Here is a 43,162-nt window from a genome sequence, read left to right as displayed (position 1 = left end):
CCCTGCCCGTCCCGTCCCTGGGGGGCTCCGCCCCCCAGACCCCCCTAAAAGATTGCGCAGTTCCCCGCGCCCCTTCAGGGGCGCGGGGAACTGCGCGACCAGCCCCCACCCACCCGCAGCCGAAAGGCTGGTACGGGACGGGCAGGGGCGGAGGGGGCGAAAGAAGCTCCTCGCGGCCGACGGTCCGTACGAACGCACATGCGCGTACAGCCACCCCGATCGTGCAGCTCATGCGATGCGACAAGAGACTTCCGGCTTGCATCTGCGGCAGTATGATCGGCGCATGCCTGCCTGAGGAAGTACAGGATCAGAGGAGTAGCCCCGTGATGACCCGTGACGCTCGTCGGCCCCGCCGGACCCTGCAGATGGCGGGTGCGGCCGCCGCCGCGCTGCTGGCCCTGAGCGCGTGCTCCTCCTCCGACGACCCGTCGTCCACATCCGACTCCTCGGCCTCCTCGTCGGCGAAGCTCTCCGGCACGGTGACCGTCTTCGCCGCCGCCTCACTCAAGGAGAGCTTCCACACCCTGGGCAAGGAGTTCGAGAAGGAGCACCCCGGCACGAAGGTGGTCTTCAGCTTCGCCGGCAGCGACACACTCGCCGCGAGCATCACGGGCGGAGCCCCGGCGGACGTCTTCGCCGCGGCCAGCCCGAAGACGATGGCCATCGTCACGGACAAGAAGGACGCGGCGACCACGCCCGCCACCTTCGTCCGCAACCAGCTGGAGATCGCGACCCTCCCCGGCAACCCCGACAAGGTCGCCTCCCTGAAGGACCTCACCAAGTCCGGCCTCAAGGTCGTCCTCTGCGACAAGACGGTCCCGTGCGGCGCCGCCGCGCAGAAGGCGCTGGACGCCAGCAGCCTCAAGCTCACCCCGGTCTCCTACGAGGAGGACGTCAAGTCCGCCCTGAACAAGGTCGTACTGAAGGAGGCCGACGCCGCCGTCGTCTACAAGACCGATGTGAAGGCGGCGGGTGACAAGGTGGAGGGCGTGGAGTTCCCCGAGTCGGCGAAGGCCATCAACGACTACCCGATCGCCCTGCTCAAGGACGCGCCCAACGCGACCGCGGCGAAGGCGTTCATCGAGCTGGTGAAGTCCGCCGAGGGCCAGAAGGTCCTCACGGCGGCCGGGTTCCTGCAGCCATGACCGCCCTGGACAAGGCCGACACCGCGGTCGACACCCTGACCGGTGGGCCGCGGCGCCGGCGTGTCCGGACCCGTCGCCGGCTGGGCGCACCGCTGCCCCTTCTCCTGCCCGCCCTCGTCGGCCTGGCCTTCCTGCTCCTCCCCCTGATCGCCCTCCTCGTACGGGCCCCCTGGCGCAGCCTGCCCGACCAGCTGACCAGCACGGAGGTCTGGCAGGCGCTCCAGCTGTCCCTGGTCACCGCCACCGCGGCCACCGCGGTGAGCCTGGTCCTCGGCGTACCGCTCGCCTGGCTTCTCGCGCGTACGGACTTCCCGGGGCGCGGTTTCGTACGGGCCCTGGTAACGCTGCCCCTCGTGCTGCCACCGGTGGTGGGCGGCGTGGCCCTGCTGCTGGCCCTCGGCCGCAATGGCGTCGTCGGGCAGTGGCTGGACTCGGCCTTCGGGATCACGCTGCCGTTCACCACGGCCGGGGTGATCGTGGCCGAGGCGTTCGTGGCGATGCCGTTCCTCGTGATCAGCGTGGAGGGCACACTGCGGGCGGCCGATCCGCGCTACGAGGAGGCCGCCACGACGCTGGGCGCCTCCCGCTTCACCGCGTTCCGCCGGGTCACACTGCCGCTGATCGCGCCCGGGATCGCGGCGGGCTCCGTACTGGCCTGGGCCCGCGCGCTCGGCGAGTTCGGCGCGACGATCACCTTCGCGGGCAACTTCCCCGGCCGTACGCAGACCATGCCGCTGGCCGTGTACCTGGCCCTGCAGAACGACCCGGCCGCCGCCATCGCCCTCAGCCTCGTCCTGCTCGCCGTGTCGATCGCGGTCCTCGCGGGCTTGCGGGACCGCTGGATGACGGCGGCGTCATGACGGACGTATCCGCGTGGATGATGGTGACGTCATGACGGACACACCCCTCGACGACGTGCCCCACGCCCCCGACCACGGCTTCGCCGCCGACCAGGGCCTCGCGTCCGGCAAGGGCTTCGCCCACGACAAGGGCCTCGACGCCCGCCTCGTCGTCCACCGCGGCGCCTTCCACCTCGATGTCGCGCTGACCGCCTCCCCCGGCGACGTCGTCGCGCTGCTCGGCCCGAACGGCGCCGGCAAGACCACCGCGCTGCGGGCCTTGGCCGGACTCACTCCGCTGTCCGACGGGGGCCATCTGCGCCTGGACGGCGCCGCGTTGGACCGTACGCCGCCCGAGTCACGACCCGTCGGCGTGGTCTTCCAGGACTACCTGCTCTTCCCGCACCTGTCCGCGCTCGACAACGTGGCCTTCGGACCGCGCTGCCAGGGCGCGGGGAAGGCGGAGGCGCGGGCGCAGGCCGCCGCGTGGCTGGAGCGCATGGGACTGGCCGACCACGCCGGGGCCAAGCCGCGCCGCCTCTCCGGCGGGCAGGCCCAGCGCGTCGCCCTCGCCCGCGCGCTGGCCACCCACCCCCGGCTGCTCCTGCTGGACGAACCGCTGGCCGCGCTCGACGCCCGTACACGGCTCGACGTACGGGCCCAACTCCGGCGCCATCTGGCCGACTTCGAAGCCGTCGCCGTACTCGTGACGCACGACCCGCTGGACGCGATGGTGCTGGCCGACCGGCTCGTCGTCATCGAGCACGGCCGGGTCGTCCAGGACGGGACGCCGTCGGACATCGCCCGGCATCCGCGCACCGACTACATCGCCCAGCTGGTCGGCCTCAACCTCTACCGGGGGCAGGCCGAGGGCCACACCGTACGTCTCGACGCGGGCCCGGCGATCACCACGACCGAGGACCTCGACGGACCGGTCTTCGTGGCCTTCCCGCCCGGCGCCGTCACCCTGTTCCGCGACCGCCCGACCGGCTCCAGCGCCCGCAATCTGTGGCAGTGCCGGGTCGGCGGGCTGGAGAGCCACGGCGACCAGATCCGCGCGGACCTCACCGGCGAACTCCCGCTCGCCGCCGACCTGACGACGGTCGCCGCGGCGGAACTCGACCTGCACCCGGGCGCCACGGTCTGGGCGACGGTGAAGGCGGCGCAGACGCACGCGTATCCGGCGTGACTATCCCGTATCCGGCGTGACTATCCCGCGTCCTCGACCGGTACCGCGGAAGCGCGCACCATCACGCAGTCGAACTCGACCACCCGTCCCGTTGCCGCTTCCCGCGACACCGGGTACATGCCCGTGATCTCGAACCCGCTCTCCTCGTACACGGCGATCGCCTCGCCCATCCGGGGGCTGCCCTCGTACAGCCGCAGCGTCGCGACCTCGGACTGCATCCCGACGAACTCGGGGAGGCGGTCCCCGGCGCCCGCGAATACCTCCAGGTCGTACCCCTGGGTGTCCATCTTCAGATAGGGCCGGGGATCGGTGATCCCGGCGAGCGCCTTGTCCATCACGCCGTCGAGCCGGCGGATCTCGATGTCCTCGGTACGGGTCTTCGCGAACCGCTTGTAGCGGTCCTTGCCGTAATCGCTGGGCGGGAGAAGGGAGTTCATGGTGTTCCAACCCACATGGATGGACTGGGTGGCGTCCGCACGCCCCAGCCCCAGCTGGTACACCCACCAGTCGGGGTCGTCCTCGGCAGCCTTCTGGAGCTTGGCGAAGGCCTCCGCCGTGGGTTCGAAGGAGACGATCCGGCCGGTGTAGCCGAAGCGGCGCAACTGCCGTCCGTACTGGCCGGCGTTGGCGCCCACGTCGAAGACGCAGTTCACCTCGTACCGGTCGAGGAGGGCGGCGACGTGCTGGCCGCACAGATAGGAGGCCGCCGCCAGCTGGAACCGGCGTTCGTCCGTTGCCTTCTCGTCGAGGAGGAGACGGGCGCCGGTGTCGCCGAGGGGCACGCTCTTCCACGCCATGGCGCTGCCGCGCAGGACCAGGTCGGCGCCCGGCCCCACCGGCAGGCGGGTGCGCTTGCCGCGCCGGTAGACCACCGCTGCACCCGAACCGAGATCCAGAACCCGCACCCCTATCCGGGGAAGCAGCCCTAGCAGTTTTCTGTGAAGGGTCGGCATGACCACAGCCTTTCAGACATGCCGGGGCGTGCACCGGGAGTTGGTTGAACTGCTTTCCTCTGCGTGGTACAGGCATGTGGTGACCTCTCCAGAGACGCCGTCCGCCGTCCCTCCGCTCGCCGCCGAACTGGGCATGCAACCGCACCCCGAGGGCGGCTGGTTCGTCGAGACATGGGCGGCGCCGCAGGCCTTCCACCCCGACGGCTACCCCGGCCCCCGCGCCGCCGCGACCGCGATCTACTTCCTGCTCACCCCGCACGACACGTCCGCCTGGCACAGGGTGCGCTCCGACGAACTGTGGCTGTGGCACCGCGGCGGCCCCCTGGACCTGCTCCTCGGCGGCGACGGCAACACCCCCGAGTCCACCCCCACGGTCGTCCGCCTCGGCCCCGCCATCGAGGCCGGCGAACGCCCCCAGGCGCTCATCCCCGGCGGCGTCTGGCAGTCCGCCCGCCCGGCGACGGACCAGGAGGTCCTGGTCAGTTGCGTAGTGGCCCCCGGCTTCGACTACGAGGACTTCCGGATGCTCGACTCGGGGCTCTGAGACCCAGCGACCGAGACCTGCCCCGGACGGCCGTGTGGCGGCTTTGTGACGTACGGCGCTGGTTGCGGATCGCCAGGGGCGGGCATCACCCGGAGGCAGGACCGGCCGCGCACCGTATCGCGCGGGTCCCGGTCGGCGGGGATGGAGCCGCCGGGTGCCGGTTGTCCTGGGAGGGGGAAAGAGGTGTCAGTCATGCGTGCGCACCAGCGCGCCGTCCGGCCGACCGCCCGCGTGGAGTACACACTGCCGCGTGCGGCTGTCTCGGCGGGCAGGGCCCGCAGGTTGACGTCGGCGTTCCTCACCCGGCCGCGGCCGCTGATGGCGCCACCGACGGCCGACCAGGTGGACGACGCCACGCTGATCGCCTCCGAACTCGTCGCGAATGCCGTACGGCACGGCCGCACCGGCTGTCGGCTGCGCCTGCAGCTGGGGCACGGGCAGCTGACCGTCGAGGTCCACGACGACAGCCCCGGGCGGCCCCGCGTGGGCCCGCTGGACACTGACTCGGAGAGCGGCCGCGGACTCGCGATGGTCCAGCTCCTGGCCCACCGTCTGGAGGTCGTCAGCACCGGTTTCGGCGGCAAGACGGTGCGCGCGGTGCTGGCCGTGTAGTGCGGCGGAGTGCCGTGTAGTACCGCGGCCGAAATATTGTTTTGCTGCGCCGAAAGTGGGTAGAGCCGCCGGGAAATTCGCCAGAAATTCACGGGCATGCCGGGGGAAACAAAAAGCAGGTGGCCGGGGCCGCACCTCACGGTGCTGGCCCCGGCCACCTGTAAGCGTCGGCCGACTCGGAAGTCAGGCGTCAGCGGGTCCCGGACTAGGCGGGGACGATGTTCTCCGCCTGCGGGCCCTTCTGGCCCTGGGTGACGTCGAAGGTCACCTTCTGGCCTTCCTGGAGCTCACGGAAGCCCTGGGTGGCGATGTTCGAGTAGTGGGCGAAGACGTCGGCGCCGCCGCCGTCCTGCTCGATGAAGCCGAAGCCCTTTTCCGCGTTGAACCACTTCACGGTGCCAGTAGCCATGTCATATCTCCTTCGGGGCAAAGCTCGAAGGCCCACACTGTGTGGACCCGCGTCGCCGCGATGATTGCCCCGTCCGGAAAACGCACCGGAAAAACTTTGGGAACCACAACTGCAACTGATATCGACACTAGCACGGTACGGCTCCCGGAGGGTGGCGCACTATCTCACTCCGTCCGGGGGAATAAAAAATTCTGGCGGCGCCGCGATCCAATTTCTACATCGGCCGAAACAGATATGCGCGCAGTTCCGCGTTGAGCCGCAGCGCTTCCTCCAGGCGGTCCTCCAGGGTCACGATGCGGCAGGCCGCCTCGACCGGAGTGCCCTGGTCGACCAGGTCGCGGGCGCGGGCCGCGACGCGCAGCTGGCTGCGGGAGTAGCGGCGGTGGCCGCCCCCGGAGCGCAGCGGGGTGATCAGTCCCGCCTCGCCGACGGCGCGCAGGAACGCGGGGGTGGCACCGATCATCTCGGCGGCGCGGCCCATCGTGTACGCGGGGTAGTCGTCGTCTTCGAAACGGTCGGTGGGGCTCGCTTCGGTGGGGGTCGCTGTAGGTCCCTGGGGCAGGTGCATCACCTCCACTCTGACAGATCGACGGAAGCCAGCCCAAGGGTGTCCGCCAACGGGCGGAGCCGGGTTGGGCCCGGGGCCGACCCTGGCTCACCCGGACGGCCCGGTGCGCTGGTGGGAGCCCGTGGCCGGTGGTGGCGTGGGAGGACACACCGTGTTCTCGGGAGGCCGCCGCCATGAACCGTCCGTCCTGTCTCCTCGCGTCCGCCCTGACCGCGGGCATGCTGCTGTCGACGGCCGCGTGTTCGAGCCTCGGCGGCTTCGGTGGTTCCGGCCGTACGGGGGTCTCCGCGTCGCCCGCGGCCAAGGACTCCCCTGCGGCGTCCGCCGTCCGCACGCTGAGCGAGGAGCAGGCCCAGGCCGCGCTGATCACCAACTCCGACCTGGGGTCGCAGTGGACCGAGACAGAGGGCTCGGCGACCTGGCGGGACGCGCTGCTCAAGAGCAAGGTCGACACGGAGGCCTTCGTCACGGACAAGGGGAACGCCGCCGACTGTCAGCAGCTGCTGGACGGTCTCTACGCGGAGGACCTGCTCGGGGAGCCCAAGGGGGCCCGGGGCGTCACCGGCTTCGACGACAGCAACGACAGCGACGACAGCGACGACGACGGGCAGATGCACTACCAGGTCGCTGCGTACGGGCAGGCCGAGGTGGAGGCGAAGTTGGCGTGGCTGAAGACGCTGCCGGACACATGCGACCAGTTCACGGCCGTGGACAACAAGGGTGGACAGCAGACTGTCCAGGTCATCTCGACATCGCTGCCGGACGTGGGCGACGCCCGACAGGGTCTGCGCGTCACCATGACCGGCGAGTTGGAGGGCGATCCCTCGACGCTGACGCTGGACTTCGCCGCCGTGCGGGTCGGCGACAGCGCCCTGTCCCTCACCAACGGCGGCCTCGACGGCGCCGACGAGGACTCCACCCAACAGGCCGCCCAGGCCGGCGCCCAACGCCTCAAGGACGTCCTGGCCGGCAAGACACCCCCACCCACCGAGGGCTGACCCCGCCGAACCCGTGGGCGAAGAAAACGCTGGTGGTCGGCCGGGGGCGGCGTCAGCTCATTCGGTCGACCGCTTCCTTGGCCTCTTTGAGGTCGGCGCCCGTGGCCTCGCGGTAGGCCTTGATGGCCTGGATCTTCTTGCCGTCGCGGAGGAGGGCGGCGACCTGAGGGAGCTGCGGGTCGTCCTGGTGGAGGCCGAGGTGGTCGAGGATCAGGTCGAGTTTGTGCTCGACGCGGGCGATCCTGCGGTCGGCACGGCCGAGCTTGCTTTCCAGTCCCGCGAAGCTCGCGATCATGAGCGCGGCGAGGACGAAGAGACCCGTTATTTCCATGGTCACCGATCCTAGGACGCGTCGGCCGGCGAGCCGATGCGGCGCAACAGGCCCAGCAGCGTGGCCCGTTCGTCGGCTGTGAGCGGCGCGAAGGAAGCCGTGAGGACGTCCAGGGTCACCGCACGGCCCGCCACGAGCACGCGTTCGCCCGCCTCCGTGAGGTGGTGTTCGAAGCCGGTCACCTGCCCCACATCGAACAGCCCGCCGCGACCTTCGCCGCCCTCGACGCCCACCTGGACATCACGAGCGGCACGGCCGTCTAACCGCCCGAGGTTCCCGTGCCGCCCACACCCGAAGTCGCCGCGGGGGGCGTGGTCGTCGGCCTCACGGTCGGCGAGGGCGAGGGTGCCCTCCCCTCGATCTCGATCACCGAGCCCGGACTCAGCTGCTCGTACAGCCACTTCGCGTCGGTCTGGCGCAGGCCGATCCAGCCGGTCGTGCGGTCATAGTTGCCGGGGGCCTTCTCGTCGTAGGTGAGGGCGGCGATGTAGTTCGTCCGGCCGGTCCCGTCGGAGGCGCTGAGTTCGATCACCCAGGGGACCTTGAGGCTGTAGTCGTCCTTGATACCGGCCTCTTCGCCGGGCATCAGCTTGACGGGCTCCTTCGCGGTGACCGTCATCCGGACCGCCGCCGTGGGCCGCCACGCGGAGCCGGACGACAGCGGCAGCTCCCGGCCCGCGACCGAGATCACCCGCCGTGAGAGGTCGACCGTGGCGTCGGGCGCGGCCGGAAGGCTGGGCGTGCCGGTGGGGCTCGCGGCCGGGGACGGGCGCTGGTCCGTGCCGCCGCCGAGATTCATGACCACGGCGAGGGCCAGTCCCGCCACGGCACAGGCGCCGGTCACGGCGAAGGCCGTACGGCGGCGACGTCGACGGCGTACCGCCCGGACGCGGATCTCCGCGCCCGACAACGACGGGAGCGTCTCGCCCTGGGCCGCCACCTCCCGCAGGTCCGAGGTGAGTTCATCGGACACGGTCGTCCTCCCTCTCCCCCTCGTCGGCCGGGTCCGCCGCATCCGCCGCCGCATCCGCCGAGTCCGCCGACAGCACCCGCGCCAGCGCCGCCCGGCCGCGGGACAGGCGGGCCTTGACCGTGCCCACGGGGGCACCGGTTTCGGAGGCTACCTGCTCGACACTGAGGTCGCACAGATGGTGCAGGACCAGCGCCCTGCGCTGCGCCTCCGGCAGCGTGCGCAGCGCGGCGACCAGCGCGGTGCGCTCGGGGTCGGGTCCCGGCGTGTGCTCGGGCGGCGGTGTGCGCCGTACGAGCTCCAGCCAGTGGCGCGCACGGCGCCAGCGGCTCACCGCGAGCCGCATCGCCACGGTCCGTATCCACGCCTCGGGTGCCCCGTCGGCGAGGAACTCCCGCCGCCGGTCCCAGGCGCGTACGAACGCCTCCTGGACGACGTCCTGCGCCTCGCCGTGGTCCCCGGTGAAGGCGTAGAGCTGGCCGGTCAGCCGGGGGAACGCGGTCGCGTAGAACGCGTCGAACTCTTCCTCGGTCATGCCCCCCGCCGGAGTTTCCGGAAATTCCGCGGCCCGATGCAACCCGGCCGTCCCTGCCGTGCGTACAGGTCCCGTACGTCGCACATCGAAACACACCTCAGGGGGATCACGATGACCACGGGACTCAGGGGCGGCCGCGGCCGGTTCGCCCGCGCCTGGAGCGCGGCGGCCGTGTGCGCGCTGGCGCTCACGGGCTGCTCGGCGCGGGCGTTGGCCGACGGAAACGGAGGTACGGACGCCGAGCCGAAGGGCACCGCGACCGTCAACCCCGCAGGCAGACCGACGTCCACGTCCAAGCCCGCGCCCCAACCTCTCAAGTCCCTGAAGGGCGTACGGGTCAACGTCGCCGACGGGCAGACCGTGGGCGTCGGCATGCCCATCTCCGTGACCTTCGACCATGTGATACCTGCCGCCGAACGGGCGGACGTGGAGCGGCAGTTGAAGGTCACCGCGGATGCCGAGGGTTCCTGGAGCTGGGTCAAGGACCGCAATCTGCTGGACGGGCAGCGCGTCGACTTCCGGCCGCGCGCGTACTGGAAGCCCGGCACCGAGGTCACCGTCCGGGCCGGTGCCGGGATCACTCGCCATGTCACGGTGGGCCGCTCCCTCGTCGCGACGGTCGATGTCCGTACACACACCATGACGGTGGAGAAGGCCGGTTCGACGCGCCGCGTTCCGATCACCGCGGGCGCCCCGGGCATGGACACCTGGAACGGCACGATGGTCGTCTCCGACAAGGCGACCAAGGTCTTCATGGACGCGCACACGGTCGGCTACGGCGACGCGTACGCGGGCTATTACTCCTACGCCGTGCACCTCACCACCTCGGGCACCTACCTGCACCAGAACCCGAAGGCCAACACGTACGCCGGCCACCAGAACGTCACCCACGGGTGCGTCGGGCTCGCCACCGACGGCACGGCGAAGCGCTTCTACGACGAGGTCATCCCCGGCGACGTCGTCACGGTCGTCGGCTCCAAGGACACGGTGGCCGTCGGCAATGGATACGGCGACTGGAACTTGAGCTGGGAGCAGTGGCGGGCGGGGAGCGCGCTCTCGTGAAGCCCGCGCGAGAAATGTCGGCTCCGGTGTCATCCGGGGTGCGGGTGACCGGAGTTTGGAGGAGTGGAGAGGCGTCCTCCAGTCCGATTCGTACATCGCACATCGCTACATCGCGAGGAGTTGTCCGTTCATGACACGGATACAGAAGTACATGGCCGCCACCGCGGTCGCCGTCGCACTGGTCGGGGCGCCTGCGGTGTCGTACGCCGCCTCACAGGGGAAGGCGGCGCACGGCACCGACCGGCAGGCCGTCCCGGTCACCAAGTCCGTTGCCACGAAAACAAAGTCGCAGGCAAAGTCGCATGCGAAGGCGAAGGCGCCGGCGGCCCGTGTCGTCGCGTCGGGCGAGCACGTGAAGGTCCCCGGCGGTGCGGAGATCTGGCTCACCGAGGAGGGCAAGTACTGGACGACGCCCGAGAATCCCGAGCCGCAGTTCCGCAGCGTCGTCGACGGGAACATCGACCTGACGCGGCCCGGCGTGTCGATGCAGACGGAGGGCGTGGACGGCCGCTACTTCCTCTCCGGCCTGTACTACGGCGGCAAGGGCACCGCGTCCCGCGTCGACGTGGAGACCGCTGCCGGGACCGTGCACGGCAAGCTGCTGGAGCTGGCGGGCAAGCCCGGCTGGGGCGTCTGGTACGCCACCGCCGACGTGCCGACGACCGATGACCACGGCGGCCTCGACTTCTTCGGCAGCGTCACCGTCTACACCACCAAGGGCAAGGTCTACGCCCAGCTGAAGCTGAACTGAGCGTGCGGGCGGGGGAGCCGGGTTGTTCAGGTCTCGGCTCCCCCGCACCGCCCCCACCCCCCACGTACCCGACCCGAGGGACCGCCGGCCGTGCCGCACAACCCCACCGACGACGCCTCCCAGGCCCTCACCGTCTCTTCCCAAGTCGCCGCCGAGAGCGGTGACTTCGCCGCGTACGCCACCGCGGCCTGGCCCCGCCTGGTCCGCACCGCGCACATGCTCACCGGCGACTTCCACGAGGCCGAGGATCTCGTCCAGACCACGCTGGCCAAGGTCTACGCACGCTGGCGGCGCATTCCGCGCGATGACGTCGACTTCTACGTACGCCGCTCGCTGGTCAACAACAACCTCAGCCGGGTGCGCAAGAGACGGGTCGCGCATCTGCTGATGCCGTTCCTGCCCGAGCGGGTGCACCAGCGCGAGCCCGGGCACGCGGAGGCCGTCGAGCAGCGGGCGGCCCTGGACGAGGCGCTGGCCGCGCTGTCGGCCCGGCAGCGTGCCGTGATGGTGCTGCGCTACTGGGAGGACCTGAGCGAGGCCGAGACAGCGCAGCTGCTCGGCTGCTCGGTCGGCACCGTCAAGACCCATGCCCGGCGCGGCCTGGAAGCCCTGCGCGCCCACCCCTTGTTCGCCGGCCGACACCCCGTTTCCGGAGCCCGCCCATGAACCACCCGTTCCGTTCCGCGCGCCCCCCGGCCGAGGCCGAGCGGCTGCGCGAGGCGTTCACCGAGGCCGCCTACGACGTCACGCCCTCCGCGGTGCCGCTGGCCGCCATCGAGCGCGAGGGCCGCCGGCGCAGGCGGCGCCGCAGGACCGCCGTGCTGGGGGCCGCCTGCGGGGCGCTGCTCGTGCCGCTGGCGGTGGTGGTGCTCCGCGACGGAGTGCCTTCCGGGCCCAGCGAGCGGGTGAAGCCGCCCGCCGCGGGCGCCGGCACCCCGAGCCCCTCCCCCTCGGCGCCCGCGGGGCAGGTGCGGGTCGTGACGCCCGGCGAGCGGGTGCAGGTCGCGCCCGGCACCAAGATCTGGCTGACCGAGGAGGGCAAGCACTGGCTGGAACCGGGGGCGCCCGGCGCCCAGTTCCGCAGCGTCAGCGACGGCAACCTCGACATGAGCAAACCCGGCGTCAGCCTCCAGGAGTCGGGGGAGGAGGGCGGCTACTTCCTCTCCGGCATCTTCCACGGCAAGGGCGAACCGGCGCGCGTCGAGGTCACGACCGTCGCGGGCGCCCGCAACGGCACCGCGCTCACGCTCGCGGGCAAGCCCGGCTGGGGCGTCTGGTACCTGGAGATGAAGATTCCGAAGTCCCTGACGTCCAGGGACACCATGTTCGGCGTCACCAAGAGAGTCACGGTGTACGACTCGGCCGGCGGGGTGATCGCGAGCGAGGAGTTCACGCCGTGAGGGCCGGAAGGACCGGAAGGACCGGAAGGACCGGGAGGACCGGGAGGACCGGGAGGACCGGAAGGACCGGAAGGACCGGAAGGACCGGGAGGACCGAAGGGGCCGAAGGAGCCGACAAGGTCGACAAATCTGGCGCGAATGCCACGGCCACGGCGGCTGTGCAGCGCACCCGAGCCCGTATGGCCCGCTTCCTCCGCACCCGCCGCATCCGGGCCCGCCGCACCCGCGGCCGACGCCTGCGCCGCGCGCTGATCGCGCTGCTCGTCGTCCTGCTCACCCTCGTCGGCGCCGCCGTGGTGGCGTACAAGCTGACGGTGATCCCCGAGCCGCACCCGGAGACGGCGATGCAGAGCACGGTCTTCGTGGACGTCCACGGGGGCTACCTGGGGCGGCGCGGCCCGGTCGACCGCCAGGAGGTGCCGCTCGCGCAGGTGCCGCGGCATGTGCAGGAGGCGGTGATCGCGGCGGAGAACCGCTCCTTCCGTACGGACACGGGGATCTCGCCGAGCGCCATCGCCCGGGCGGCGTGGTCGACGGTGAGCGGGGGCAGCCGGCAGGGCGGTTCCACGATCACCCAGCAGTACGTGAAGAACGCGCTGCTCACCCCGGAGCAGTCCTTGTCCCGCAAGGCGCGCGAGGCTCTGATCGCGATCAAGCTGGACCGGACCCGGTCGAAGGACGAGATCCTGGAGGGCTACCTCAACACGGTGTACTTCGGCCGCGGCGCGGCGGGCATCCAGGCCGCCGCGCGCAACTACTTCGGCGTGGACGCGGACGACTTGACGGTCAGTCAGGGTGCGGCGCTGGCGGCCATCGTCAACATCCCCTCGTACTACGAGAAGGCGGGCTCGGACGCGAAGGTGACAGCGAAGCTGACGCACCGGTGGGAGTGGGTGCTGGACGCGATGGCCGACAGCGGGGCCATCACGCCCGCTCAGCGCGGCGCGGCCCGCTTCCCGGCGTTCCGCTTCTATCCGCCCGGTGACACGGACGGCCAGCGCCAGTACCTGATCGACGCGGCCGCGGCCGAGGCCGCCGACCGGCTGGGCATCACCCAGGACGAGCTGGCCCGCGGCGGCTACACCGTCCGCACCACCTTCGACCTCACGGCGCAGGACGCGGCGGCGGAGCTGGTGGCCGACCAGCGGCCCGTGAAGAACACCCGGCTCCACACGGCGGTCGTCGCGCTGGTGCCGGACGACGGCGCCGTCCGCGTGCTGTACGGCGGCGCTGACTACGCTCGGCAGCCGTTCAACGACGCGCTGCACGGAGCGGTGGAGGCCGGCACAGCGCTCGAGCCCTTCACGGCGGCGAAGCTGGGCGCTCCGCTGACCGCGCTGCCCAGGACCGCGGCACCCACCCCGCTCCGCCTGGCCGCCGCGTACGCCACGGCGGCGGCCCGGGGCACCTACGCCGAGCCGTACACGGTCCAGAAGATCACCCGAGCGGGCCGCACCGTCTACACGGCCCACCGGCACACCCGTACCGCGATGGACCAGGACGCGGCGGTGCTGATCACCAAACGCCTGTACTCCGCCGCGCCGGCCGGCCCCCTGCCCACCTTCACCGGCAGTGCCGGAACGCGCACCCTCTGGCAGACCACGTACGACGATCGACTCGCCGTCACGACCGCCCTCTTCGCCCAGCACCCCGCCCGCGGCAAGCACCCGGCCCGACCGGCCCAGCTGCCCGCCACCGCCTCGGATCTCGCCGCCCGCGTCACCGCCGACGTACGCGACCGACTGGCCCCAACGGCCTCGGGAACCCCCAGTCGCAGTGGGATCGAGACCATCAAGCCCTACCGTCCGCAAATTTAGGGCCCATACTGGCTACACGATGACGAAACCCTCCGCGCCCCGGCGCCACCTGCCCACCAGCCCCTTCGCCGCCCCGGTCGTCCCGGTGGCCAAGGAGTTCAGCCTCGGAGACCGCGTCTCCCACGACCAGTACGGCCTGGGCACGATCGTCGGCGTCGAAGAGGGCATCGCGATGCTCGTCGACTTCGGCGCCCGCCAGGTCCGCGTCCTCAGCCCCTACACCCGGATGGACCGGCTCTGACCCGCACGCTGTGACGCAACCGCACCCCCCGGCCACCTCACCCCGCGGCAGCGGCCTCCGCAGGTTGCCGGGGCCGCGGTGTGCGGCGGTCCACGCGCCCGTCGGGCGCGACGGGGAAGCCCCCGGCGGCCTGTTTCGTAGCGATGAGTGACGCGCCCCGCACTCAGCGCATCAAGCGAACCTCAGCGCCCCGAACGGCCCACACGGCTAGCCCCCCGCCTGCCCGCGGCACAGGCTGGGCGTATGACTGTCCCGGCGCGTGACGAGCTTCCCTTCGACGATCTCGCGGACTTCGAGAACGCCGATCGGGGGTTCATCGCGGCGTTGGTGCCCGGTGTGGTCCGGGACGGGGAGGGGCGGGTGGTGTACGACGGGGACGCGTACGCGTTCCTCGACGGTGACTGCCCGGAGACGGCGCATCCGAGTCTGTGGCGGCAGGCACGGCTGTGTGCGCGGCAGGGGTTGTACGAGGTCACCGAGGGTGTGTATCAGGTCCGGGGGCTCGACCTTTCGAACATGACCGTCGTCGAGGGCAAGCGGGGCGTGATCGTCGTCGACCCGTTGATTTCCACCGAGTGTGCCGCGGCCGCCCTCGGGCTCTATCGCGAGCACCGGGGGCAGCGGCCCGTGACCGGGCTGATCTACACGCACTCGCACGTCGATCACTTCGGCGGCGCGCGCGGGGTGCTGCCGCACGGGGGTGAGGGCGAGGTGCCGGTGCTCGCGCCCGAGGGGTTCCTGGAGCACGCGGTCAGCGAGAACGTGTACGCCGGGAACGCGGTGTCGCGGCGGGCCGAGTTCATGCACGGGACGCGGCTGCCGAAGGGGCCGGGCGGGCACATCGGCACCGGGCTCGGCACCATCATCTCCACCGGCGGCATCGGGCTCGTCGCGCCCACCGTGGACATCACGCGCACCGGGCAGGACGAGACCGTCGACGGCGTACGGTTCGTCTTCCAGCTGACGCCCGGCACCGAAGCGCCCGCCGAGATGAACTTCCTGCTGTCCGAGCAGCGCGCCCTGTGCGTGGCCGAGAACGCCAGCCACACCCTGCACAACCTGCTCACCCTGCGCGGCGCGCTCGTCCGCGACGCCCGAGTCTGGGCGCGGTACCTCGACGAGGCGATGGACATCTTCGGCGACGCGTACGACGTCGCCTTCGGGTCGCATCACTGGCCGACCTGGGGGAGGGAGAACGTCGTCCGATTCCTGGGCGAGCAGCGGGACTTGTACGCCTACCTGCACGACCAGACCCTCCGCCTCCTCAACAACGGCCTCACCGGCGCCGAGATCGCCGAGGAGCTGCGCCTGCCCCCCGCCCTGGAGAACTCCTGGCACGCACGGGGGTACTACGGATCGGTGAGCCACAACGTCAAGGCCGTCTACCAGCGGTACATGGGCTGGTACGACGGCAATCCCGCCCACCTCTGGGAGCATCCGCCCGTCGAACTCGCCCGACGCTACGTTGAGTTGGGGGGCGGGGCGCAGCAGGTACTCGACAAGGCCCGGGCGTACGCCGATGACGGCGACCTTCGCTTCGCCGCCACCCTCCTCAATCACGTCGTCTTCGCCGACCCGGACCATACGGGGGCCAAGGAAGCCCTCGCCGCCGTCTACGACCGCCTCGGACACGGCGCCGAGAACGGCACCTGGCGCAACTTCTATCTCACCGCAGCCCTGGAGCTGCGCGAGGGCGCGGCCGCCATCGAGGTCGACATGACCGGCTCCGAGATGGCCTCCGAGTTGACCGTGAGCATGCTGCTCGACTCGCTCGCCGTCCGCATCGACGGCCCGCGCGCCTGGAACGAGCACCTGACCCTCGACTTCATCGTCATCGACGAGCAGCGCCGGCACCGGGTCAATCTCCACCACGGCGCCCTCACGCATCGCAGCATGCCGATCCACCACACACCCAAGCCGCACGCGGGCCTGACGCTGATCCTCACCCGGCCCGAACTGCTCGGCCTGCTCTCCGGCAAGGGCCTCGCCGGCATCGAGACGGACGGCGACACGGAACTCCTCGCCCGGCTCCTCTCCTACGTCTCCGAGCCGGACAAGGCCTTCCCGATCGTCACCCCGTAGGTGGTTCTTCGCCCCCTCCGCCCCTACCCGTCCCGTACCAGCCTTTCGGCTGCGGGTGGGTGGGGGCTTGTCGCGCAGTTCCCCGCGCCCCTTCAGGGGCGCGGGGAACTGCGCAATCTTTTAGGGGGGTCTGGGGGCGCAGCCCCCAGATACGGGACGGGTAGGGGCGGAGGGGGCGAAGAAAACCCGGCCTCAGCCGCCCGCCGTCGAGGTCTTGCTGTACCGGTCCGGCGGCATGCCCACCGTCGCCGTGAAGTCGCGGACCAGGTGGGACTGGTCGCTGTAGCCGAGCTCGGCGGCCAGCGCCGCCCAGTCGATGGCCCCCTCGCGGGCGGCGAGATCCGCGGCCTGGTGGATCCGGGAGCGGTTGATGACCCACTTGGGGCTGAGCCCGACATGCTCGGCGAACAACCGCTGAAGCGTCCGCGCGTTCATCCCCAGCCGCTCGGCGAGATCACCGACCCGGGTGAGGGACGTGTCGGCGACGATGAGGTCGACCACGCCGTTCAGGGCGGCGGTCCTGGGCAGCGGGTCCGTACCGAGCGAGCGGAGGAAGGTCTCGACGACGGCCGTGCATGCGTTCACGTCGTCGGCCGCGCCCAGGACCCGGGCGATGTCGTCGACCTCCCCCCCGAACACCTCCGCCGCCACCAACCGCTGTCCCGCGATCTTTGACACCGCACCCCGCAGGAACGGCCGGAAGCCGGCGGGCCGGAACTTGACGCCGAGGACCTGCCCACGGCCCTCCAGCCGACGTACGAATTCATGCGGAGAAATGGCCTCGACGGTCGCGGCGCCCGCCTCGAAGACCAGGTGCGAGGCGGGGTGCGGGATCACGCGCTGCTCGTACGTCTCCCCGTCGGGCAGGTCCCAGCGGACGACCCAGTAGCGGTCGACGGCCCAGGCCAGGTCGGCCGAGGGCTCGTGCCGGGTCAGCGTGAAGCGCTCGAACCCGGCCCGGGGGTCGACGATGCCACGGGTGTCCTGTTCCGCTTCCGCCGGCCGAGTCACGCGACCACCGTAACGAGGTCACCGGGGCAGCGGAGGCGAAGTGTCGTGTTTCTTCAAGACGCGCGGGCCCCGCCCGTTCCTACACTCTCCCCATGGAGAGAGTCGATCTCCTCGCGGGCGTTCTGGCCAAGACCGGTGACCTCGTCGAGGGCGTCGGGGCGGACCAGCTGAGCCTCTCGACGCCGTGCCACGACTACGACGTCGAGACCCTGGTCAATCACCTCGTCGGCTGGCTCCTGCTGTTCGAGTCCGGCTGTCACGGCCGGTCGTACGACGGTGATCCCGGTCAGTACAGATGCGGCGCCGATCCCGCCGCCGAGTTCCGTGCCGCGGCGGCCGGGCTTGTCGGCGGCTGGGAGCGGTACGGCTTCGACCGCGAGGTCGCCGTCACCGGGAGCCGCAAGCTGCCCGCCGAAACGGTGTTCAACATGACGCTCATGGAGTACATGACCCACGGCTGGGACCTGGCCGTCGCGACCAGCCGGCCGATCCCCTTCACCGAAGAGGAGGCGGCCGAGACCCTGGCCCGGGCGAAGGCCACGCTTCCACCGCAGTACCGGGGCGAGAACATGCCGTTCGGCGAGATCGTCCCCGTCGACGAGGACGCCCCGGCCGTGGACCGCCTCGTGGCGTTCCTCGGCCGCGAGCCGAAGTTCAACCCATCACCTCGTTGAAAGCCTCAGCCCTTCCCGCCGTTGAAGGCTTCAGCCCTTCCCGTCCTCGAAGTAATGGCCTTCTTCGAGGTCCGCGAGGAGCCAGCTCCTTCTGGGTCAGGGTGCTCGACGCCGGGGCGTCGAGCGACACGACGGGGGCGAGCCAGCCGAAGTGGGCGTCCGCGTCCTCACGGGAAACGCTGACCACCGGCAGGTTCAGATGGCGGCCGATGTCGCCGGCGATGTCACGGAAGGGCACCCCCTCCTCGGCGGCACCGTGCAGCCGTGAGCCCGCCGGGGCGGATTCGACGGCGAGCCGGAACAGCCGCGCCGCGTCGAGCCGGTGCACGGCGGGCCAGCGGTTGGCGCCGTCACCGACGTACGCCGAGACACCCTTCTCGCGGGCGATCTCGATCAGCCTCGGGACGAAGCCGTGATCGCCCTCGCCGTGTACGGACGGTGCGAGACGGACGATCGATGACCGCACCCCGCGCTCGGCCAGTGCGATCGTCGCGTTCTCCGCCGCGGTCCGGTGGGTGTCCGGGGCGGCCGGGTCCTCTTCCGTCGCCGGGTGCCCCTGGCCGGCGATCAAGGTTCCGGAGGTGACCACGAAGGGCTTGCCGGAGCCTTCGAGGGCGGCGCCGATCGCCTCGATGGCGCGCAGGTCGATGACGCCCGAGGCCATCACCCAGCCGTCCCTGAGCCGTCAAGTCCGCCGTCTTGAACAGCAGTTGGGTGCCCGTCTCCTGGACCGCACGCCGCAGGGCACGCGGCTGACCGAGGCCGGGGAGGTCTTCCTGCCGCGTGCCAAGGCAGTGCTGCGGTCGGCCGGCCAGGCCGTGGCCCATGCCCGTGCCGCCGCCGAGCCCAGCCGGCTCACCGTCGGGTACATCACGAACCTCTTCGTCACTCCGGCGGTGCGCGAGCTGCGGCGCCGGCACCCGGACGCCGACGTACACGTCGTGCGTCTGGCCTGGAACGACGCGCGCGCGGCGCTGCTCGATCACCGGGTGGACGCGGTGGTGGCCCGACTGCCGTTCCCCACGGACCAGTTGCACGTGGAGATCCTGTACGACGAGCCCCGGGTGCTGGTCGTTCCTCTCGACCACCGCCTGGCCGGGAAGGAGTCCGTCACGCTCGACGACATCGCGGACGAGCCCCTGCCGCGGGTGCCCGGCGCGGATCCGGCCTGGAGCGCCTTCTGGCGCATCGAGCCCCGGCCCGACGGACGCCCGGCACCCGACGGTCCCGTCATCGAGTCCATGGAGGACAAGTTCGAACTCGTCGCCGACGGACGGGCGGTGGCCCTTTCGACCGGCATCCACGGCAACACCATCCGGCCCGACCTCACGACGGTCCCCCTGCACGGCGTCGAGCCGTGCCATGTGGTGCTGGCGAGCCGCGCCGACGACCGCAACCGCCTGCTCGTGGCCTTCCGGAAGTACGCCCACACCCACCTGACAGGTCCCGGCGGGGCGCCCGGTCAGAGCGGCGGCTGAGCCGGGGCCGGGCCGAGGGTCGTCGTGCCGGGCGCGGTGCGGTGCCCGAGACCGGTGCGGTACGCGTCGAGCGCCGCCTCGATCCGGCCCGTACGGCGGAGCAGGTCGCCCAGCAGGCGGCACAGGTCGGCGAGGTCGCCCGCCGCCCCGGCCCGCTCCAGCAGGCTCATGGCCCGCACGTAGTGCTCCTCGGCGGCCTCCGTGTCCCGGGCGTCCTCCGCGATGATCCCGAGGAGGCGGTGCGCCCCGGCCGAGTGGACGGCGCCGCGCTCGGGGCTGAGATCGCCGAGCACCTCGTGCAGCAGCGCGGCGGCCTCCTCCGACTTGCCGCGCCGGTGCAGTACGTCGGCCAGCTCGACGGCGACCTGGCTGGTGTAGAGGGCGGCCCGCTTGGCGGAGAGCATGGCCTGCGCCTCGCGCAACTCTCCCTCCGCACGCTCCATTTCGCCGTTCTGGGCGTACAAATAGCCGCGCATCCAGTGGCAGTTGGCGAGTTCGGTACGGATCTGGAGCTGGCGGTAGAGCTCGGCGGCCTTGGCGAGGGACACGTCGGCCTCGGCGATACGCCCCTCGGCGATCATCGTCCGGGCCACCGAGCGGTGCATCCGGGCCACCAGCGCCGGGTCGGCGACCTGCGGGGCGAGGGCCAGCGCGAACTCGGCCGCCTGAGCGGCCCGGGCATGTGCGCCCATGTCCATGTAGGGCGCTATGACACCTGTGTAGAGCAGGAGCAGTGCGTCGGGATCGTGCAGTCCGGTCCGGTTCAGCTCGTCGAGCGTGGACTCGAACAGATAGCAGGCGTAACGGAGTTCACCCGCGAGGTAGTGGGCGACGGCCCGTCCGCGCACGGCGGGCACCCGCTGCGGCAGCGGCGCGTCCCCCATCCTGCGCTCGGACTCCTCGAACCGCTCACGCGCTGTGGCCAAGTCCCCCGTCTCCAGGGCGCATTCGCCGAGCCCCAGCAGCGCGGCGGCCTGTTCGGCGACCAGCCCGTGCGCGTCGGCCTCCGCGAGGAGCCCGGCGTACTGCTCCGCCGCGACTTCGGCCTCCCCGGTGGCGAGCGTGCGCTGCGCGTCGGTCAGCCGCAGCCGCAGGTCGGTGGCGAGGTGGGCGGGGCGTCCGGTGGCGAGCTCGTCGTAGGCGACGCCGAGCCGGTCGGCGATGTGCCGCAGCGCGGGCTCGGAGGCCCGCACCCGCCCCGCCTCCAGGGTCGAGATGTACGCGGGCGTGTACACGGGCTCCGCCAACTGCTTCTGCGTCAACCCGCGTTCGGTACGCAGCTGTTGCACCCTGCGCCCGATGATCTCCGGTCCGTCACGCTCCGCCATGGATTAAGCATGCCATTAAGTCGACTTACGTTCAGTCAACTCCTGACTTATATCCAACTCCCTTGGGCCCTCTTGCCCTTTGATGCCGGGAGCCCCTACGTTAATCGGCAGGTTAAACCTGCTTAATACGCCGCTGTTGCCGCTGCCGCTGCGAGGTCACCGTGCTCCGACGTATTGCCGCGCGCTACTCCAGAGGGTTCGGTGCCGCCGTCATCGCCGTCGCCGCGCTGGTCACGGCGGCGAACGCGGGACCGGCGAGGGCCGCGGAACCGCACCCCGCCGCACAGACCCAGCACATCGGCGGGTCCGCGGCCACTCCGTGAGCGTCCACCGTCCCCTCGTACCGGCCTACTTCATACCGCCTGCTAGGGGATGGTGACCAGGACGCGTCCGTGGCCGCCGGCGTCGACGCGGTCGTGGGCGCGGGCGATCTGATCCAGCGGGAAGCGGGTGCCGATGTCCACGGACAGGGCGCCGGCGGCGGCCGCGGCGGTGAGGTCGCGGGCCGCCTGCCGTTTCGCCACGTCGGGGAAGTCGTCGCTGCCCAGCAGCCGCAGCGTCACGTTCTGGAACAGCAGCGGCCAGAAGGGGAGTTGGGGCCGGTCGTCCCGGGTGGCGTACGCGGCGATCACCGCGTCCTGCGCGACGACCTCCGCGTCCAGGTCGGCGTTGTCGGACAGGGCCACCTCGACGACGCGGTGCACACCGTCGGGTGCGTACGCGCGGATCGCCTTGGCCGGGTCGCCCTGGTCGAGCGCGACGGCGTGCGCGACCACGGACGGATCGACGCGGTCCAGATCCTCACCGCGCCGCACGGTGGCGATCACCGTCGCGCCGGCCCACCGGGCGAGCTGCGCGGCCAGCGAACCGACCCCGCCGAGCACGCCGTGCACCAGCACCGTCCTGCCGTCGACCGGGCCGTCGCCGAACACCGTGCGGTGGGCGGTGATTCCGGGGATGCCGAGCGCGGCGCCGGTCTCGTCGGTGAGCTGGCGGGGCAGGGGCACGGCCTGGTGCTCGGGTACGACGGTGTACTGGGCCGCGGTGCCGAAGGGCCGGTAGGACTGGGCGCCGTACGCCCACACCCGCTGGCCGATACGGCTTCGCTCGACGCCCTCGCCTACGGCGTCGACGACACCGGCCGCGTCGCTGTGCGGGACCACCCGGGGGAAGGGCATCGCCGAGCCGAGCCAGCCGCGCCGTTTCTTGGTGTCGCCGGGGTTGACGCCCGACACGGTGACGCGGACGCGGACCTCGCCGGGGCCGGGCTCGGGGTCGGGCAGCTCGCCGACCTGGAGCACGTCGCCCGCCGGGCCCTGTGCGTCGTACCAGGACGCGATCATGTTCGGACCTCCGTGGCCTTTCCGCTCACCTGCTTCGAGCCTATGCGGATCATGCCTGGTGTGCGCGGCGTCCGAGCCGGGCCTGTCCCGGCTGTGCCTGTCCCGGCCGGGCCGCCCTAGCTGGACCTGCCTTCTCCGGACCTGCCCTCGCCTCCGTGCCCGTCCTCGCCGAGGATCTCGCATAGCCGGGCGCGTTCGGCGCGGCTGATGGCGCGGGCGGTCATGCCGCGCCGGTAGGGGTCGGCCCCAGGGTGCGCCCGCCAGGTCCCAGGGCGACCGCGCCCGGATTCCCCCTCCGTCGGCGGCCGCTTCCGTCTCTCCCCCGCATACCCTGACCCCGTGACCTCTCCCGCCGCCCGCACCGCGCTGGACCTCACCGCCGACCTCCCGGTCCCCGCCCTGGAGGACTTCTACCGAGATCTGCACCGGCATCCCGAGCTGTCCTTCCAGGAGCATCGGACAGCGGCCCGCCTCACCGAGCGCCTCACCAAGGCGGGGTACAAGACCGCGGAGGGCATCGCCGGCACCGGAGTCGTCGGGCTGCTGCGCAACGGCGACGGCCCGACCGTGCTCTTGCGCGCCGACATGGACGCCCTGCCGGTCGAGGAACAGACGGGACTGCCGTACGCCTCCGAGACGCCCGGCTTGATGCACGCCTGCGGGCACGATCTGCACGTGACCTGGCTGGCGGGCGCCGCCGAGACGCTGGCCGCCGGGCGGGACGCCTGGTCCGGGACGCTGCTCCTGGTCGGCCAGCCCGCCGAGGAGACCGGCGCGGGCGCGGCAGCGATGGTCGCCGATGGGCTGTACGAGCGGTTCCCGCGCCCGGACGTGCTGCTCGGCCAGCATGTGACGCCGGGACCGGTGGGCCGGTACGCCCACCGGCCGGGGCTGATCATGTCGGCCACGACGGACGTCGACATCGTCGTCCACGGGCGGGGCGGGCACGGGTCACGGCCGGAGACGACCGTCGACCCGGTGGTGACGGCCGCGTACATCGTGACCCGGCTGCAGACCGTCGTCAGCCGGGAGATCGCGCCGCGCGAGCAGGCCGTCCTGACCGTCGGGCGGATCGAAGCGGGCACGGCCGCCAACATCATCCCGGCCACCGCCCGGATCTCCCTCAACCTCCGTACGCAGTCCGACGCGGTACGCGACCGGATGATCGCCGCGATCCGGCGTATCGCGGAGGGCGAGTGCCGGGCGGCCGGGTGCCCGCGCGAACCCGAGGTGACGCTGGGCGGTGAGTTCCCGGTGACGGTGAACGACGCGCAGACCGACCGCCGTATCGCCGCCGTGCACCGCGAGGTCTTCGGCGCGGACACGGTCTTCGACCCGGGCCCGGCGATGGGCAGCGAGGACTTCTCCCAGCTCGCCGACGGTGACCTGCCGTACACCTACTGGTTCGTGACGAGCACCCCGGCCGCGACATGGGATGCGGCACCGGGCGAGGACCTGCTGACGAGGATCGACTCCGTCCCCAGCAACCACAGTCCGCACTTCGCGCCGGACCTGTCGACCGTCGCCCCCGGCGTGCGCACCCTCGTCTCGGGCGCGCTCGCCTGCCTCACCGGCTGACGCCCCGCGGTCAGCCGTTGGGCAGGACCCCCTTGAGCGCTTGGTCCAACTCCTCGGCCAGCGCGGCGTCGCTGGGGGCCCTGTCGGTGAACAGCTTGCCCAGCTCGGTGGTGAAGGTCTGGGTGAAGGCGCCGTAGAGCGGGGTACGCGGGCGCTGCACGGCGTTCTGGAGCGCCGGGAGCAGCGTCTTGGTGGCGTACTTGGGACGGCCCTGGGCGTCGCGCGGCATGCGGTCGGCGCTCTCACCCGAGCCGGAGCCGGAGGACGAGGACGAGGGTGCTCGGGAGGCGCTCGATGTCCGTGCGGACGTGCACGTCACGTCGTCGCCCTGGTACGCCGACACCCGCGTGGCCGCGAACCCCGCGTCGAGCAGACAGCGTTCGCTCTCCCGGTCGGTGAGGAACCGGATCAACTCCCTTGCGGCCGCTGCCTGTCCGGATGCCTTCGTCACCGCGAGGTTCTGTCCGCCGAGGACCGACTTGCCGGGCAGCGGGGCCACGTCGAGCTGCGTCTCGTCGAAGGACTGGTAGAGGGTGCGGTACGCGTACGGCCAGTGGCGCAGGAACGCCGTGCGGCCGTCCGCGAAGTCGGTGAGCGACTCCGCCTCGTCGGAGTGCAGGGCGTCGGGCAGGAGGTACGAGGCCTGGGTGCGGCGGCGCAGTTCGGTGAGGCCGTCCTTCAGCTGCTCCACGGAGGCGGTGTAGCGGCCGTCGGCGTCGGTGAGCCCCTTGCCGCCCATCGCGGAGGCGAACGCCTCGACACCGCCCACGGTACGGCCCTCGTACGCGCCGAACTGGGTGGTCCAGCCGTTCTCGTAGGCCTTCGGCAGGTCCTTGTCCCGCTGCGCGAGCGTGGTGATGAGGCCCTGCAGCCCCTGCCAGTCGATGCCCTTCAGGTCGGTCTTCCGGACGCTCGCCTTCTTCAGGTAGTCGCGGCGGTAGTAGAGCAGCCCGACGTCGCTGTTGAACGGCACGGCGTACACCTTGCCGCCCCAACTGGCCGTGCTTGCCACGGACTTGATGACATCCGAGTCGATCAGCTCCTTGCGCAACGGGCTGATCAGACCCGCGTCGGCGAACTCCGGTACCCAGGTCACGTCGAGATTGACCACGTCGTACTGGGCGCTGTTCGACTGGAGGGCGCCCAGGAGCTGGCTGCGCTGTTCGTCGGCGGAGCCAGGGAGTTCGACCAGGCGGGCGTGGAGGTGGGTCTTCTTCGCGTCCTGCTGCGCGTTCCAGGCGTCGATGAGCTGCTCGCGGACGCCGCCCTTGCCGGTCACGTCCCGCCCGCTGGCCACGACGATGTCCCTGGCCGAGCCGGGGGCGACCGAGTCACCGGGCTGCCCCTGGTCGCCCGTGCCTCCGCCCGTGCAGGCGGCCAGCGCGAGCGCGAGGGCCGCGAGGAGTCCATACGTACAGCGATACGTACGGCCATGCGTGCGGCGATACGTACGGCGTCGCATCACTCGTCTCCCGTTCCCGTGCGCGCGACCTCGTCCCGCAGGCCCGCCACGACATCGCCCTTGGTGTCCAGGCACCGCCCGCCGCTGGCGTCGGAGACCTGCCGGTCCGGCTTGCCCGTGTCGCAGCCTCCGCTGTCCAGGGCCGCCATGACCACCGGAACGCCCTTGCTGCCCCCCAGCGACTTGAGCAGCCCGGCCAGCTTTCCGCCCGCGGTCAGATGGGTGTTGTCCTCGTCGTCCGTGATGAAGACGATCAGCTCGGGATGGTTGTCGTCCGTGCCCCGTCCGGCCATGTCGTCCTGCGCCGCCTTCAGCGCCGCGTACGGATCGGCCTCGGCGTCCTGGACGGCGGCCTCGGCGTCGATGGTGCGCTCGGCGTCCTCGCGCTTGTGGTGTCCGAACGGCAGCAGGACGCCGTACGGATTGCCGCCCCGGGAGGCCACGGCCCAGACGCCGTACTCGTCCTGGTCACCGAGCCCGCCGAGCGACTGCTTCAGGATGCCGGGGGCGCCGCCCGCGCCCTCCCACAGATCGCCCATCGAGCCCGAGCTGTCCAGCAGGATCAGCACCCGGCCGGGACCGTTGGCGTTCCGGTACCGCGTCAGCGTCGTGTCCATCGCGACGGCGCTCGCGGAGCCCGTGAGGGGGCCGGGATCGGCGATCAGTCCGGCGGCGTTCGTGTCGCGGACGGTGAGGAGGGTCTGGGGGGCGGAGGCGGTACGGAAGCCGTCGGCGCCGAAGACATCGAGACCGCGCTCGTCGGCCTTGTTGTCCGTGTCGCCTTTGTTGTCCGTGTCGCCTTTGTTGTCCGTGTCGCCTTCGCGCCCCTGCCCACCCTTGTCGCCCTTGTCGCCCTTGTTGTTCTTGCCGCTCTTGCTCGTGAGCCACGTGTGGAACCGGTCCACGGCGTCGTCCCGGTCCGCCTTGTCACGGTCGCCGTCGTCCCAGGTGACATGCACGAAGGTGGGGGCGAGGCCCGGGACGTCCTTCGGGTACTCGGCCATCCGCTGGGTTCGCGTGGTGGCCGCGCAGCCGACGCCGCTCACCATCAGGAATTCGGGCACGAGGGCCGCGGTGCGGTTGTCGACGTCCGGGTCACCGGGCAGCGCGCACAGCAGGTCGGCGCCCGTGGGCGAGGGCGGCCCCTGCTGCGCCACGACGCCCTCGGCCTTGCTGAGATCGGTCGTGTCGGAGCCGTACAGCCCGATCGTCGCCAGCAGCGCGGACTCCGTGTACTCCGGGTCCGTACGCCGTATGTCGGCGTCCTTGTCCCGCGCGGTCAGCTTCGTCCTGAGCGCCGCGAGCGAGCCGCCGGTCCGGTCCGTCAGCTCGGCCTCGGCGATGTTCTGCGGCACGGAGAGCACCATCGGGGAGTACGCGAACGGGCCGCCGAGCTGCTTCAGCTTCACGTACTCGCGCTGCTCGTCGCCGGGGAGCGCCCGGGTCACGCTCGCGGGCGAGGCCGGGATCCAGATGTCCGGCTGGGGCCCGACGTCGCGCTGCGGGTCGACGTCGTCGCTCACGGGCCGCTGCCACGGGTCGGACTGGTCGTGGAACGCCGTGACGACGTCCGCCGCGCCCGCGCTGTACACCGTGATCCCGCTGCGTCGGCACCCGCCTGACGTCGTGTTCTGCCGCGACGTCAGATACGCCGCCGCCACCTTGCGGACGGTGGACTCCAGGTCGGGGTCGGTGAGCAGGCGCAGTTCGAGGGGCGGCTTGCACGAGGACTGGTCGGAGGCGCCGATGCCGAAGGCGTAGTAGATGCCGAGGCCGAGGACGGCGAGGGCGAGGACAGCGGCGGTGAGGGTCGTACGGCGGGGGTGAGGTCGCTGCCCGGGGCTCGGCCGGCGGTGGCGGATGCGGGGGAGCGGTCCGCGTCGCAGTCGTACCCTCCAGAGGTGCGTGGAGGTCTGCCGCTTCCGCGTCTCCTCCTGCCCCTCGTCCGCGGACGCCGCCTGCCCCTCGTTCCGGGACGCCGCCGGCCCCTCGTCCGGGGACGGCTCGTACGCGCGCCGAGTCGCCAACAGGACGTCCACCGGCGGGTTCTCCGTACGGCTCTGTGGATCCCACGGGTCTCCGCGATCGGTCCTGTAGTGGGCGGACATGTACTCCCTGAGCGCCTCGGAGAGGGCCAGGAAGGAGACGTCGTCGTTCTCGCCGTCGATGCCGTGGTCGAGCAGTTCCACGAGGTGCTCGGTGAACGGCGTGGGCGTGTTGTCGCTGCCCGCATCGATCGGATGGTTGGCCTGGACGCTCATCAGGACGGATATGCGCCGTCGGTCGTTGAGGTTCTCCAGGTGCTGCCACACGTGCGCGGCGTTGCCCGCGTTGCAGCAGTCGAGGATGACCACCATCCGTTCCGCGCGGCTGGTGGCCAGCATGGCCAGGACGCTGCTGAAGGCGTCGGCTCCCCGGAACACCCTCGGATCGCCCGGTACGACGCGCGCGTTGCGCATCTGCAGCCAGAGTTCGTCACCGGCGACGGGCACCGCGCCGTGTCCGGCGAAGTAGAGCAGGAGCAGGCCCTCGGCGCCCTTGGCGGCCGCGTCCAGCAGATCGCCGAACTCGTCGAGGCTCGGCGAGCGGGCCACGGTGATCTCGCTCGGGGTGATGACTCCGTGCCGTTCCAGGACCCCTTGGAGCCGGGAGACGTTGTGCTCGACGGCGGGCAGCTGATTGGGAACGCCGTGGCGGTGCTCCGGCTGCGTGAACTCGTACTCGGACACGCCGACGAGCAGCGCGCGGTTCGCCTTCCCCCGCGGGTCGAAGCGGTCCACCGGACTACCTCTCGCCGGGGTCCGCCGTATCGACGTGGTACTCGGGCGGATCGCCGCTCTCCACGGAGCGGCGGTTGTCCCGCCAGGCCCGCACGGCGCTCCTGGTCTGCCCGAGGAGCTCCTTGACCACCTCTTCCGCGCCCACGGTGGCCAGCACCAGCAGGATGTCCGTGCCCACACCCATGGGGGTGCCGTGCTCGGGCGTTCCCGGTCGCTCCTCGATCCGGAGTTCGCCCCTCGCGATCCGCTCCTCAAGTGGCCTTTCCCGCTCCAGCCACTTCCGCAGCGCGCCGACATCGCTCGCGGTCCCGTCCAGCCTGACCCGGACCGCCTGAGTAGTCACGCCCTCCCCCTCAGTCATAACTCACCATCATGTCACCTGAGTTGATGCTGGGGGAGGCTTCGGATATGGGGGTCAGGTGTACGTCACGTCTGCGTCTGGAGCTGACGGAGGGCCTGCTGCACATGGTCCAGCGCGCCCCGTCTGCGCCCGGGGACACGCAGCCGCAACGCGGCCAGCACGGCCCCCAGTTCACGGGCGGACGCCGCGTCGTCGATGCGACCCCACTGGTGGTGAGCCCGGTCCACGGCCGACTCCACGGCCGGGGAGTCGGGGGCCTGCCCCGCGTTCAGACGCGCGCCCGCGATCGCCAGCCAGGTACGGCAACTGCGCTCCGCGCCGCCCGCGAACATCGCCAGGTCCGCCCGGACCTCCATCCAGTGCAGCACCTGCTCGGAGCCGGGACCGTACGTCCGCAGCGCCTCCTGCTCCCGCTGCCCGGCCAGCGCGGCGGCCTCATCGTGCCGGCCGGCCTGGACGGCGGCGGTGATGGTCTCGTGCGGGTCCACGGGGTCCACGGGGTCCGCGACGGGGGGCGCGGGCGGCTGTGCGGGGAACGGCGGCGGTGGCGCCGCCATCGCGGGCGCCAGCACCAGATCCGTACGGGCGCCCTCGCCCACCACCCGTGTCAGCGCCTGCTGGTGGAGCTGGGGAAGGGGCGGGCGGTGGCCGCTGCGCAGGATGGTGGCGACGGCTCTCATGTACGTCGGTGCGGCCACCGTACGGCGGGGCGGGGGCGGGGCGATCCGGCCGTAGAGGGCGGCGAAGGGGCCCGCGGTGAGGGGGTGGGCGATCAGGTGGTCCCAGGTCTCCGCGTCGGCGTGCAGGTCGACGAAGAGGGTGGTCGTGCCCGGCGGGCGCAGGCGGAGTTCCTCGGTGATCCAGTGCCAGGGGAAGGCGGTGTAGCGGACCGTCGCCGGGGTGGTGCGGGCGAGCGCGAGGTGGGGCAGGTGCTGGCGGCGGTCCAGTTGGAGCTGGCCGGTCACGAACACCGTCAGCGGGCCGGGGGCCGTCGCCGCCGCGCGCAGCCGGGTGAGGACCGCCTGCGGCTCCAGCGGGTCGGCCAGTTCCACCACGTTCGCGGTGTCGGTGCCCGACAGCACCGCCGGGGCCACCGCGGCCAGCACGGGGAGCACGGACGCCGCGTCCACCAGACACCCCTTGCCCACCGGCGAGGCCGCGAGGAGCAGCACGGTTCCGGGCATAGGTTCCCTCCCCCATCGATCACGTACGCCAGCACCGTAACCGCTGCGCCTGCAAAGGGGGGACGGCAGGAGTGCGAACGCCCGCCCATGCCAGGACGTCTCGGGCACTGGGCCCTTCCCGTCGTCCACCAGGGCGGGCCTACCGACGTCGTACGGCGAAGATCGTCGTGTCGTCGGCCAGTTGGCCACGGCAGTGCCGCCACGTGCCCTCGCGGACGAAGCGCACGAGCAGGTGGGGGTCGGCGGTGCGCGGGTCCTCCGCCACGGCGCGGGCGAGGCTGTCGCGGAGGGGGAAGAAGGCACCGGCCGCGTCGCGGGCCTCCGTCACGCCGTCGGTGACCAGCAGCAGGGTTTCGCCGGGGGCCAGTCGGACGCTGAGCACGGGCGGCGGGAGGTATGCCAACTCGCTGAGCCCGAGCGGCAGTCCGTCGCCGGGCGGCAGCGACCGTACGCCGTCGGGGGCGACCACGAGCGGCGGTTCATGGCCGAAGTTGACGACCTCGATGGTGTACGGGGCATCCGAGGCACCTTCCGGGAAGCCGATCAGGATGCCGGTGGCGAAGCGGTCGCCGTCGTCGCGGCCGAGCGCCGCGGTGTAGCGGACGTGCCGCAGCATCCGGACCTCCAGGCGGTCGGCGACCGTGTGCAGGAGGGGTTCGTGGTACGCCGCCTCGCGGAACGTGCCGAGCAGCGCGGCCGCCGCCTCCACCGCGGCGAGCCCCTTGCCCTGGACGTCGCCGAGCAGCACACGCGTGCCGTACGGGCCCGGCTGGATGTCGTAGAAGTCGCCGCCGACCCGGGCCTCGCTGTCGGCGGCGAGGTACACGGCCGCATGGTCCAGATCGCCCCAGCCCGGCGCCAGCGGGCGCAGCACGGTGCGCCGGGTGGTCTCGGCGATGTCCCGCATGTGCAGCATGCGCTGCTCGCCGCGGACCCGGACCGCACAGGCGAGGATCGCGAGGACGCCGCCGACGGCGACGAGGATGAAGTCGGGCAGGCCCGTCTGGTACTGATGCGGCCAGGACGTGTCCACGGCGACGTAGGTGAGCAACGAGAGCACCGCGAACGCCGCCGTGCCCCACACCCCGCAGATCGCCGCCGCGATTCCGGGCACCAGCACGATCCAGGAGATGATCCGGAACTCGCCGGAGGTGTTCCAGTCGAGCAGCGCGATGACGGCGAGCAGGACGAGCGGCGGCAGCCAGGCGATACTGCGGCCGCGCACCCGCAGCAGCATCTGCCGCTGGACGGCGTCCTCCCGCCCGCCGGGCGGCAGTTGGTCGAGTACGGATCTCCGGCCGGCCACCTCCCCGTACCACCTCGTCCTCGTACTGGTCCTCGTAGTCGTCCCAGCGCTCTTCAGCGCGCGAGCGGCATCAGTACGCGACCGACATCCGGGCGCGCGGGTGGGCGTCCTTCTCCAGCTCGTCGACGAAGGCGATCGCGTAGTCCTCGGCGCTGATCCGGCTGTTTCCGTGGTCGTCGGTGAGCATCCGGTCGCCGCCGATACGGAAGGTGCCCGTACGTTCGCCGGGGCGGATCTCGGCGGCGGGCGAGACGTAGGTCCAGTCGAGGCCTTCGTCGCCCTCGTCCTCGAGTGAGCGGTAGAAGGCGAGGGCGTCGCGGTGGGCGAGGGCCTCCGGGAGGTAGGCCTCCGGGAAGCCGGGCTGGTCGGCCGCCGCCTGGCCCGGCGCGACCTCCAGGCTGCCCGCGCCGCCGACGATCATGAGCCGTCGAACTCCGGCCTGCCGTACGCCCTCCACCAGCGACTTGTTGAGGGCGAGGAAGGGCCCGCGCGGGTCGGAGCCATCCCTTGGCGGCACGCACGCCGAGGCCACCGCGTCCGCGCCCGCCGCCAGCTCCGCCACCTTCGCCGGGTCCGAGGCGTCCGCCGCCGTCGCCGTGACCCCGGGGATCGGGGACTGCCCGGACCTGCTCACCGCCATGACCTGGTGTCCGCGCGCCGACGCCTCCCTGGCGATACGGGTCCCGACCATGCCGGTGGCGCCGAAGAGAACGAGCTTCATGGGACTCAGCGAAACACGGGGTCAAAGCCGCCGCATCCCGACTTGCCAGGGGCCCTGCCGGGGTGTGCTCTGGAAGGCGGGGGGCGAGGAGAGAGGAGTGCTCCCATGGCTCATGCGGCACCGGCGTCACCCGTCCCGAGGACACCAGGCATACCGGCCATACCAACGCCCAGCACACCCGATGTCTTCGACGAGCGCACCCACAGGATCGCCAGGTGGGCGACGCCCGTCGTCGGCGGGCTCATCTACGGCTACTGGGCTGCGGCCATCAACCGCGACGCCGGCCCGATCACCGGCTGGAACGTCCTGTTCGGCTTCGTCTGCACCATCGGGTTCGCGGCGCTCTACATCGGCGTCCGCGCGATGGCGCCGCTGCTGAAGCGCGAACTGCACGCGGTGCTCTGGGCCTCGTTCGCGGGCATCACGTTCGGGTTCCTGTACAGCCAGACCGGCGAGACCGTCCTGCAGTCCACGTGGATGGGACTGGTGATCGCGGCGACCGTGTTCGCGCTGGCCTTCTACCGCTACTACACGCACGAGGACGCGGAGGGGCATCCCGATCCGCGCTAGCACCAAGTGATGGCGCACGAGGCGTCATGGCGGTGATGGCGCACGAGGTCCCGGCAGGCTGCCGGGGCCTCGTGCGTCTCCCTCACTCACCTACCCCCTGGGACCCAGTCCCAGGAGCCCTAAGAGGAGCCGGTCAGGTTCCAGCTGAACGAGCCGGAGACGCTGAAGCTCCAGGTTCCCGAACCGGACGCAGTCCAGCCGGGGTCGTCACAGGGGTCGATGTACCCGTACGAGTCGTCCCAGTTGGCGTTGCCCCAGTCCGAGTTGGTCCAGGATCCGTCCCGCCGGCCGGGGCACGGGTCCGAACAGCTCGGCATCCACTGTCCATAGGTGTCCACGAAACACTCGGGAGACGACGGTGCCCCATACCGCACCGCCCGAGCCGTCGCCACCGGAGGTGGGCGTCGACGGGGTCGCCGCTGCCGAGGTGCGCGCCGCCGCGGCGGTGAGAACTCCGCCGGTCAACGGGGCCGCGGCAAGGGTCCGCAGAGCCCGGGTGGTGCGCATATCGGCCTCCTTCTCCCAGATCCAGGAAACACCCGTTCGGGTGAGTGCTCCACCGGAGCGCGTGGGGCCCGTGTGATGACTGGGGTGTCGGGCCTGCGACGACCGAGGTCCGGGTGAGTGACCGAGGGCCCCGTTCGGACTGTCGTCTGCGCCCATTTGCAGTCACACCGCTCGCGCGGGGCCGCCGGGAGGCCTTGCCTGGTGGGGTGTCCCAAGGTCTCCGGAGCGCTCTGTCGGCCGTGCTGATCGTCCTCGCCTGCCTGCTCGCGCCGCTCGGCGCGCTGTCGACCTGGGTGATGTACGGGCTCGGTGACTCCGCGCGGTACGAGGCCACGATGGCGCCGCTCGCCACCGACGCCGACGTACGGGACGCGATCGCGGCCGGCGTGACGGACGGGATCCTGCGCGAGGTCCACGTACGGCCGCGGCTGCAGGGGCCGGTGAACCACTTCGTGCGGGACGCGGTGCGCTCGTTCACCGAGACCGAGGCCTACCGCACGGCGTGGGAGGCCGCGAACCGGGCCGCGCACGACGCCGTGATGCGGGCGCTGCGCGACGACCGCGAGGGGCCGGTGACCGTCGACCTCGCGCCCGTCACCGAACAGGTCAAACGTCGACTCGCCGACGACCACGTGCCGTTGGCGAACCGGATCCCCGTCGAGCACACCGAGGTCACGGTGCTCGAGGCCGAGGATCTGACCCGGCTCCGGAAGGGGTTCCACGTGCTCGAAGTCGCCGGTTTCTGGCTGCCGGTCGGTGCGGTCGTCTTCGCCCTCGCGGGCATCCTTCTCGCGGTGTGCCGCCGGCGGGCGGTCGTGGCGACCGGGCTCGGCACCGCGGTGGGCGCCGCGCTGCTCGGCGTCGCGATCGCCGTGGGGCGGCGGCTCACTCTTTCCGATCTGCCGCCCGACGTGTCCCCTACGGCCGCGGGCGCGGTGTACGACGCCCTCACGGACACGCTCCGGCTGGTGTCCTGGGGGCTGCTGGTGCTGGGCCTCTCCGTGGCCCTGATCGCCCTGCTCACGGGCGCGTACGTGCGATACCGGCGAGGGTCCGCAGGGCCTCGGCAAGCTCCTGCGGAGGGCTCGACGCGAGTCCGAGCCTGACGCAGTCCTGGGGTGGGGCAGCTTGCACGGTGCTCCGGGTGGGGGCTGGGCTCGGGGTGGGTGCGCTGCTCGGCGCTTGCGAGGTGCCTCCCCCAAGCTCTTCGAGCAGGGGGTACCCCCAGTGCCCACCCTCCCCCAAGTTCTCGACTTCGCTCGAACAGGGGGGACCCCCCTCGCCCCTAGCGGCACGCATGCCCACAGCTGGGACGGGTGGGATGTCGCCCCTAGCGGCACGCATGCCCACAGCTATGGGGGCGAAAGCCGAACCCGGCGTGATCGCTATCCCCCTCTCCGCGGCCGCTGCCGTGAAGGTGTCGCCCCGCCACGGGGGCGGCAGTTCCCACCAGGCGTAATACGCGCGCGGGTCAGAGTGGACAGCGAACCCGTCCAGGTGCTCGGCGACCAGGCGTTGGCGTTCCGTCGCGTCCACCCGCTTGGCTGCGACAAGCTGGTCCACCGTGCCGTCGGCGATCCAGCGCACCGCCGCCTCCAGGGCGAACCGGCTCGCGGTCCAGGCGCCCGAGCGGAGGGCCGCCGCCACCTGTTCCACCCGGTCGTCCGGGACGACGAGGAAACCTACCGTCAGGCCCGGGGCGACGCGCTTGGAGAGGCCGTCGACGACGTAGGTGCGCTCGGGGGCGTACGCGCCGAGGGGAGGGAGGGGTCCCTCGTGGAGGAAGGACCAGATGCGGTCCTCGACGACCGGGAGGTCCACGTCCCGGACGACAGCTGCCAGTTGGCGTCTGCGCTGGTCCCCCATCGTCACCGACGTCGGGTTGTGCAGGGTCGGCTGGACGTACACGGCGGAGAGCGGTGTCGAGCGGTGGGCGGACGCGACCGCCTCCGGGCGGAGCCCCTGCGCGTCCATGGGCAGCGGGACGAGGGTGATGCCCAGACGCGTCGCGATCTCCTTGACCAGCGGATACGTCAGGGACTCGATGCCGACGCGGCCGCCCGGCCGTACGAGGGAGGCGAGCGCGGCCGCGATGGCCTGGCGGGCGTTGCCCGCGAAGGCCAGCCGGGACGGGGCGGGGCGCCAGCCCGGGGTGGCGAGGACAGCGGCGGCGGCCTCGCGGGCGGCGGCCGTTCCGGTGGCGGGCGCGGTGCGCAGGGACTCCGTGAGGACGTCGGGGCGCAGCAGCGGGGCGAGGGCGGGGGCGAGGAGCTCCGACTGGCCCGGCGCGGAAGGGTAGTTGAGCTCCAGGTTGACCGGGGCGGTGGTCGCCGGTTCGGCGAGCGCGCGGCCCGAGGGGAGCGGTGCGGCCCGGACGAACGTGCCGCGCCCGACCTCGCCGACGACCAGTCCGCGCCGTACCAGCTCGCTGTAGACCCGCCCGGCCGTCGACCCGGCGATCCCGCGCCGCCGGGCGAACACCCGCTGCGGAGGCAGCCGTTCACCGGGTTTGAGCCGCCCGGCGGCGATGTCGTCGGCGATCCGGTCGGCGATACGCCGGTAGTCCTCCACCACGTGAGCCCCCTGTCTCGCGTCCCCGGAACAAGATTGCACCGAGGGCAAAGATCTTATTGCACCGAGCAGTTGGGCGAGCCTAGGGTCGTGGCCATGGCACCCTTCCTCGCATACGAGGACCGAGGGGGCGCCGACTCGACGGCGCTGCCCCTTGTCCTGATCCACGGCCACCCCTTCGACCACACCATGTGGGCCCCGCAGATCGCCGCGTTCTCACCGGAGCGCCGCGTGATCGCCCCTGACCTGCGTGGTTACGGCGCGTCCCCGGTGGTCCCCGGCGTCACCCCGCTCGCCACCTTCGCCGAGGACATCGCGGCGCTGCTGGACGAGTTGGGGGTAGCGGAGTTCGTGCTGGCCGGGCTCTCCATGGGCGGCCAGATCGTCATGGAGTGCTACCGGCAGTTCCCGGGGCGGATCCGGGGCCTGGTCCTCGCCGACACGTTCCCGGCCGCCGAGACGCCCGCGGGCAAGAAGGCCCGCAACGACATGGCGGACCGGCTCGTGCGCGAGGGGATGCGCGGGTACGCCGACGAGGTGCTGCACAAGATGGTCGCGCCCTACGCCGACGCCGAGGTCGCGGCGCACGTGCACCGCATGATGACCTCGACGCCCCCCGAGGGCGCGGCGGCCGCCCTGCGAGGCCGGGCGGAACGCCCCGACTACCGCGAGCTGCTCACCCAGGTCACCGTCCCGGCCCTGGTCGTCGTGGGCGCCGACGACGAGTACACCCCCGTCTCCGACGCGCAGGCCATGCACGCGGCGCTCCCCGACTCCACCCTCCACGTCATCGAGTCGGCGGCGCACATGCCGAACCTGGAGCGGGCACGGGAGTTCAACGGGGCGCTGGCGGCGTTCCTGGCCCGGGTCGAGGGCTGACCGCCGCGACCGGGGCTGAGGTGCCACTATCGGGTTACACCCGGTCAACGGCGTGCGGGACGTCGCCCGGAGCCCGTACCGTTGAAGCGCAGCGACGCAGTCGACATTTCAGGAGATCGCGATGAGCACGCAGCCCGGCCCGCCCCCGCCCTCGGGCCACCCGCGCATCGCGCAACCCGCGAGCACCCCGGAGGAACTGCGTGCGGCACTCGCCGTGATCGCCCCCGACGTGTTGCCCACCTTCGACGCGGAGCGGGCGGCTGCGCTGCAGCAGGCGCGGGATCAGGTGAGCGCGGCGCCCATGCGGCGCTTCGCCGGCCAATGGGCCGTGTACGTGGCCATAGAGCGGTACCCCGAACGGGCCGCCCGGCTGCACGATCTCGAAGTCCACGCGGCACAGACCGCAGACCTCGACGAGGCCCGGTCGATCGCCGCCGAGATCGGGCGCATCCTGGACGCGGCAAGCGTCGAGGCAGGAGTCGCACGGGAGCCGGGCGCCGCGTGAGTGACCAGGAACAGTGGCGCTGGGAGTATGACCCGGATGCCCACCACGTCGTGTCGGGCCTGCCCGAACACGTGGTGCTCGAAGTCGAGCGCCTCGCCGGTGAAATGGTCGCCCTCGCCGAGGTCGGTGTCGATGTCACGGACATCGGCGAAGGCCCGCGCCGGGGCGTTCCCGGCGGCGTGCGCCGCGTGCCGCTGCTCGCCGACGGCTGGTTCTACGCCCTGCCCGTGCCCCGCCTCCGCCTCATCGCCATCACCAGAGTCATTCCGCCCTTCAGCGACCTCTAGCGGCAACCCTCCACCACCGCACCCCGTCTTTGAGGGAGGATTCGGGCATCCCCCCACGGACGAGCGGAAGGCCTGGAGTTGGACACTGCTGCGGCGGAGTGGACGGACTCGGAGAGACCGGTCGGGGGGCGGCGAGCCGGGCGGGTGGCCGGAGCCTGGGCGGCGGGGCTGGTGCTGGCCGGGGTGAGTGTGGTCGTCGGGTGCCGGGTGGCCGACAGCGACGGGATCACGCCCGTGCCGCAGTTGCTGGCATTCCTGCCGTGGCTGCTCGCACCCACCGGGTTCGGGCTGCTGCTCGCGCTGCTCGCGCGCTGGCGGGTCGGGATGGTGTGGGCCGTGGTGGTGCTGGGGGTCCTCGCATGGTTCATCGAGCCGTATGGAAAGACCAGTGAACCCGGGGGGACTCCGCTCGCCGAGCTGCGGGTCATGACCTCGAACGTGGAGTTCGGCCGCGGGACCGACGCCCTGATCCCCGCCGTCCGGCGCCACAGGCCCGACATCCTGTTCGTGGAGGAGTGCGAGTACGGGTGTGCGCGGGCGCTGGAGGACGCCTTCGGGGGGACGGATGGGGCCTATCCCTACCGGGAGGCCGTCGAGGGGAGCGGATCCGACGGGTCGGTCATCATGAGCCGGTTTCCGCTGACACGGGCCGACGGTGTGCCCGGGACGATGGGCATGCCCGGAGCCGTCGCCGACGTGCGCGGACACGACGTACGGCTGCAGCTCGCGCACCCGATGCCCCCGCTGCCCGGTCAGCTCGGCGTCTGGCGGCGCGAGCTCGGCGAGCTGCGCGACTACGCGGCCGCGAGCAAGAGCCCCGCCATCCTCGCCGGAGACTTCAATGCCTCCCAGGACCACGCCGCGTTCCGCCGCATCCTCGACACCGGCCTGCGCGACAGCTCCCGCCTCGCCGGGGACCCCCGTACCCCGAGCTGGCCCGCGAAGACGGCCCCGGCGCTCGGCGCGCAGATCGACCATGTCCTGGTCTCCGAGGACTTCTCGGCGAACGAGGCGACGTTCCTGGACATCACCGGCACCGACCACCGCGCCCTCGTCGTCGATCTCACCCTCCACCAGCACGAATGAGCCGGGAGGGCGGCCATACTTGGGGCATGTCCCGAGAGTTCCCCATCGGCCTCACCCCTCCCGACTGGCTGGTCAGGAACCTCCAACCGCAGCAGGCCGCCGTCAACTGGGCCGCCGTCGCCCGCGCCGCCGTCGCCATGGCCCTCCCGCTCGCCCTCGGCCTCGCCGCCGGAAAACCGGCCTACGGCGCCCTCGCCTCCATGGGCGCCCTGTCCGGGGTCATCGGCGACACCGCGGACGCCTACCGCCTGCGGATCCTCAACATCGCCGTGCCCCAGTTCTTCGGCGCGGTCGGCGTCACGATCGGCTCGCTCGCCTTCGGGCACGGCTGGGTCGCCGTCGCCGCCGTCACCGCGGTCGCGCTGATCTCCGGGATGATCTCCACGATCGGCGCCGTGGCCTCCGTATCCGGACTGCTGCTCCTGCTCAACTGCGTGATCGGCGCCGGGCTTCCGCTGCCGGGACAGTGGTGGCTGGCGCCCCTGCTGATGTCCTCCGGCGGCCTCCTCGTCCTCGTCCTGGCGCTGCTCGCCTGGCCCCTGCGCTCGGGCGTGCCGGAGCGGGCCGCCGTCGCGAGCACCTACCGGACGGTCGCCGACCTGCTCGCCGCGAGCGGGACCGACGCCTACGACGACGTCCGCTACGCAGTCACCCAGTCCCTCAACCAGTCGTACGACGTCGTCCTCGCCCGGCGCGCCTTCCACCACGGCCGCAGCCCCGACCTCGTCCGGCTGCTCGCCCAGCTGAACGCCGTCACGCCCGTCGTCGAGGCCGCCCCGGCCGCTCACCAGCACGGCAAGCCGCTGCCCGCCGAGGTCCCCACCGCCGTACGCCATCTCGCCGACGCCGTGGAGACCGGCTACACCGGGCCCATAGGACTCCAGCTGCCCGCCCCCACCAACGAGACCGCGCGCGCCGTCAACCACGCGCTGCGCCATGCCGCTGACGTGGTGACCGACCAGGCACCGGACCCGCACCACCTCGACGACCGCCTCGGCCGGCCCGCCGCCCTCCGCATCCGCGCGGCCCGCGCCGCCCGCAACGTCGTCCTGTCCGCCGCCTCCTGGCGCTACGGCCTGCGCCTCGCGCTGTGCATCGGCCTCGCGCAGGTGCTCGTCTCGATCATCTCGGTGCCGCGCTCGTACTGGGTCGCCCTCACCATCACCTTCGTGATGAAGCCCGACTTCGGGTCCGTCTTCTCCCGGGCGCTGCTGCGCGCGCTGGGCACGGTGGCCGGGCTCGTCGTCGCGGCCGGGGTCCTCGCCGTCGTACCGCGCGGCTGGTGGGACGTGCCCGTCCTGCTCGTCCTCGCCCCGCTCATCCCGGCGCTCACCCCGCGCGGCTACGGCTACCAGACCGCCGCCATCACCCCGGTGATCCTGCTCCTCTCCGACATCCTCAACCAGCAGGGCACGGCGCTCCTCGTCCCCCGCCTCGTCGACTCCCTCATGGGCTGCGCGATCGCGCTCGTCGCCGGGTACCTGCTGTGGCCGGAGAGCTGGCACACCCGGGTCGGCGACCGGCTCGCGGACGCGGTCGCGGACACGGCCGGCTATGTGGAGCTGGCGTTCGGGGACACCGCCGATCCCGCCGCCCGCGCCCGCAGGCGCCGGCGCCTCTACCGCGACCTCTCCTCCATCCGTACGGAGTTCCAGCGCGCCCTGACCGAACCGCCGCCCATCGGGCGCCGCGCCGCCGCCTGGTGGCCGCTCGTCGTCGCCGTCGAACGGATCGTCGACGCCACGACCGCCGCGCGCGTCCGCGTCAAACAGGGCGCGCCCGCACCGTCCGCCGCCGAGGTCGCCCACGTCGCCCTCCAGCTCCGGGAACTGTCGGAGGGCCTGCGCGAGACCGACGTGCTCTTCGCCGTCCGTACGGACCTCACCGGCCCCCCGGACAGCGTCCTCGAACCGGTCCGCCAGGAGGTCGCGGCGGCGCGGGCGATCACCTCGCCGCGCTGATCGCGACAGGTTGGGGGCGCCCTTCGAACGAAGGGCGCCCCCAACTCGTATGTACGGCTACCGCTAGATGCCCACGTCGCAGCCGTCCGCGCGCCAGACCGCGACCACGGCCGGGCGGACGATCTTCCCGGGGCCGTCGGGCCAGACGCTGGCCGGCTTCTCGACGGAGGCGCCGTCGATCTCGCCCGGGTGCTGGACGGCGACGACCACGCGCCGGTCCTGGACGAGCGGGCCGCAGGTCTCCGCGCCGGTCGGCACGGTCAGGAACTGCTTCAGCTCACCGCGCCGCTCACCCTTGGTCGCGACCCCGAACAGGCCGTCGTGCGAACCGAGTTGGTTGCCGTCGGTGGAGATCCACAGGTTGCCGTAGGGGTCGAAGGCCACGTTGTCCGGGCAGGAGATCGGGCTGACCTTGTCCTTGGGGAAGCCCGCGAAGTAGGTGGCCGGGTCGGCCGGGTCGCCCGCGACGAGGAACAGCGACCAGGCGAAGGTCGTGCTCTCGGCGCGGCCCCGGCGCTCGGTGAGCTCCAGGATGTGCCCGTGCTTGTTGGCGTTGCGCGGGTTGGCCTCGTCGGCGGGCGCGTAGCCGGTCTTGCCGCGGTTGGAGTTGTTGGTGAGGACGACGTAGACCTTGCCGGTGGCCGGGGAGGGCTGGATGTCCTCGGGCCGGTCCATCTTGGTGGCGCCGACCTTGTCGCCCGCGAGCCGGGTGAAGACGAAGACCTCGTCGGCGGTCATGCCGTCGACGTGCGAGACGGCGCCGTCGGCGTTCGCGGTGGCCAGCGGGATCCACTCGCCGCTGCCGTCGAACTCACCGTCGCTCGGGAGCTTCCCGGTCCCGTCGATGTCGGTGGCCGGGGAGTCGCCGGTCAGCTTGGCGACGTACAGCGTCCCCTCGTCCAGGAGCGAGAGGTTGTGCTCGCGGACGGCGCGGGAGCTGCCCTTGCGCATCCGCTTGCTGCTGACGAACTTGTAGAAGTAGTCGAAGCGCTCGTCGTCGCCGGTGTAGACCACCGGGCGGCCGTCCTCCGTCAGCCGGACGGTCGCGGCCTCGTGCTTGAAGCGGCCGAGGGCGGTGTGCTTGCGGGGCGTGGACGTCGGGTCGTACGGGTCGAACTCGACGACGTAGCCGAAGCGGTGCACCTCGTTCGGCTCCTGGGCGACGTCGAACCGCTTGTCGAAACGCTCCCACTTGCGCTCGGTGGCACCCGTGCCGATGCCGTACCGCTTGTCCGTGGCGCGGCTGCTGTTGGCGAAGTACTGGTTGAAGTTCTCCTCGCCGTGCAGCGTGGTGCCCCAGGGGGTCGTACCGCCCGAGCAGTTGTTGAGCGTGCCGAGGACCTTGCGACCGGTCGGGTCGGCGGAGGTCTTCAGGAGGTCCGAACCGGCGGCGGGACCGGTGAGACGGAACTCGGTGGTGGCGGTGACGCGGCGGTTGAGGGGGTGGCGGGGGACGGCGGTGAGCTTGCCGGTGCGGTGGTCGTTCTGGACGACGACGGCGGACAGGCCGTGCGCGGCCCAGGCGACCTCGACCTGCTGACGGGTCGGGTTCTCGGCGTCGTACCCGCGGAACATCAGGATCTCGTCGGTGTACTCGTGATTGGCGACGAGGACCTGCCGGCCGTGCTCGCCAGGGAGGGGGAGCAGGGCCAGGAAGTCGTTGTTGTAACCGAACTGGCCGGCCTGGGCCTCGGCGGTCTGGTTCTCCGGGTCGAAGGCGGGGGCACCGCGGAGGATGGGCTCGCCCCAGCGGATCACGACGTTCTGGCTGTAGCCGTCGGGGACGGTCACGGCGTCGGTGGTGTTCGGGGCGATGGGCGTGAAGCGGAGCCCGCGCGCCCCCCTTTCGCTCATGTACGCCGCCTCGGTCGCGGACGCCGTCTCGGTCGCGGAGGCCTTCTGGGCGCCGGTGCCGACGACCGCGGCGCCCGTCGCCGTGGCCACCGTCACGACGGCCGCGGCCCGCATCATCGAACGGCGGCTGAGGGCACCGGCGATGACGTCACCGACGTAGGCGTTGTCGCTGGTGTTGGGCACCTCGTGGAAGCATGCGTCACCACAGCGGAACCTGCAGGTCATGGCGGACCGACCGCCGGGATGTGAGCCGGGCGTTCCGATCAACGGCAGCAGTCTGCGCACTTTACTCTCCCCATGCGAACCCTTGGTGTGAGCGTGACGCTAGGGGGGCGTGCGTGCAGGAACGCTGCACTCCGGTGAATTAAGGGTGAACCTGTGGGAGCTGTGGGGGTATTGACACGGCGGCATTACGGCTCCCCGCCCCTGCCCAAGATCACCGGCAGCGGCCGCTAACCTTACGTGTCCGTCCTGGCCAGGGATTGACGGGATCAACTCACGCGAAGGGTTGCGCACATGGGCATTCTCACTCTCCTGCGGAACGCGTTCGGCCGCTCACGCAAGGGTCGTGACGCCGACGCGGAGGCTTCGCGAGAGGCCTCGGCTCCAACGGTTCCGGCCCCGTCCACGGAGCAGGCCCCTTCCCGGGAGGCCGATCCGGCTCCCGCACAGGAGGCCTCCGAACGGGTTCCTTCCCAGGAGACCGAACGGGTTCCCTCGCAGGAACCGGAGCGGGTTCCCTCGCAGGAAGCCGAGCGGGTTCCCTCGCAGGAGGCCGAGCGGGTTCCCGCACCGGAGGCCGGGCCGAAGATTCCGTCCCCTTCGTCCGAACCCGAGCCCACCGCCAAGCCGTCCGTCGTGGACGAGCTGGTGTCGGCGGCCTTCGACAACGTCACCGTGCCCAAGCCGGCGCCGACACCTCCGGCGGAAACGGTCACGGCGGAGACTCCGGCGGAAACGGTGACCGCGGACGCTCCGGCCGCGGAGGCGACCCCGAAGCCGGCGGCCGAGGCGGAGCCTGTGGCCGCGCCCGAGCCTGTGGCCGAAGCGGAGCCCGAGCCCGCGGCTGAGCCCGAGCCGGTGGCCGAGCCCGAGCCTGTGGCCGAAGCGGAGCCCGAGCCCGCGGCCGAGCCCGAGCCAGTGGTCGAGCCCAAGCCTGTGGCCGAAGCGGAGCCCGAGCCGGTGGTCGAGCCCGCTGTCACCGAGGAGCCCACCCCCGTCGCCGCCGAGGCGGACGAGCCCGCGGCCGCCGACGGCGATCAGGCCCCAC

The 43,162-nt window shown here is 71.9% G+C and carries 44 protein-coding genes and 1 pseudogene; 25 read left to right on the top strand and 20 right to left on the bottom strand.

What is annotated here, in order from left to right; genetic code table 11:
- Nucleotides 1–326 precede the first annotated feature (326 nt).
- Genes modA through ACFY0T_RS08465 form a run of 3 tightly spaced genes read left to right on the top strand, consistent with a single transcriptional unit; the run spans nt 327 to nt 3,173 of the window.
- Nucleotides 327–1,145 carry a molybdate ABC transporter substrate-binding protein gene (modA, locus tag ACFY0T_RS08475; protein WP_388866009.1) on the top strand — a complete coding sequence of 273 codons (819 nt, stop codon included), beginning with the start codon at nt 327–329 and terminating at the stop codon, nt 1,143–1,145.
- A complete protein-coding gene (locus ACFY0T_RS08470; protein WP_388866005.1) occupies nt 1,142–2,005 on the top strand; it encodes an ABC transporter permease in 864 nt (287 codons plus the stop codon). The genes modA and ACFY0T_RS08470 overlap by 4 nt, the downstream gene beginning before the upstream one ends.
- 31 nt (nt 2,006–2,036) lie before the next feature.
- Nucleotides 2,037–3,173, top strand: a complete 1,137-nt coding sequence (locus ACFY0T_RS08465; protein WP_388866002.1) for an ABC transporter ATP-binding protein — start codon at nt 2,037–2,039, stop codon at nt 3,171–3,173.
- 20 nt (nt 3,174–3,193) lie between these two features.
- Here the strand turns inward: ACFY0T_RS08465 and ACFY0T_RS08460 are convergent, their stop codons facing one another.
- The gene (locus ACFY0T_RS08460) at nt 3,194–4,126 is read right to left on the bottom strand and encodes an FkbM family methyltransferase (protein WP_388865999.1); all 933 of its coding nucleotides are present in this window, start codon (nt 4,124–4,126) and stop codon (nt 3,194–3,196) included.
- Between the two features lie 79 nt (nt 4,127–4,205).
- Here ACFY0T_RS08460 and ACFY0T_RS08455 point away from each other — a divergent pair, with 79 nt between their 5' ends.
- Both ACFY0T_RS08455 and ACFY0T_RS08450 read left to right on the top strand, forming a co-directional pair.
- On the top strand, nt 4,206–4,670 hold the full coding sequence (locus tag ACFY0T_RS08455) for a cupin domain-containing protein (protein WP_388865996.1): 465 nt from the start codon (nt 4,206–4,208) through the stop codon (nt 4,668–4,670).
- Nucleotides 4,671–4,862: 192 nt separating this feature from the next.
- Nucleotides 4,863–5,282 carry an ATP-binding protein gene (locus tag ACFY0T_RS08450; RefSeq protein WP_388865993.1) on the top strand — a complete coding sequence of 140 codons (420 nt, stop codon included), beginning with the start codon at nt 4,863–4,865 and terminating at the stop codon, nt 5,280–5,282.
- Between the two features lie 205 nt (nt 5,283–5,487).
- Here the strand turns inward: ACFY0T_RS08450 and ACFY0T_RS08445 are convergent, their stop codons facing one another.
- Nucleotides 5,488–5,691, bottom strand: coding sequence for a cold-shock protein (locus ACFY0T_RS08445; protein ID WP_010986199.1), 204 nt, complete (start codon nt 5,689–5,691; stop codon nt 5,488–5,490).
- Nucleotides 5,692–5,905: 214 nt separating this feature from the next.
- Complete coding sequence (locus tag ACFY0T_RS08440) at nt 5,906–6,259, bottom strand: MerR family transcriptional regulator (RefSeq protein WP_388865990.1); 354 nt, start codon at nt 6,257–6,259, stop codon at nt 5,906–5,908.
- Nucleotides 6,260–6,432: 173 nt separating this feature from the next.
- Between ACFY0T_RS08440 and ACFY0T_RS08435 the strand changes: the two genes are divergently transcribed.
- Nucleotides 6,433–7,257 carry a hypothetical protein gene (locus tag ACFY0T_RS08435; RefSeq protein ID WP_388865987.1) on the top strand — a complete coding sequence of 275 codons (825 nt, stop codon included), beginning with the start codon at nt 6,433–6,435 and terminating at the stop codon, nt 7,255–7,257.
- Between the two features lie 52 nt (nt 7,258–7,309).
- Here ACFY0T_RS08435 and ACFY0T_RS08430 read toward each other — a convergent pair whose 3' ends face one another.
- The 4 genes from ACFY0T_RS08430 to ACFY0T_RS08415 all read right to left on the bottom strand — a co-directional run bounded on the left by ACFY0T_RS08430 (nt 7,310) and on the right by ACFY0T_RS08415 (nt 9,093).
- Nucleotides 7,310–7,588 carry a ribosomal protein L7/L12 gene (locus ACFY0T_RS08430; RefSeq protein WP_388865985.1) on the bottom strand — a complete coding sequence of 93 codons (279 nt, stop codon included), beginning with the start codon at nt 7,586–7,588 and terminating at the stop codon, nt 7,310–7,312.
- 11 nt (nt 7,589–7,599) lie between these two features.
- The gene (locus ACFY0T_RS08425) at nt 7,600–7,770 is read right to left on the bottom strand and encodes a hypothetical protein (RefSeq protein WP_388865982.1); all 171 of its coding nucleotides are present in this window, start codon (nt 7,768–7,770) and stop codon (nt 7,600–7,602) included.
- A gap of 77 nt (nt 7,771–7,847) precedes the next feature.
- Nucleotides 7,848–8,561 carry a L,D-transpeptidase gene (locus tag ACFY0T_RS08420; protein WP_388865979.1) on the bottom strand — a complete coding sequence of 238 codons (714 nt, stop codon included), beginning with the start codon at nt 8,559–8,561 and terminating at the stop codon, nt 7,848–7,850.
- Nucleotides 8,551–9,093: a SigE family RNA polymerase sigma factor gene (locus ACFY0T_RS08415; protein WP_388865977.1), complete on the bottom strand. Its 543-nt coding sequence runs from the start codon at nt 9,091–9,093 to the stop codon at nt 8,551–8,553. The genes ACFY0T_RS08420 and ACFY0T_RS08415 overlap by 11 nt, the downstream gene beginning before the upstream one ends.
- 111 nt (nt 9,094–9,204) lie before the next feature.
- Between ACFY0T_RS08415 and ACFY0T_RS08410 the strand changes: the two genes are divergently transcribed.
- The 7 genes from ACFY0T_RS08410 (at nt 9,205) to ACFY0T_RS08380 (ending at nt 16,446) form a co-directional block, all read left to right on the top strand.
- A complete protein-coding gene (locus ACFY0T_RS08410) occupies nt 9,205–10,155 on the top strand; it encodes a L,D-transpeptidase (protein WP_388865975.1) in 951 nt (316 codons plus the stop codon).
- Between the two features lie 130 nt (nt 10,156–10,285).
- Nucleotides 10,286–10,906, top strand: a complete 621-nt coding sequence (locus tag ACFY0T_RS08405; protein ID WP_388865972.1) for a hypothetical protein — start codon at nt 10,286–10,288, stop codon at nt 10,904–10,906.
- Nucleotides 10,907–11,104: 198 nt separating this feature from the next.
- Nucleotides 11,105–11,572: a SigE family RNA polymerase sigma factor gene (locus ACFY0T_RS08400; RefSeq protein WP_388867013.1), complete on the top strand. Its 468-nt coding sequence runs from the start codon at nt 11,105–11,107 to the stop codon at nt 11,570–11,572.
- Complete coding sequence (locus ACFY0T_RS08395; protein ID WP_388865969.1) at nt 11,569–12,306, top strand: hypothetical protein; 738 nt, start codon at nt 11,569–11,571, stop codon at nt 12,304–12,306. The genes ACFY0T_RS08400 and ACFY0T_RS08395 overlap by 4 nt, the downstream gene beginning before the upstream one ends.
- Nucleotides 12,307–12,485: 179 nt before the next feature.
- The gene (locus tag ACFY0T_RS08390; protein ID WP_388865966.1) at nt 12,486–14,123 is read left to right on the top strand and encodes a transglycosylase domain-containing protein; all 1,638 of its coding nucleotides are present in this window, start codon (nt 12,486–12,488) and stop codon (nt 14,121–14,123) included.
- Between the two features lie 19 nt (nt 14,124–14,142).
- Nucleotides 14,143–14,364, top strand: a complete 222-nt coding sequence (locus ACFY0T_RS08385) for a hypothetical protein (RefSeq protein WP_081218430.1) — start codon at nt 14,143–14,145, stop codon at nt 14,362–14,364.
- Nucleotides 14,365–14,607: 243 nt separating this feature from the next.
- Entirely contained in the window at nt 14,608–16,446 is a 1,839-nt protein-coding gene (locus ACFY0T_RS08380) for an alkyl/aryl-sulfatase (protein ID WP_388865963.1), read from the top strand.
- Nucleotides 16,447–16,638: 192 nt separating this feature from the next.
- On the opposite strand, the gene ACFY0T_RS08375 is transcribed toward ACFY0T_RS08380, so the two are convergent.
- Nucleotides 16,639–17,457 (bottom strand): DUF6597 domain-containing transcriptional factor, encoded by an 819-nt coding sequence (locus ACFY0T_RS08375; RefSeq protein WP_388865960.1) that lies wholly within the window; start codon nt 17,455–17,457, stop codon nt 16,639–16,641.
- A gap of 92 nt (nt 17,458–17,549) precedes the next feature.
- Between ACFY0T_RS08375 and ACFY0T_RS08370 the strand changes: the two genes are divergently transcribed.
- Nucleotides 17,550–18,131: a TIGR03086 family metal-binding protein gene (locus tag ACFY0T_RS08370; protein WP_388865957.1), complete on the top strand. Its 582-nt coding sequence runs from the start codon at nt 17,550–17,552 to the stop codon at nt 18,129–18,131.
- Here ACFY0T_RS08370 and ACFY0T_RS08365 read toward each other — a convergent pair.
- The gene (locus tag ACFY0T_RS08365; protein ID WP_388865955.1) at nt 18,112–18,795 is read right to left on the bottom strand and encodes an NAD-dependent epimerase/dehydratase family protein; all 684 of its coding nucleotides are present in this window, start codon (nt 18,793–18,795) and stop codon (nt 18,112–18,114) included. The two genes, ACFY0T_RS08370 and ACFY0T_RS08365, sit on opposite strands and share 20 nt — an antisense overlap.
- On the opposite strand from ACFY0T_RS08365, the gene ACFY0T_RS08360 reads away from it, so the two are divergent.
- Nucleotides 18,779–19,609 (top strand): LysR substrate-binding domain-containing protein, encoded by an 831-nt coding sequence (locus tag ACFY0T_RS08360; protein ID WP_388865952.1) that lies wholly within the window; start codon nt 18,779–18,781, stop codon nt 19,607–19,609. The two genes, ACFY0T_RS08365 and ACFY0T_RS08360, sit on opposite strands and share 17 nt — an antisense overlap.
- On the opposite strand, the gene ACFY0T_RS08355 is transcribed toward ACFY0T_RS08360, so the two are convergent.
- Nucleotides 19,594–20,937 carry a helix-turn-helix domain-containing protein gene (locus ACFY0T_RS08355; protein ID WP_388865949.1) on the bottom strand — a complete coding sequence of 448 codons (1,344 nt, stop codon included), beginning with the start codon at nt 20,935–20,937 and terminating at the stop codon, nt 19,594–19,596. The two genes, ACFY0T_RS08360 and ACFY0T_RS08355, sit on opposite strands and share 16 nt — an antisense overlap.
- A gap of 161 nt (nt 20,938–21,098) precedes the next feature.
- On the opposite strand from ACFY0T_RS08355, the gene ACFY0T_RS08350 reads away from it, so the two are divergent.
- A complete protein-coding gene (locus ACFY0T_RS08350) occupies nt 21,099–21,260 on the top strand; it encodes a hypothetical protein (protein WP_388865946.1) in 162 nt (53 codons plus the stop codon).
- 42 nt (nt 21,261–21,302) lie between these two features.
- Here the strand turns inward: ACFY0T_RS08350 and ACFY0T_RS08345 are convergent, their stop codons facing one another.
- Nucleotides 21,303–22,280 carry an NADPH:quinone reductase gene (locus tag ACFY0T_RS08345; RefSeq protein WP_388865943.1) on the bottom strand — a complete coding sequence of 326 codons (978 nt, stop codon included), beginning with the start codon at nt 22,278–22,280 and terminating at the stop codon, nt 21,303–21,305.
- Between the two features lie 339 nt (nt 22,281–22,619).
- On the opposite strand from ACFY0T_RS08345, the gene ACFY0T_RS08340 reads away from it, so the two are divergent.
- Entirely contained in the window at nt 22,620–23,858 is a 1,239-nt protein-coding gene (locus tag ACFY0T_RS08340) for an amidohydrolase (RefSeq protein ID WP_388865941.1), read from the top strand.
- A gap of 10 nt (nt 23,859–23,868) precedes the next feature.
- Here ACFY0T_RS08340 and ACFY0T_RS08335 read toward each other — a convergent pair whose 3' ends face one another.
- From ACFY0T_RS08335 to ACFY0T_RS08310, 6 genes are all read right to left on the bottom strand, one after another.
- A complete protein-coding gene (locus ACFY0T_RS08335; RefSeq protein WP_388865938.1) occupies nt 23,869–25,320 on the bottom strand; it encodes an extracellular solute-binding protein in 1,452 nt (483 codons plus the stop codon).
- Nucleotides 25,320–28,100, bottom strand: a complete 2,781-nt coding sequence (locus tag ACFY0T_RS08330; protein ID WP_388865935.1) for a caspase family protein — start codon at nt 28,098–28,100, stop codon at nt 25,320–25,322. Before ACFY0T_RS08330 ends, ACFY0T_RS08335 begins: the two co-directional genes overlap by 1 nt.
- Before the next feature lie 4 nt (nt 28,101–28,104).
- Nucleotides 28,105–28,443, bottom strand: a complete 339-nt coding sequence (locus ACFY0T_RS08325) for a hypothetical protein (protein ID WP_388865933.1) — start codon at nt 28,441–28,443, stop codon at nt 28,105–28,107.
- Nucleotides 28,444–28,526: 83 nt separating this feature from the next.
- Complete coding sequence (locus tag ACFY0T_RS08320) at nt 28,527–29,645, bottom strand: hypothetical protein (protein WP_388865931.1); 1,119 nt, start codon at nt 29,643–29,645, stop codon at nt 28,527–28,529.
- A 139-nt stretch (nt 29,646–29,784) separates the two neighbouring features.
- Nucleotides 29,785–30,882 carry a PP2C family protein-serine/threonine phosphatase gene (locus ACFY0T_RS08315; RefSeq protein ID WP_388867010.1) on the bottom strand — a complete coding sequence of 366 codons (1,098 nt, stop codon included), beginning with the start codon at nt 30,880–30,882 and terminating at the stop codon, nt 29,785–29,787.
- A gap of 139 nt (nt 30,883–31,021) precedes the next feature.
- Nucleotides 31,022–31,672: an NAD(P)-dependent oxidoreductase gene (locus ACFY0T_RS08310; protein WP_388865928.1), complete on the bottom strand. Its 651-nt coding sequence runs from the start codon at nt 31,670–31,672 to the stop codon at nt 31,022–31,024.
- Nucleotides 31,673–31,777: 105 nt separating this feature from the next.
- Here ACFY0T_RS08310 and ACFY0T_RS08305 point away from each other — a divergent pair, with 105 nt between their 5' ends.
- The gene (locus ACFY0T_RS08305; protein WP_388865925.1) at nt 31,778–32,242 is read left to right on the top strand and encodes a hypothetical protein; all 465 of its coding nucleotides are present in this window, start codon (nt 31,778–31,780) and stop codon (nt 32,240–32,242) included.
- 119 nt (nt 32,243–32,361) lie between these two features.
- Here the strand turns inward: ACFY0T_RS08305 and ACFY0T_RS08300 are convergent, their stop codons facing one another.
- Nucleotides 32,362–32,559, bottom strand: coding sequence for a hypothetical protein (locus ACFY0T_RS08300; RefSeq protein WP_388865923.1), 198 nt, complete (start codon nt 32,557–32,559; stop codon nt 32,362–32,364).
- Nucleotides 32,560–32,955: 396 nt separating this feature from the next.
- On the opposite strand from ACFY0T_RS08300, the gene ACFY0T_RS08295 reads away from it, so the two are divergent.
- A complete protein-coding gene (locus ACFY0T_RS08295; RefSeq protein WP_388865920.1) occupies nt 32,956–33,855 on the top strand; it encodes a hypothetical protein in 900 nt (299 codons plus the stop codon).
- Here the strand turns inward: ACFY0T_RS08295 and ACFY0T_RS08290 are convergent.
- Complete coding sequence (locus tag ACFY0T_RS08290) at nt 33,770–35,320, bottom strand: aminotransferase class I/II-fold pyridoxal phosphate-dependent enzyme (protein ID WP_388867007.1); 1,551 nt, start codon at nt 35,318–35,320, stop codon at nt 33,770–33,772. The genes ACFY0T_RS08295 and ACFY0T_RS08290 overlap by 86 nt on opposite strands.
- 96 nt (nt 35,321–35,416) lie before the next feature.
- Here ACFY0T_RS08290 and ACFY0T_RS08285 point away from each other — a divergent pair, with 96 nt between their 5' ends.
- The 5 genes from ACFY0T_RS08285 (at nt 35,417) to ACFY0T_RS08265 (ending at nt 40,038) form a co-directional block, all read left to right on the top strand.
- Nucleotides 35,417–36,199, top strand: a complete 783-nt coding sequence (locus ACFY0T_RS08285) for an alpha/beta fold hydrolase (RefSeq protein WP_388865917.1) — start codon at nt 35,417–35,419, stop codon at nt 36,197–36,199.
- Nucleotides 36,200–36,320: 121 nt separating this feature from the next.
- Nucleotides 36,321–36,704: a hypothetical protein gene (locus ACFY0T_RS08280; protein ID WP_388865915.1), complete on the top strand. Its 384-nt coding sequence runs from the start codon at nt 36,321–36,323 to the stop codon at nt 36,702–36,704.
- A complete protein-coding gene (locus tag ACFY0T_RS08275) occupies nt 36,701–36,991 on the top strand; it encodes a hypothetical protein (protein WP_388865913.1) in 291 nt (96 codons plus the stop codon). The genes ACFY0T_RS08280 and ACFY0T_RS08275 overlap by 4 nt, the downstream gene beginning before the upstream one ends.
- 78 nt (nt 36,992–37,069) lie before the next feature.
- Nucleotides 37,070–38,077 carry an endonuclease/exonuclease/phosphatase family protein gene (locus ACFY0T_RS08270; protein ID WP_388865910.1) on the top strand — a complete coding sequence of 336 codons (1,008 nt, stop codon included), beginning with the start codon at nt 37,070–37,072 and terminating at the stop codon, nt 38,075–38,077.
- Nucleotides 38,078–38,103: 26 nt separating this feature from the next.
- The gene (locus ACFY0T_RS08265) at nt 38,104–40,038 is read left to right on the top strand and encodes an FUSC family protein (protein ID WP_388865907.1); all 1,935 of its coding nucleotides are present in this window, start codon (nt 38,104–38,106) and stop codon (nt 40,036–40,038) included.
- Nucleotides 40,039–40,101: 63 nt separating this feature from the next.
- On the opposite strand, the gene ACFY0T_RS08260 is transcribed toward ACFY0T_RS08265, so the two are convergent.
- Nucleotides 40,102–42,177, bottom strand: coding sequence for a PhoX family protein (locus tag ACFY0T_RS08260; protein ID WP_388865904.1), 2,076 nt, complete (start codon nt 42,175–42,177; stop codon nt 40,102–40,104).
- 231 nt (nt 42,178–42,408) lie between these two features.
- On the opposite strand from ACFY0T_RS08260, the pseudogene ACFY0T_RS08255 reads away from it, so the two are divergent.
- Nucleotides 42,409–43,162, top strand: a pseudogene (locus ACFY0T_RS08255) (Toxic cation resistance protein); the annotation flags it as partial.

This window comes from Streptomyces sp. NPDC001530, assembly GCF_042894545.1.
Lineage (GTDB): Bacteria > Actinomycetota > Actinomycetes > Streptomycetales > Streptomycetaceae > Streptomyces.
Note: the sequence above shows the minus strand (reverse complement) of the source record. Positions and strands in the feature narration are given on the sequence as shown.

What these genes read in the sequence shown, in the direction of transcription:
- ACFY0T_RS08450 (WP_388865993.1), top strand. Translation starts at nt 4,863, where the DNA reads ATGCGTGCGCACCAGCGCGCCGTCCGGCCGACCGCCCGCGTGGAGTAC.
- ACFY0T_RS08445 (WP_010986199.1), bottom strand. Translation starts at nt 5,691, where the DNA reads ATGGCTACTGGCACCGTGAAGTGGTTCAACGCGGAAAAGGGCTTCGGC.
- ACFY0T_RS08465 (WP_388866002.1), top strand. Translation starts at nt 2,037, where the DNA reads ATGACGGACACACCCCTCGACGACGTGCCCCACGCCCCCGACCACGGC.
- ACFY0T_RS08380 (WP_388865963.1), top strand. Translation starts at nt 14,608, where the DNA reads ATGACTGTCCCGGCGCGTGACGAGCTTCCCTTCGACGATCTCGCGGAC.
- ACFY0T_RS08320 (WP_388865931.1), bottom strand. Translation starts at nt 29,645, where the DNA reads ATGCCCGGAACCGTGCTGCTCCTCGCGGCCTCGCCGGTGGGCAAGGGG.
- ACFY0T_RS08385 (WP_081218430.1), top strand. Translation starts at nt 14,143, where the DNA reads ATGACGAAACCCTCCGCGCCCCGGCGCCACCTGCCCACCAGCCCCTTC.
- ACFY0T_RS08435 (WP_388865987.1), top strand. Translation starts at nt 6,433, where the DNA reads ATGAACCGTCCGTCCTGTCTCCTCGCGTCCGCCCTGACCGCGGGCATG.
- ACFY0T_RS08300 (WP_388865923.1), bottom strand. Translation starts at nt 32,559, where the DNA reads ATGCCGAGCTGTTCGGACCCGTGCCCCGGCCGGCGGGACGGATCCTGG.
- ACFY0T_RS08440 (WP_388865990.1), bottom strand. Translation starts at nt 6,259, where the DNA reads ATGCACCTGCCCCAGGGACCTACAGCGACCCCCACCGAAGCGAGCCCC.
- ACFY0T_RS08355 (WP_388865949.1), bottom strand. Translation starts at nt 20,937, where the DNA reads ATGGCGGAGCGTGACGGACCGGAGATCATCGGGCGCAGGGTGCAACAG.
- ACFY0T_RS08390 (WP_388865966.1), top strand. Translation starts at nt 12,486, where the DNA reads ATGGCCCGCTTCCTCCGCACCCGCCGCATCCGGGCCCGCCGCACCCGC.
- ACFY0T_RS08305 (WP_388865925.1), top strand. Translation starts at nt 31,778, where the DNA reads ATGGCTCATGCGGCACCGGCGTCACCCGTCCCGAGGACACCAGGCATA.
- ACFY0T_RS08395 (WP_388865969.1), top strand. Translation starts at nt 11,569, where the DNA reads ATGAACCACCCGTTCCGTTCCGCGCGCCCCCCGGCCGAGGCCGAGCGG.
- ACFY0T_RS08285 (WP_388865917.1), top strand. Translation starts at nt 35,417, where the DNA reads ATGGCACCCTTCCTCGCATACGAGGACCGAGGGGGCGCCGACTCGACG.
- ACFY0T_RS08310 (WP_388865928.1), bottom strand. Translation starts at nt 31,672, where the DNA reads ATGAAGCTCGTTCTCTTCGGCGCCACCGGCATGGTCGGGACCCGTATC.
- ACFY0T_RS08470 (WP_388866005.1), top strand. Translation starts at nt 1,142, where the DNA reads ATGACCGCCCTGGACAAGGCCGACACCGCGGTCGACACCCTGACCGGT.
- ACFY0T_RS08360 (WP_388865952.1), top strand. Translation starts at nt 18,779, where the DNA reads ATGACGCCCGAGGCCATCACCCAGCCGTCCCTGAGCCGTCAAGTCCGC.
- ACFY0T_RS08410 (WP_388865975.1), top strand. Translation starts at nt 9,205, where the DNA reads ATGACCACGGGACTCAGGGGCGGCCGCGGCCGGTTCGCCCGCGCCTGG.
- ACFY0T_RS08280 (WP_388865915.1), top strand. Translation starts at nt 36,321, where the DNA reads ATGAGCACGCAGCCCGGCCCGCCCCCGCCCTCGGGCCACCCGCGCATC.
- ACFY0T_RS08460 (WP_388865999.1), bottom strand. Translation starts at nt 4,126, where the DNA reads ATGCCGACCCTTCACAGAAAACTGCTAGGGCTGCTTCCCCGGATAGGG.
- ACFY0T_RS08335 (WP_388865938.1), bottom strand. Translation starts at nt 25,320, where the DNA reads ATGCGACGCCGTACGTATCGCCGCACGCATGGCCGTACGTATCGCTGT.
- ACFY0T_RS08345 (WP_388865943.1), bottom strand. Translation starts at nt 22,280, where the DNA reads ATGATCGCGTCCTGGTACGACGCACAGGGCCCGGCGGGCGACGTGCTC.
- ACFY0T_RS08365 (WP_388865955.1), bottom strand. Translation starts at nt 18,795, where the DNA reads ATGGCCTCGGGCGTCATCGACCTGCGCGCCATCGAGGCGATCGGCGCC.
- ACFY0T_RS08405 (WP_388865972.1), top strand. Translation starts at nt 10,286, where the DNA reads ATGACACGGATACAGAAGTACATGGCCGCCACCGCGGTCGCCGTCGCA.
- modA (WP_388866009.1), top strand. Translation starts at nt 327, where the DNA reads ATGACCCGTGACGCTCGTCGGCCCCGCCGGACCCTGCAGATGGCGGGT.
- ACFY0T_RS08430 (WP_388865985.1), bottom strand. Translation starts at nt 7,588, where the DNA reads ATGGAAATAACGGGTCTCTTCGTCCTCGCCGCGCTCATGATCGCGAGC.
- ACFY0T_RS08265 (WP_388865907.1), top strand. Translation starts at nt 38,104, where the DNA reads ATGTCCCGAGAGTTCCCCATCGGCCTCACCCCTCCCGACTGGCTGGTC.
- ACFY0T_RS08315 (WP_388867010.1), bottom strand. Translation starts at nt 30,882, where the DNA reads ATGCTGCTGCGGGTGCGCGGCCGCAGTATCGCCTGGCTGCCGCCGCTC.
- ACFY0T_RS08370 (WP_388865957.1), top strand. Translation starts at nt 17,550, where the DNA reads ATGGAGAGAGTCGATCTCCTCGCGGGCGTTCTGGCCAAGACCGGTGAC.
- ACFY0T_RS08415 (WP_388865977.1), bottom strand. Translation starts at nt 9,093, where the DNA reads ATGACCGAGGAAGAGTTCGACGCGTTCTACGCGACCGCGTTCCCCCGG.